The sequence below is a fragment of the Henriciella sp. genome (assembly GCF_029937755.1).
In the GTDB taxonomy this organism is placed as follows: Bacteria; Pseudomonadota; Alphaproteobacteria; order Caulobacterales; family Hyphomonadaceae; genus Henriciella.
The window spans coordinates 55,148-109,264 of sequence record NZ_JAPYPG010000008.1 but is presented as its reverse complement, the minus strand read 5'-3'; the positions used below and the strand labels follow the sequence as shown (position 1 = coordinate 109,264).

General features: G+C 62.4%; 58 protein-coding genes (1 of these 58 running past the window's edge). 28 read left to right on the top strand and 30 right to left on the bottom strand.

The features are described from left to right. On the bottom strand, positions 1-251 hold the 5' portion of the coding sequence (locus Q1K29_RS15650) for a thioredoxin domain-containing protein (protein ID WP_300396023.1). The gene continues 199 nt to the left of window position 1, outside the view; 251 of the gene's 450 nt are visible here — the first part of the coding sequence; the start codon lies at positions 249-251; its stop codon lies beyond the left edge, outside the window. An 85-nt stretch (positions 252-336) separates the two neighbouring features. On the opposite strand from Q1K29_RS15650, the gene Q1K29_RS15645 reads away from it, so the two are divergent. Beyond that, complete coding sequence (locus Q1K29_RS15645) at positions 337-1,794, top strand: alanine/glycine:cation symporter family protein (protein WP_300396022.1); 1,458 nt, start codon at positions 337-339, stop codon at positions 1,792-1,794. Positions 1,795-1,819: 25 nt separating this feature from the next. Here Q1K29_RS15645 and Q1K29_RS15640 read toward each other — a convergent pair whose 3' ends face one another. The 4 genes from Q1K29_RS15640 to ispH all read right to left on the bottom strand — a co-directional run bounded on the left by Q1K29_RS15640 (position 1,820) and on the right by ispH (position 5,232). Beyond that, positions 1,820-2,308, bottom strand: coding sequence for a hypothetical protein (locus tag Q1K29_RS15640; RefSeq protein WP_300396021.1), 489 nt, complete (start codon positions 2,306-2,308; stop codon positions 1,820-1,822). A 110-nt stretch (positions 2,309-2,418) separates the two neighbouring features. After that, on the bottom strand, positions 2,419-2,862 hold the full coding sequence (locus Q1K29_RS15635; RefSeq protein ID WP_300396020.1) for a hypothetical protein: 444 nt from the start codon (positions 2,860-2,862) through the stop codon (positions 2,419-2,421). A gap of 68 nt (positions 2,863-2,930) precedes the next feature. Then, the gene (purB, locus tag Q1K29_RS15630; RefSeq protein ID WP_300396019.1) at positions 2,931-4,223 is read right to left on the bottom strand and encodes an adenylosuccinate lyase; all 1,293 of its coding nucleotides are present in this window, start codon (positions 4,221-4,223) and stop codon (positions 2,931-2,933) included. A gap of 58 nt (positions 4,224-4,281) precedes the next feature. After that, on the bottom strand, positions 4,282-5,232 hold the full coding sequence (ispH, locus tag Q1K29_RS15625) for a 4-hydroxy-3-methylbut-2-enyl diphosphate reductase (RefSeq protein WP_300396018.1): 951 nt from the start codon (positions 5,230-5,232) through the stop codon (positions 4,282-4,284). A gap of 75 nt (positions 5,233-5,307) precedes the next feature. Between ispH and Q1K29_RS15620 the strand changes: the two genes are divergently transcribed. The 5 genes from Q1K29_RS15620 (at position 5,308) to Q1K29_RS15600 (ending at position 9,877) form a co-directional block, all read left to right on the top strand. Continuing rightward, positions 5,308-5,916, top strand: coding sequence for a hypothetical protein (locus tag Q1K29_RS15620; RefSeq protein WP_300396017.1), 609 nt, complete (start codon positions 5,308-5,310; stop codon positions 5,914-5,916). A 21-nt stretch (positions 5,917-5,937) separates the two neighbouring features. After that, entirely contained in the window at positions 5,938-7,701 is a 1,764-nt protein-coding gene (gene argS / locus Q1K29_RS15615) for an arginine--tRNA ligase (RefSeq protein ID WP_300396016.1), read from the top strand. A 163-nt stretch (positions 7,702-7,864) separates the two neighbouring features. Further along, complete coding sequence (locus Q1K29_RS15610) at positions 7,865-8,290, top strand: hypothetical protein (protein WP_300396015.1); 426 nt, start codon at positions 7,865-7,867, stop codon at positions 8,288-8,290. A gap of 98 nt (positions 8,291-8,388) precedes the next feature. Then, entirely contained in the window at positions 8,389-8,730 is a 342-nt protein-coding gene (locus tag Q1K29_RS15605) for a hypothetical protein (RefSeq protein WP_300396014.1), read from the top strand. Between the two features lie 178 nt (positions 8,731-8,908). After that, on the top strand, positions 8,909-9,877 hold the full coding sequence (locus Q1K29_RS15600) for an alpha/beta hydrolase (RefSeq protein ID WP_300396013.1): 969 nt from the start codon (positions 8,909-8,911) through the stop codon (positions 9,875-9,877). 11 nt (positions 9,878-9,888) lie between these two features. Here the strand turns inward: Q1K29_RS15600 and Q1K29_RS15595 are convergent, their stop codons facing one another. The 3 genes from Q1K29_RS15595 to Q1K29_RS15585 all read right to left on the bottom strand — a co-directional run bounded on the left by Q1K29_RS15595 (position 9,889) and on the right by Q1K29_RS15585 (position 11,827). Further along, positions 9,889-10,812 (bottom strand): thioesterase family protein, encoded by a 924-nt coding sequence (locus Q1K29_RS15595; protein WP_300396012.1) that lies wholly within the window; start codon positions 10,810-10,812, stop codon positions 9,889-9,891. Positions 10,813-10,922: 110 nt separating this feature from the next. Next, a complete protein-coding gene (locus tag Q1K29_RS15590; RefSeq protein ID WP_300396011.1) occupies positions 10,923-11,354 on the bottom strand; it encodes a hypothetical protein in 432 nt (143 codons plus the stop codon). Continuing rightward, positions 11,342-11,827: a transcriptional repressor gene (locus Q1K29_RS15585; RefSeq protein ID WP_300396010.1), complete on the bottom strand. Its 486-nt coding sequence runs from the start codon at positions 11,825-11,827 to the stop codon at positions 11,342-11,344. The genes Q1K29_RS15590 and Q1K29_RS15585 overlap by 13 nt, the downstream gene beginning before the upstream one ends. 185 nt (positions 11,828-12,012) lie before the next feature. Between Q1K29_RS15585 and Q1K29_RS15580 the strand changes: the two genes are divergently transcribed. Further along, a complete protein-coding gene (locus Q1K29_RS15580) occupies positions 12,013-12,711 on the top strand; it encodes an OmpW family outer membrane protein (RefSeq protein ID WP_300396009.1) in 699 nt (232 codons plus the stop codon). 97 nt (positions 12,712-12,808) lie between these two features. Here the strand turns inward: Q1K29_RS15580 and Q1K29_RS15575 are convergent, their stop codons facing one another. Beyond that, a complete protein-coding gene (locus Q1K29_RS15575) occupies positions 12,809-13,234 on the bottom strand; it encodes a hypothetical protein (RefSeq protein ID WP_300396008.1) in 426 nt (141 codons plus the stop codon). Positions 13,235-13,311: 77 nt separating this feature from the next. Further along, positions 13,312-14,493, bottom strand: a complete 1,182-nt coding sequence (locus tag Q1K29_RS15570) for an acyl-CoA dehydrogenase family protein (RefSeq protein WP_300396007.1) — start codon at positions 14,491-14,493, stop codon at positions 13,312-13,314. Positions 14,494-14,530: 37 nt separating this feature from the next. Between Q1K29_RS15570 and Q1K29_RS15565 the strand changes: the two genes are divergently transcribed. Then, positions 14,531-15,310, top strand: coding sequence for a rhomboid family intramembrane serine protease (locus tag Q1K29_RS15565; RefSeq protein WP_300396006.1), 780 nt, complete (start codon positions 14,531-14,533; stop codon positions 15,308-15,310). Positions 15,311-15,436: 126 nt separating this feature from the next. Here the strand turns inward: Q1K29_RS15565 and Q1K29_RS15560 are convergent, their stop codons facing one another. Both Q1K29_RS15560 and Q1K29_RS15555 read right to left on the bottom strand, forming a co-directional pair. Continuing rightward, positions 15,437-16,384, bottom strand: a complete 948-nt coding sequence (locus Q1K29_RS15560; protein ID WP_300396005.1) for an NAD regulator — start codon at positions 16,382-16,384, stop codon at positions 15,437-15,439. Further along, on the bottom strand, positions 16,381-17,007 hold the full coding sequence (locus tag Q1K29_RS15555) for an HD family hydrolase (protein WP_300396004.1): 627 nt from the start codon (positions 17,005-17,007) through the stop codon (positions 16,381-16,383). The genes Q1K29_RS15560 and Q1K29_RS15555 overlap by 4 nt, the downstream gene beginning before the upstream one ends. Positions 17,008-17,178: 171 nt before the next feature. On the opposite strand from Q1K29_RS15555, the gene Q1K29_RS15550 reads away from it, so the two are divergent. Next, the gene (locus Q1K29_RS15550) at positions 17,179-17,313 is read left to right on the top strand and encodes a hypothetical protein (RefSeq protein ID WP_300396003.1); all 135 of its coding nucleotides are present in this window, start codon (positions 17,179-17,181) and stop codon (positions 17,311-17,313) included. Positions 17,314-17,367: 54 nt separating this feature from the next. On the opposite strand, the gene Q1K29_RS15545 is transcribed toward Q1K29_RS15550, so the two are convergent. Next, positions 17,368-18,378, bottom strand: a complete 1,011-nt coding sequence (locus tag Q1K29_RS15545) for a DUF6607 family protein (RefSeq protein ID WP_300396002.1) — start codon at positions 18,376-18,378, stop codon at positions 17,368-17,370. A 143-nt stretch (positions 18,379-18,521) separates the two neighbouring features. Between Q1K29_RS15545 and Q1K29_RS15540 the strand changes: the two genes are divergently transcribed. Then, positions 18,522-20,696: a TonB-dependent hemoglobin/transferrin/lactoferrin family receptor gene (locus tag Q1K29_RS15540; protein ID WP_300396001.1), complete on the top strand. Its 2,175-nt coding sequence runs from the start codon at positions 18,522-18,524 to the stop codon at positions 20,694-20,696. Between the two features lie 3 nt (positions 20,697-20,699). Here the strand turns inward: Q1K29_RS15540 and Q1K29_RS15535 are convergent, their stop codons facing one another. The 4 genes from Q1K29_RS15535 to Q1K29_RS15520 all read right to left on the bottom strand — a co-directional run bounded on the left by Q1K29_RS15535 (position 20,700) and on the right by Q1K29_RS15520 (position 23,619). Beyond that, positions 20,700-21,563: a pirin family protein gene (locus Q1K29_RS15535; protein ID WP_300396000.1), complete on the bottom strand. Its 864-nt coding sequence runs from the start codon at positions 21,561-21,563 to the stop codon at positions 20,700-20,702. 19 nt (positions 21,564-21,582) lie between these two features. After that, entirely contained in the window at positions 21,583-22,701 is a 1,119-nt protein-coding gene (locus tag Q1K29_RS15530; protein WP_300395999.1) for a beta-ketoacyl-ACP synthase III, read from the bottom strand. Between the two features lie 103 nt (positions 22,702-22,804). Continuing rightward, the gene (locus Q1K29_RS15525; protein WP_300395998.1) at positions 22,805-23,020 is read right to left on the bottom strand and encodes a hypothetical protein; all 216 of its coding nucleotides are present in this window, start codon (positions 23,018-23,020) and stop codon (positions 22,805-22,807) included. Then, positions 23,017-23,619 carry a DNA-3-methyladenine glycosylase I gene (locus Q1K29_RS15520; RefSeq protein WP_300395997.1) on the bottom strand — a complete coding sequence of 201 codons (603 nt, stop codon included), beginning with the start codon at positions 23,617-23,619 and terminating at the stop codon, positions 23,017-23,019. Before Q1K29_RS15520 ends, Q1K29_RS15525 begins: the two co-directional genes overlap by 4 nt. 64 nt (positions 23,620-23,683) lie before the next feature. Here Q1K29_RS15520 and Q1K29_RS15515 point away from each other — a divergent pair, with 64 nt between their 5' ends. Then, complete coding sequence (locus tag Q1K29_RS15515; protein ID WP_300395996.1) at positions 23,684-24,040, top strand: DUF488 family protein; 357 nt, start codon at positions 23,684-23,686, stop codon at positions 24,038-24,040. Here the strand turns inward: Q1K29_RS15515 and Q1K29_RS15510 are convergent. Both Q1K29_RS15510 and Q1K29_RS15505 read right to left on the bottom strand, forming a co-directional pair. Beyond that, positions 24,037-24,855: a folate-binding protein gene (locus Q1K29_RS15510; protein ID WP_300395995.1), complete on the bottom strand. Its 819-nt coding sequence runs from the start codon at positions 24,853-24,855 to the stop codon at positions 24,037-24,039. The two genes, Q1K29_RS15515 and Q1K29_RS15510, sit on opposite strands and share 4 nt — an antisense overlap. Positions 24,856-24,985: 130 nt before the next feature. Then, complete coding sequence (locus tag Q1K29_RS15505; RefSeq protein WP_300395994.1) at positions 24,986-25,525, bottom strand: biotin transporter BioY; 540 nt, start codon at positions 25,523-25,525, stop codon at positions 24,986-24,988. A 191-nt stretch (positions 25,526-25,716) separates the two neighbouring features. Between Q1K29_RS15505 and Q1K29_RS15500 the strand changes: the two genes are divergently transcribed. From Q1K29_RS15500 to Q1K29_RS15480, 5 genes are all read left to right on the top strand, one after another. Beyond that, positions 25,717-26,169, top strand: coding sequence for a hypothetical protein (locus Q1K29_RS15500; protein WP_300395993.1), 453 nt, complete (start codon positions 25,717-25,719; stop codon positions 26,167-26,169). A gap of 113 nt (positions 26,170-26,282) precedes the next feature. After that, positions 26,283-27,626 carry a dihydroorotase gene (locus Q1K29_RS15495; RefSeq protein WP_300395992.1) on the top strand — a complete coding sequence of 448 codons (1,344 nt, stop codon included), beginning with the start codon at positions 26,283-26,285 and terminating at the stop codon, positions 27,624-27,626. Positions 27,627-27,698: 72 nt separating this feature from the next. Then, positions 27,699-28,826, top strand: a complete 1,128-nt coding sequence (locus tag Q1K29_RS15490) for a hypothetical protein (protein ID WP_300395991.1) — start codon at positions 27,699-27,701, stop codon at positions 28,824-28,826. A gap of 76 nt (positions 28,827-28,902) precedes the next feature. Continuing rightward, positions 28,903-29,685: a DUF6090 family protein gene (locus tag Q1K29_RS15485; protein ID WP_300395990.1), complete on the top strand. Its 783-nt coding sequence runs from the start codon at positions 28,903-28,905 to the stop codon at positions 29,683-29,685. Between the two features lie 98 nt (positions 29,686-29,783). Further along, positions 29,784-31,199 (top strand): M20/M25/M40 family metallo-hydrolase, encoded by a 1,416-nt coding sequence (locus Q1K29_RS15480; protein WP_300395989.1) that lies wholly within the window; start codon positions 29,784-29,786, stop codon positions 31,197-31,199. Positions 31,200-31,298: 99 nt separating this feature from the next. On the opposite strand, the gene Q1K29_RS15475 is transcribed toward Q1K29_RS15480, so the two are convergent. Both Q1K29_RS15475 and Q1K29_RS15470 read right to left on the bottom strand, forming a co-directional pair. Continuing rightward, positions 31,299-31,658, bottom strand: coding sequence for a hypothetical protein (locus Q1K29_RS15475; RefSeq protein ID WP_300395988.1), 360 nt, complete (start codon positions 31,656-31,658; stop codon positions 31,299-31,301). Further along, positions 31,655-33,337, bottom strand: a complete 1,683-nt coding sequence (locus Q1K29_RS15470) for a S41 family peptidase (RefSeq protein ID WP_300395987.1) — start codon at positions 33,335-33,337, stop codon at positions 31,655-31,657. The genes Q1K29_RS15475 and Q1K29_RS15470 overlap by 4 nt, the downstream gene beginning before the upstream one ends. A gap of 168 nt (positions 33,338-33,505) precedes the next feature. On the opposite strand from Q1K29_RS15470, the gene Q1K29_RS15465 reads away from it, so the two are divergent. The 3 genes from Q1K29_RS15465 to Q1K29_RS15455 are packed head-to-tail and all read left to right on the top strand — an operon-like array spanning position 33,506 to position 37,761. Beyond that, positions 33,506-34,291 (top strand): ion transporter, encoded by a 786-nt coding sequence (locus Q1K29_RS15465; protein ID WP_300395986.1) that lies wholly within the window; start codon positions 33,506-33,508, stop codon positions 34,289-34,291. After that, positions 34,288-36,153, top strand: a complete 1,866-nt coding sequence (locus tag Q1K29_RS15460) for a feruloyl-CoA synthase (protein ID WP_300395985.1) — start codon at positions 34,288-34,290, stop codon at positions 36,151-36,153. Before Q1K29_RS15465 ends, Q1K29_RS15460 begins: the two co-directional genes overlap by 4 nt. 39 nt (positions 36,154-36,192) lie before the next feature. Continuing rightward, positions 36,193-37,761, top strand: a complete 1,569-nt coding sequence (locus tag Q1K29_RS15455; RefSeq protein ID WP_300395984.1) for an acetolactate synthase large subunit — start codon at positions 36,193-36,195, stop codon at positions 37,759-37,761. 67 nt (positions 37,762-37,828) lie between these two features. Here Q1K29_RS15455 and Q1K29_RS15450 read toward each other — a convergent pair whose 3' ends face one another. Continuing rightward, complete coding sequence (locus tag Q1K29_RS15450; RefSeq protein ID WP_300395983.1) at positions 37,829-38,638, bottom strand: glycine zipper 2TM domain-containing protein; 810 nt, start codon at positions 38,636-38,638, stop codon at positions 37,829-37,831. A 159-nt stretch (positions 38,639-38,797) separates the two neighbouring features. Between Q1K29_RS15450 and Q1K29_RS15445 the strand changes: the two genes are divergently transcribed. Both Q1K29_RS15445 and Q1K29_RS15440 read left to right on the top strand, forming a co-directional pair. Then, on the top strand, positions 38,798-39,871 hold the full coding sequence (locus Q1K29_RS15445) for a class I SAM-dependent methyltransferase (RefSeq protein WP_300395982.1): 1,074 nt from the start codon (positions 38,798-38,800) through the stop codon (positions 39,869-39,871). Further along, positions 39,868-40,674 (top strand): SDR family oxidoreductase, encoded by an 807-nt coding sequence (locus Q1K29_RS15440; RefSeq protein ID WP_300395981.1) that lies wholly within the window; start codon positions 39,868-39,870, stop codon positions 40,672-40,674. Before Q1K29_RS15445 ends, Q1K29_RS15440 begins: the two co-directional genes overlap by 4 nt. On the opposite strand, the gene hemW is transcribed toward Q1K29_RS15440, so the two are convergent. Continuing rightward, positions 40,675-41,850: a radical SAM family heme chaperone HemW gene (gene hemW / locus Q1K29_RS15435; RefSeq protein ID WP_300395980.1), complete on the bottom strand. Its 1,176-nt coding sequence runs from the start codon at positions 41,848-41,850 to the stop codon at positions 40,675-40,677. Further along, entirely contained in the window at positions 41,847-42,449 is a 603-nt protein-coding gene (gene rdgB / locus Q1K29_RS15430) for an RdgB/HAM1 family non-canonical purine NTP pyrophosphatase (RefSeq protein WP_300395979.1), read from the bottom strand. Before rdgB ends, hemW begins: the two co-directional genes overlap by 4 nt. 139 nt (positions 42,450-42,588) lie before the next feature. On the opposite strand from rdgB, the gene Q1K29_RS15425 reads away from it, so the two are divergent. The 4 genes from Q1K29_RS15425 (at position 42,589) to Q1K29_RS15410 (ending at position 44,412) form a co-directional block, all read left to right on the top strand. Continuing rightward, complete coding sequence (locus Q1K29_RS15425; RefSeq protein ID WP_300395978.1) at positions 42,589-43,095, top strand: DUF2975 domain-containing protein; 507 nt, start codon at positions 42,589-42,591, stop codon at positions 43,093-43,095. Between the two features lie 16 nt (positions 43,096-43,111). Further along, positions 43,112-43,357, top strand: a complete 246-nt coding sequence (locus tag Q1K29_RS15420) for a helix-turn-helix transcriptional regulator (protein ID WP_300395977.1) — start codon at positions 43,112-43,114, stop codon at positions 43,355-43,357. A 49-nt stretch (positions 43,358-43,406) separates the two neighbouring features. Further along, the gene (locus Q1K29_RS15415) at positions 43,407-43,907 is read left to right on the top strand and encodes a CreA family protein (protein ID WP_300395976.1); all 501 of its coding nucleotides are present in this window, start codon (positions 43,407-43,409) and stop codon (positions 43,905-43,907) included. A 64-nt stretch (positions 43,908-43,971) separates the two neighbouring features. Beyond that, the gene (locus Q1K29_RS15410; RefSeq protein ID WP_300395975.1) at positions 43,972-44,412 is read left to right on the top strand and encodes a group III truncated hemoglobin; all 441 of its coding nucleotides are present in this window, start codon (positions 43,972-43,974) and stop codon (positions 44,410-44,412) included. Here the strand turns inward: Q1K29_RS15410 and rph are convergent. Beyond that, positions 44,409-45,134: a ribonuclease PH gene (gene rph / locus Q1K29_RS15405; RefSeq protein ID WP_300395974.1), complete on the bottom strand. Its 726-nt coding sequence runs from the start codon at positions 45,132-45,134 to the stop codon at positions 44,409-44,411. The genes Q1K29_RS15410 and rph overlap by 4 nt on opposite strands. After that, positions 45,131-46,477 (bottom strand): MFS transporter, encoded by a 1,347-nt coding sequence (locus Q1K29_RS15400; protein ID WP_300395973.1) that lies wholly within the window; start codon positions 46,475-46,477, stop codon positions 45,131-45,133. The genes rph and Q1K29_RS15400 overlap by 4 nt, the downstream gene beginning before the upstream one ends. A 142-nt stretch (positions 46,478-46,619) precedes the next feature. Here Q1K29_RS15400 and hrcA point away from each other — a divergent pair, with 142 nt between their 5' ends. Both hrcA and Q1K29_RS15390 read left to right on the top strand, forming a co-directional pair. Further along, positions 46,620-47,699, top strand: a complete 1,080-nt coding sequence (gene hrcA / locus Q1K29_RS15395; RefSeq protein WP_300395972.1) for a heat-inducible transcriptional repressor HrcA — start codon at positions 46,620-46,622, stop codon at positions 47,697-47,699. A 15-nt stretch (positions 47,700-47,714) separates the two neighbouring features. Then, positions 47,715-48,314 carry a nucleotide exchange factor GrpE gene (locus Q1K29_RS15390; protein WP_300395971.1) on the top strand — a complete coding sequence of 200 codons (600 nt, stop codon included), beginning with the start codon at positions 47,715-47,717 and terminating at the stop codon, positions 48,312-48,314. A 2-nt stretch (positions 48,315-48,316) separates the two neighbouring features. On the opposite strand, the gene Q1K29_RS15385 is transcribed toward Q1K29_RS15390, so the two are convergent. From Q1K29_RS15385 to Q1K29_RS15370, 4 genes are all read right to left on the bottom strand, one after another. After that, positions 48,317-49,225, bottom strand: coding sequence for a hypothetical protein (locus Q1K29_RS15385; RefSeq protein ID WP_300395970.1), 909 nt, complete (start codon positions 49,223-49,225; stop codon positions 48,317-48,319). A 9-nt stretch (positions 49,226-49,234) separates the two neighbouring features. Further along, positions 49,235-50,221, bottom strand: coding sequence for an OmpA family protein (locus tag Q1K29_RS15380; RefSeq protein WP_300395969.1), 987 nt, complete (start codon positions 50,219-50,221; stop codon positions 49,235-49,237). 115 nt (positions 50,222-50,336) lie between these two features. Further along, positions 50,337-51,431, bottom strand: a complete 1,095-nt coding sequence (locus Q1K29_RS15375; RefSeq protein WP_300395968.1) for an aldo/keto reductase — start codon at positions 51,429-51,431, stop codon at positions 50,337-50,339. 81 nt (positions 51,432-51,512) lie between these two features. Further along, on the bottom strand, positions 51,513-51,830 hold the full coding sequence (locus Q1K29_RS15370; RefSeq protein WP_300395967.1) for a DUF2061 domain-containing protein: 318 nt from the start codon (positions 51,828-51,830) through the stop codon (positions 51,513-51,515). A 346-nt stretch (positions 51,831-52,176) separates the two neighbouring features. Between Q1K29_RS15370 and dnaK the strand changes: the two genes are divergently transcribed. Beyond that, a complete protein-coding gene (gene dnaK, locus Q1K29_RS15365; protein WP_300395966.1) occupies positions 52,177-54,090 on the top strand; it encodes a molecular chaperone DnaK in 1,914 nt (637 codons plus the stop codon). The last annotated feature ends 27 nt before the right edge of the window (positions 54,091-54,117 follow it).

Sequence of the window (54,117 nt, the reverse complement as noted above, 5' to 3'; positions counted from 1 at the left end):
AACCAACCGGCCTTGTGCAGGGTGAGCCGCGCCCTGCTGGCGCCCTCGATGCCCTGGCGGGCCTGCTGTCCGTCGCGGATATGTGTGAAGTCGATCTCGACATAATCGACGGTGCCGTCCGGCGTTTCCTCCAGCGCGCGGGCCAGGGCCGGTTCGAGGACATGGCACTTCGCGCACCAGTCTGCCGTCAGGGCGATCAGTTTGAGCGGTGCCTGCGCAAAACTCGCCTGCGGGACAAGCAGACCTATCATCAGGCTGGCTGCGATACAGCACGCGGTTTTACTCCCCGCGCTCGCGCCTCTAAGAGGAAATGAAGCCAAATATAACAAGGATGTCATGCTCGATTTTCTCAATGACCTGAACGCCTTTCTGAGCGATCTCATCAATGGCAAGATTCTCATTGCCGTTCTGATCCCACTCGGTCTGATTTTTACAATCTGGTCCAGAGGCGTGCAGTTCCGGCTGTTCGGGTCCATGTTTTCTGTCCTCGGGCAGGGCTTCCAGCATGAAACCGACCAGCCCTCCTCTTTCCAGGCTCTGGCGCTATCAGTGGCAGGCCGTGTCGGCGGGGGCAATATCGCAGGCGTGGCAGCCGCACTGGCTATTGGCGGACCGGGCGCGATCTTCTGGATGTGGATCGTCGGTCTTGTCGGCATGGCGACGAGCTATTTCGAATGTACGCTCGCCCAGCTCTACAAGCAGAAGGAGCCGAATGGCGACTTCCGCGGCGGACCGGCCTATTACATCAAGCACGGGCTCGGGAAGAAACTCGGTGGTGTCGCGCCTGTGCTCGGCTTTGTGTATTCGCTCCTGCTGATCGTAACCTTCGGTTTCGCCTTCATCTGTTTCCAGAGCTTTGCGACCACCAGTTCGATGGAATCGGCCTTTGACGCGCCGCGCCTCTGGTCCGGCATCGGCCTTGCCGTGATCGTCAGCCTGGTGATCTTTGGCGGTGTGCGCCGCATTGCGAGTGTCGCGGAATTTGTCGTGCCGGCGATGGCGGTCTTCTATGCGCTGCTTGGCCTGTTCGTTCTGGTGACGCACCTGCCGCAGGTTCCCGGCGCGCTCGCCACAATCGTGACCAGTGCCTTCGGTTTCAATGAAGCGGTTGCCGGGGGGATCGGTATCGCCATCATGATGGGCGTCGATCGCGGCCTGTTCTCGAACGAGGCCGGTCTGGGCTCGGCTCCGAACGTCGCTGCGGCGGCCTATGTCGAGCATCCGGCCCAGCAGGGCATGGTGCAGTCGCTGTCGGTCTTCATCGACACGATCATCATGTGCACGGTCACCGCCCTGATCATCCTGCTGTCAGCGCAGAACTATTTCGGCGTGGACGATGCTACGCAAGGTGTCCTGACGCAGCTGGCACTGGGGGATCATGTCGGCGACTGGGCGGAGTATTTCATCGCCTTCGCGCTGTTCCTCTTCGCCTTCTCCTCGATCATGTATTCCTATTATCTCGGGGAAAACGCCGTGGACTACTATATCCCCGACAACATGCTTGCGGTGAACATCTACCGGTTCATCGTTGTCGGCTTTGTCGTGCTGGGGGCAACGGTCAGCCTCGGCGACGTGCTGAGCTTTTCCAGCCTGACGATGGGTCTGCTGGCGCTGGTGAACCTTTTCGCCGTCGCGCTGCTCTTCCCGGTCGGCCTGCGGGTGATGAGGGACTTCGACCAGCAGCGCAAAGCCGGTGTGAAAATCCCGGTCTTCGATGCGGACAAGTTCGACGACCTGGATATCAACAAGGAAGCCTGGCAGCTCACCGAGCGTCCGAGCAGGCATCCGGGCTAGGCGGCCCACCGACCAGGCTCGCGGATCAGGGCGCGGCGTGTTGCAGTTCTGCACCAACGTCGCGCACGCCGGCCGTCTGCCAGACGGCATCGCCAAGGCAGACGAAGTGCGCGTTGACGGTGCGCCGGTAGACCGCGAATTCCGGCAGCATGGCGGTTGGCACAATGGCCGCGCGCAGGACCTGGCTGTTGGCGTCGAAGAGCGCGGCAGCGAGATAGTCGAACGGCGCGTTCGAGAGGTTGCGAATGCCGGAGAGCTGGCAGGAGCTGTCGAATGGCGTCTGCCGGCGGCCCTTGATGCGGTAGCGGTTGCCGGCATCGTCGATGGCGTCATAGCCGACAATGGCCGGGGGCGCGCTCACATCCCAGTCAAAGGCGGCGCAGAAAAGCTGGCGCGCAAAGGTGTCGGCCAGGTTGGCGAGGCTGCCCGTGCCGGACTGGCGGGCGACCCCGTCATCATGCGCGGATGGCAGGCTGCCGGTCTCGGTGACTGACATGCTCCAGGATGCAGACATTCTATCTCTCCCAAGTCAGGAGAGATGATCAGGCCATATCAATCTTGGTTTGACGTGTGCGTCAGGGCAGCAATTTCTGGTAAATTCGCTTAATCCCCGCAAGCCTCATCTCACCTGCCATCGAAGCCCGCATCGGGATTTGGGCCGACAAATTCGCAGTCCTCGATATCTTCCGGTCCGAGAAAGTTGCCTTCGCGTTGCTTCTCGGCCTCGATCTCACTGAGGATGTAATCACGGCTCGGATGATCCGGGTTGAGTTCCAGGCCGCGCACCCAGTCGCGCACGGCGCAGTAGGGCGAGACCGAGGAGCGGGCGATGCCGCGATTGAGATAGGTCTGGGCGCGCTGTTCGGTCGAGATGTCGTCGCGCGCCAGAATGGCGGCGTGATTGGCCTCCATCTCTTCGAATTCCTTGCTACCCCAAGCCCCGGTCGCATCCTTCAACACGGCCTGATATTCGGCTTCGCTAAGCGTTTCCGGTTCCGTCGGTACCGGCCCGCTGGTGGCGCAAGCCGCAAGGGCAAGCGCGCTGGCGCCAAGAATGAAACGTCTCATGCATCCTCCCACAGTTGCGCTGAAGAGGATGCGGAGATTCAGCTATGAGACAACCCCCGTAGGATTACCTAGCCGAAGACGCGGCCGAAGATGAGGTCGATGCGCTTGAAGTGGTAGTCGAGGTCGAACAGGGCTTCGAGTTGCGCGTCGCTGAGCTTCGCGGTGACTTCGCTATCGGCCTTGAGATGATCGAGGAAGGGGCCTTCGCCCGCCCAGGTCTTCATCGCATTGCGCTGGACGAGCCGGTAGGAATCCTCGCGGCTGACGCCTGCTTCGACGAGGGCCAGCAGGACGCGCTGCGAGTTATGCAGCCCGCCGAGGCGCATCATGTTCTCCATCATCCGGTCGGGATAGATGAGCAGGTTCTCGACCACGCCGGCCATGCGATGCAGGGCAAAATCGAGGTGGATGGTGGCGTCCGGGCCGATGCCGCGCTCGACGGATGAGTGAGAGATGTCGCGCTCATGCCAGAGGGCGACATTCTCCAGCGCCGGGGTCACGGCAGAGCGGACCAGCCGGGCAAGACCGGTGAGGTTTTCCGTCAGCACCGGGTTGCGCTTGTGCGGCATGGCGGATGAGCCCTTCTGGCCCTTCGAGAAAAACTCTTCCGCCTCGAGGACTTCGGTGCGTTGCAGGTGGCGTACTTCGGTGGCGAGCCGCTCAATGGAAGAGGCGATGACGCCCAGTGTCGCGAAGAACATGGCATGGCGGTCGCGCGGGATGACCTGTGTGGAGACGGGCTCCGGCTCCATGCCGAGCTTGCCGGCGACATATTCCTCAACGCGCGGATCGATATTGGCGAAGGTGCCGACCGCGCCGGAGATGGCGCAGGTCGCGACTTCCTTGCGGGCAGCGACGAGGCGATCACGGCCACGGGCGAATTCGGCATAGAAAGTCGCGAGCGTGACGCCGAAGGTGGTTGGCTCGGCATGGATGCCGTGGCTGCGGCCGATCTTCGGCGTGTATTTGTGTTCCTTGGCGCGTGTCTTCAGCGCTTCCAGGACGCGGTCCATCCCGACAAGAAGGAGGTCAGCGGCGCGCACAAGCTGCACGTTGAGGCAGGTGTCCAGCACGTCGGACGAGGTCATGCCCTTGTGCAGGAAGCGGGCGGGCTCTCCGACATGTTCGGCGACATTGGTCAGGAAGGCGATGACGTCATGCTTCACCTCGGCCTCGATCTCGTCGATGCGCTCGACCTCGAAGCTCGCCTTTTCGCGGACCGCCGCTGACGTCCCTTCCGGGATCTGGCCAAGCTCTTCCATGGCTTCCGCCGCCAGCGTCTCGATCTCGAGCCAGATGCCGTACTTGCTTTCCGGCGACCAGATCGCGGTCATCTCAGGGCGGGCATAGCGTGGAATCATGTCGGGCCTCTTCGCGTTATGGCGCGGGTTCTACGCCAGTCGGCAGAAGGGGCAAGCCCTAGACTTCCGCCGCCAGCACGCGCGGCAGTTTGAACGTCACCGTCTCCTGGGCCGTGGTCACGGGTACGACCTCGATATCGAACCGCGCGCGGCAGGCCGCGATAAGGCCCTGGACAAGGTCCTCAGGGGCCGAGGCGCCAGCGGTGAGGCCGAGCGTTTCGACGCTCTCGAACCAGTCCCAGTCGACATCCAGCGCACTGGCGACCAGCCGAGAGTCTTTCGCGCCAGCACGTTTGGCCACTTCGACAAGGCGCTTGGAATTGGATGAGGTCTCCGCGCCGATAACGAGGAAGAGGTCGCAGCCTTCCGACATTGCCTTTACCGCTTCCTGCCGATTGGTCGTGGCGTAGCAGATGTCTTCCTTGTGCGGGGTGGCAATGCCGGGGAAGCGCTCCTGCAGGATGGAGACGATGCTGGCGGTGTCATCGACCGACAGTGTGGTCTGCGTGACGAAGGCGACATTGGCGGCGTCCTTCGGCTCGAAGGTTCGCGCATCCTCCTCGGTCTCGATCAGCTCGATCGCACCATCCGGCAGCTGTCCCATCGTGCCGATGACCTCAGGGTGCCCGGCATGGCCGATAAGGACGATCTCGCGGCCGGCCTTGTGGTGGCGCTCAGCCTCGACATGCACCTTGGAGACAAGCGGGCAGGTGGCATCGACATAGATCATCTCGCGGCGTTCGGCTTCGGCCGGCACGGCTTTCGGCACGCCATGGGCGGAAAAGACGACCGGCCGGTCCGGCGGGCATTCGTCCAGTTCCTCGACGAAGACCGCGCCCAGGCCTTCCAGGCGTGAGACGACATGCTGGTTGTGCACGATCTCGTGGCGGACATAGACCGGCGCCCCCCATTTCTGAAGGGCTTCCTCGACGATCTGGATCGCCCGGTCGACACCGGCACAGAAACCGCGCGGGGCGGCCAGCCTGATTTCGAGTTTGCGGTGGGCCATGCTTCTCCTTGCTGCACCGTGAGCAGATCGGGCGTTGCGCCATCGGCGGGTGCCCGGTAACACTCCCCATTCCAGATGGACAGCCTGAAGGCTCAGGCCAAGAGTGACAAGGCATTCAAGATGCGCGTATTCGCTGTAATTGCAGCCGGACTTATGCTTGCCGCCTGTGGTGGCAATTCCGTGACACGGGCGCTCGACACCCGCAGCAATGCCGGTCCCTGCCCGCCGGCCGCCATCCTCTATGACGCCTCGCGTGTCGTCGAGATGGACGGAGAGGACAACAGCTACACCAATATTGCCTATACCGGTGAGATGAACGGCATCGAGCTGTTCTGCCGCTATGTCGAGGACCAGCCGCTGCGCGCCTCGCTCGAGATCGACATGGCGTTCGGCAAGGGACCGAAGGCGTCATCGAACCAGCATGAATATACCTACTGGGTCGCTGTGACGCGGCGCAGCTCAAAGGTGCTGGCCAAGCAGTATTTCAGCGTCGATGCCAATTTCGGCGGCGACAAGGTGACGGGCCAGACCGTCACGATCAATGACATCGTCATCCCGCGTGCCGATTCGACAATTTCCGGCGCCAACTTCGAGGTGATGGTCGGGTTCGACCTGACCGAGGAACAGCTTGCCTTCAACCGCGAGGGCCGCCGTTTCCGTCTCGATGCCGGCGCGGGCGAATAAGACAACATACCGGGGACCAGCATGAGCGATCTCGCCACGGACCTTTCGGCGGCGTGTGCCGCCGCGTTTGAAGCGGAAGGCTTCGAAGCGCGCTGGGGCGCCGTGCGCCGCTCCGACCGGCCGGAACTGGCCGACTTCCAGTGCAATGGCTGCATGGGCGCGGCGAAGAAAGCTGGTCTCATCCCGCGTGACCTGGCGGCGAAGATTGCCGAACGGATTACCGGGCAGGGGCCGATTGAGCGTGTCGATGTCGCCGGGCCGGGCTTCCTGAACATCCGCGTCTCCGGCGAGGCGCTGTCGAAACAGACCGAATTCATCCGCACCGATGCGCAGGTCGGCGGCGGAAAGCTGGAGCAGACCGAGAAGGTCGTCATCGATTTTGGCGGGCCGAATGTCGCCAAGCCCATGCATGTCGGCCATCTGCGTTCCGCCGTGATCGGCGATACGATGGTGCGGCTGTTCCGCTTCCTCGGCGACGATGTGACGGGCGATGCCCACCTCGGCGACTGGGGCCTTCAGATGGGCCACCTCATCACCGAACTCTTCGCCGAGCAGCCGGACCTCATCTATTTCGATCCGGACTTCAAAGGTCCGTATCCGGACGAGCCGCCGGTCACGATCGAGGATCTTGGCCGGCTCTATCCGCAGGCCTCGGCCAAGGCGAAGGAAGACCCGCAGCGCAATGAGGCGAGCCAGCTGGCCGTCGCGGAGATGCAGTCCGGCCATCCGGGCTACCGCGCGCTGCTCAGGCATTTCATCAATGTGTCGGTGGATGCGCTGAAGGTCGATTACAGTTTCCTCGGCGTCGAGTTCGACCTCTGGAAGGGCGAAAGCGATGTCGATGGCCTGATCCCCGGCATGGTCGAGGACCTGAAGGAAAAGGGCCTCGCCAAGCTCGATGATGGCGCATGGATCATCGGTGTCTCGCGCGAGAGCGACAAGAAGGAGATGCCGCCCTTCATGGTCATCAATTCGCGCGGCGGAACCGGCTATCATGCCACCGACCTTGCAACGATTGTCGACCGTGTGGAGACGCTGCATCCCGACCGTATCCTCTATGTTGTCGATCAGCGTCAGGCGCTGCACTTCGAACAGGTCTTCCGCGCCGCCGACATGGCCGGGCTGATGGCCGAGGACCGGATGGAGCATATCGGCTTCGGCACGGTGAACGGCACCGACGGCAAGCCCTTCAAGACCCGTGAGGGCGGCGTGCTGCGCCTGTCTGATCTCAACCGCATGGCGCTTGAGGAAGCCGAGAAGAAGATCGGTGAGGCGGGCCTGTCGGGTGACATCACGGCGGAAGAGCGCGGCAATATTGCGAAGCTGGTCGCCCGTGCGGCGCTTCGCTTTGCCGACCTGCAGAATGTCCGCACCACGAACTATGTCTTTGACCTTGAGCGGTTCACCAGCTTCGAGGGCAAGACCGGGCCATACATGCTCTATGCGGCGGTCCGCATCAAATCCCTGCTGCGCCGCGCGAAGGACGCCGGGCACGAGCCGGGCGCGGTGACCATCGAGCGCGACACCGAACGTGCGCTGGTGCTTGCCATGGACGGGTTTGCGCAGGCCCTCGCGCAGTCCCACGCCAAACGCCAGCCGCATATCCTGTGCGAGCATGTCTACTCGCTCGCCCAGGCGTTCAGTGCACTCTATGCCGATGCGCCGATCGCGAATGAGAGCGATGCGGCGGTCCGGGCCTCGCGCCTCGGGCTTTGTGAGGCGGTGCTGAAGCAGCTCGAAACGGGGCTCGGCATTCTCGGTATCGAAGCGCCGGAGCGGATGTAGCCGCGCATTCCTTAACAAAACCGGTCAAAATTTTTACCCGGCCCTAACGCGCTTTAAGGATTCATCCTGAAAAATGAACATTTGCAGGGGGTATCGGTAACTTTCTGCAAAGGGCCGGTGCCTATCCTCTTAAGCCTACGAGGCAAAGTTGAGGAGGCTGACAATGTTGAACGACCTGATCAGGACCACGTCTGAAGCAACCGGACTGGATGAAACTCAGACGCGACAGGCGCTCGGCGTCCTCTTCAATACGGCAGAGCGCCAGGGCGCGCCGCTGATCGAGAAAGTCTTCTCCCGCATGCCGGGCGCACGCACGCTGTCTGCCACGACCGGCGCACAGGAAGGCGCGGCCACAGGCACCATCGCCCGCCTGATCGAACAGACACCGGGCGGACGCCAGCACGTCTCCATGTCGATGTTCTCGCGCCTCCACGAAATCGGCCTCGGCCACGCCCAGATCGCCAAGCTGCTCGGCTGCGTCGGCCAGCATATGGAAACGGCCTACAATGTCCGCGGCATCGGCCATCTGGGGGATCTGATCGTCACCGATCCGAAGGCTGGCGAGGAGCGCCGCACCGCCGTCGCCTGAACGGCCACCACAACAGATTTGCCAATCGAGGGGCCTGCCTTGCACTCACCGTGCGGCAGGCCTTTTCTTTTGCGCCGCGGCAGACTAGCAAATCCGGCATGACAGAGACTGCCCACGCCGCCATTACGCTTCCCGAGATCAAGATCACAGCCCCGGGGGAGGCGAAAGCCCATCTGCCGAAGGCCGGAGAGGCGGTGCTCTCTGCACTGATGATCCGGGCCATGCGTGCCCATGCCGACAGCCTGGGCGGCGAGAAGACTGCAAAGACCGTTTCCATCAGTGTGGATGTGACGGGGGCAGACTTTGCTGGTGGCGAGGTCGCGCTTTCCTCGAAAGTGGATCGGCAGACAAGGACCATCATCTTCATGAGCGGCACCCTGTCGGCAGACGGGACGACGCTTCTCAAGGCGACCTCGATCTTCAGGCTTACCGACGCCTGAAGCGGCGTGAATTGCACTGTGTATGGCCGTGCGGGAGCGCTTTACAAGTTGCCCGGCGTCTGTGCAGACTCTGCTTTGTTCGCAGTGGCCATCGTTTTTTAAACTTCTGATTTCAGAAGAAAAACCGGCCGGTAGAGTAGGAGAGGACGATCATGCGGCGCGTCTTCATAGCGGCCTGATGCGGAGATACCGGACAGAGACGGCCGAAGGCGACATGCAGGCGATTGATTTCGGCAATCCTGCACTGGAGATTGCGGCCGTGTGGCTACACGCGACCGGCTTCAATGCGATGACCTATCAGTCGATGATCGCGCCGCTCGGGCTTCGCACCAAGGTCACGGCGCTGGATATGCGCGGCCATGGGCGCACGAAGCTGCCAGCCGAGCCGAAGAAGCTCAAATCCTGGCACAAGTATCGTGATGACGTAATCACCTTCCTCGAGAAGAACGCGACCCAGCCGATTGTGCTTTGCGGGCATTCCATGGGCGGCTGCGTGGCACTTCTTGTTGCCGGCAAAAGACCCGACCTGGTGAAGGGGCTGGTTCTGGTCGACCCGGTCATTCTCACGCGGCGCTTCTATTTCATGAAACACATGCTGCCTTTCCTGCCCTCATTCCTTGGTGGCGGAAATCAGATGGCCCGTCAGGCGAGGAAGCGGCGCGCCGAATTTTCCAGCCCGGAGAAAGCGCGCGAGGCGTATAATGGCAGGGGTGCCTTCAAGACATGGCGCGAGCCCTTTCTCGACGACTATCTGATGGACGGCCTGCACCGGGTGGACGACAATCACTATGACAGCGATGACCAGCGCTGGCGGCTAACCTGTGAACCGGCCTGGGAGGCCGCCACGTTCAATGCCCAGCGCAACCAGCCCTGGGGCGCGCTGTCGAAGGTGAAGAAGAAGAAGATCCCGATGGTCATCCTCCGGCCGGAAATCCAGCCGGTGATGAGCGACAAGGTCGCCGACATGATGCTCGACAAATATCCGGATCTCGTTCTCAAGGACCGTCCGAACACGACGCATTTCCATCCCATGGAAGCGCCCTATGAGGTCCGTGAAGAGCTCTCGACAGCAATTGCGCGGCTGATCGAGGGATTCGCAGCCGGGGATGAAGGCCAGATGCGCCGCAGCCTGCACGGCATCGGCTAGCGCAGGCGGGCTTAAAGCGAAATGTCTCCCGGCGCGATGCGGGCCAGGTCATCCATCATGTCTTTTGGCGTCGCGATGGCCTTGCGGGTATTCATGTCGAAGGTGATCGCAACCACTTCGGCGGTCATCCAGGGCAGCCCGGTCTGCGGATCGAGCACCCAGTGGACGAGCGAGTGGGTCTTCTCCTGCACACCGGCAAGCGCCGTGCGGACCTCGAAACGGTCGCCGGCTTTCGGCCAGCGGCGGTAGACGATGCGGTTCTCGAGTACGGCAGCGCCCATCTTCCGTCCGGGCACGGATTCAGCAACGCGTGTCCGCCAGTCATAAAGCAGGTTCGGCACGGAATCAGAGACCCGGCCAATAAACCGGGCCGGTTCCATCCGTCCGAACACATCGCAATGCTGAAGCGGGATCATCCCCAGCCCGATCACCTGCACGCCTTGTTCCTCGGCGATGGCGCGGCTCACCTCATCGTCGGGAAGGGGCGACTTCTCCATGTCGAGGCCGCGCGGTGCGGTTTCCGTGGGTGGCGTGCCGGCCAGCGCCTCGAGGGAGGTGCGGGTGCGGTCGCTCCAGGGGAACGCCTTCAGGCTGTGGGTCGAGACATGTTCCAGCTCGGTGCGGAAGGCCGCCGCGACCGTCCCGTCTCCGTGGACCAGCTGCTGGTAGACGGTCACCGTGGTCTCACCGACCTCCAGAACGCAGCCCGTCATCGAGAGCGGACGGCCCGGATGCACTTCGCGAATAAAGCGGATGTGCTGTTCGCGCGGGATCAGTGTCGAGGGCGCATTCGGTTTGTAGACATGGCTCAGATGGCAGAGGCCTGCCACTGTGCCGAGCCCCTCGAATGCCTTTTCGAGATAGACGCGCACATTCATGTGCCCCATCTCGTCACAGTCCCAGGTGTTGGCGCTTCCCTTCCAGAGATCAATCATGTCGGCCGTCGCGGTCTCCCGTTGCGTCTCAAGCGAAGGGGCGAATCGTCTTTGCCCCCGTCACTGCGTCTCATATCGGAAGATGCCGCCAAACCGAACCGAAACATCGATCACGATGTTGCTTCGGGCGTGTTGCAGACCGGTGGAGGTGCGCCAGGCGGGGCCGGACGCAGCAGGGCATAGGTGCCGATCTCGTCAGCGAAATAGTCGATGCGGAGACCATCGGGCTGCAGGGTGTATTCGAGCGGCGAATTGGTCGTGCACTGATGGCCGGTGTCGATGACCATGATCTCGACGGCATCATAGCCTTGCGGGCGCACATCGACATTGTGGCCACCGATGCACTCCAGATGCGGATAGGAGACGAAAAAGTCTTCGCCGCGCGGCGTCAGGATGATGGGGTAAGGATCATAGCCTTCTTCAAACACGCAGCCTTGCCAGGCGCCGGTTTCGACAGCCTGGGCAAACGCGGTTTCATTGGCGTGCGCGGGCAGGGCGACAAGCGCCAGCATGGCCAGCGCAATCGCTCTCACGAGGCGCATTCCCTGCAGATGCCTCGCGCCTCGATCACGGCATGGCGCATCCTGAAGCCTGCGGCTTCGGTCTCGGCCTTCAGCGCTTCCGTCGTCGTGACCGCATGCAGCTCTTCGGCACCCCCGCACTCCTCGCAGATCAGGAAGACCGCGGAATGTTTGTGGCTGGTATGGCCGCAGGCGACATAGGCGTTGAGGCTCTCGATCTTGTGGGCGAGGCCGACCTCCTGCAGGAAGTCCAGCGCGCGGTAGACCGTTGGCGGCTTGGCCGACCCCTCGCCATCGAGATTGGCGAGCAGGTCATAGGCCTTTGAGGGCTCATTGCTCTCCAGGAGAAGGCGCAGCACCTTGCGGCGAATCTTCGTCAGCCGCTGGCCCTTGCGGATGGCAAGCGCTTCGGCTTCCGCAAGGAAAGCATCGATATCCTGCGGGCTGCAGGGGGTGTTTACGTGCTTGTGCGTTTCGGCGTCTGCGTGGGCCATAGGTATAATGTCGGACGTTTCGGGGAAAATTACCAGTCCAAAGCGCGCCTGCAGCCGCGGTCCATAGGGGCTTCTCCCTAGTCGGGCGACTATGCCGCGCGGTGTGTCGGCGCGCGACAAGCGGGCCAATATCCATTGTTATCCCAGCGGGTTAGTAGTCCTCATCACTTGTTGAGGAGAGTTTCATGAAACGTAGTCTTCTGGCTGGCCTTATGGCAGCATCCGCGTTGATGGGGGCAGGCCATGCGATGGCTGAACCGGGCGACTGGATGGTTCGCGGCCGGGTCATCGGGGTGCTGCCGGACGAAGGCGCAGATTTGTCTGTCGGTGGCACAGCGCTGCCGGGCAGTGTCGATATCGGCGATCAGTATGTGCCGGAGCTCGACATCACCTACTTCTTTACCGACAACATTGCCGCCGAGCTGATCCTCGGTGTCACCCCGCACGATGTGAAGGCCACAGCCGTCACGGTGCCGGGTGTCCTGGACGGTGCGACGGTCGATCTGGGCGATGTCTGGCTGCTGCCACCGACGCTGACCCTGCAGTATCACTTCGATACCGGCTCGGCGTTCAAGCCCTATGTCGGGGCCGGCGTGAACGCGACCTTCTTCTTCAATGAGGATGAAGGCGCCGTCGCCGACAGCATCGAATACGATCCGACAGTCGGCTTCGCGCTGCAGGCAGGTTTTGATTATGACCTGGACGGCCAGGAAGGCGGCTGGGCCTTCAATGCCGATGTGAAGAAGGTCTGGATCGAGCCCGATGTGACGGTCGATCTGTCCAGTGCCCTCGGCCCGTCGCTCGGCGTCGAGAAGGTCAAGGTCAATGCCGATGTCGAGATCAATCCTGTGATCATCGGTCTCGGTCTCGGCTACCGCTTCTAGTCCGCCACCTCCCTGGCAGATTAGTTGCCCCCGCGGGCCCTCCAGGATGGAGGGCCCGTATTTTTTTGGGGAAGGGGAGGCCCCATACTGGTCACCGCTAGACGGCCGGGCAGGCACCATCATTTTCTTCGATGTCGCTCAGCAGCTCTTCGAAGACATTGTTGAAGACAGGCATCGCGTCGGCGAAGGTTGGATCGCCAGATCCTTCGTCCGGCAGCATCGAACGGGCGATCAGCCGTCCGGCCAAGTCTTCAGCGCTTTCGCCGGACGCCTGCATTGCGCTGGCGAGATCAGAGAAGAAGATGCCCAGCATGCGCTTGGTGTCCTCATCCTCCTTCACATGCGCCTGAAGGCAGGTGCAGGCCGCGTCCGGCGAGGTCGACGCCTCGGCGAGTTCCCGGGAAAGTTCCGGGTCGGACATCACGGTTACACAGTTCGAGAACAGGGTCGGCGTCTCGGTTTCGTCACTGCCACATGCGGTGATCAGGGCGAGGGCAGCCGGGGCGAGCCAGTACAGTTTCATCGATGATTTCTCCGCAGACTATAAGCATAACGTGCCGAGCGCGTGTCGCGTTCAGAAATCCATCGAATTTCCGGGAGTCAGAGCCCCAGCTGCCGTGCCGTCAGGTCGCGCATGATCTCTTCCGAGCCGCCGCCAATCGCCATGACGCGCACCTCACGATAGATGCGTTCCACACGGTGGCCGCGGATGAACCCGGCGCCGCCAAGGATCTGCATGGCCTCGCGGGCGCAGAATTCCATCGTCTCGGTCGCCTGCACCTTCAGCATGGCAAGTTCACCGATCGGCTGTTCGCCGCTCTGAACGCGCCATGTCAGCTGGTCGAGCATCGCCGTCGTGGCCCAGACACGCTGGCACATGGCGGCAATCTTGTGGCGGATGACCTGGTGGTCCGCGAGGCGCTTGCCGAAGGTCTCGCGCTGCTGGGCCCAGGCCGCGGCTTCCTCGATGCAGACGCGGGCATAGGCGGTCGCCTGCGCGGCCATGCCGAGGCGCTCGCCATTGAAGTTCGCCATGATGCCGTAAAAGCCCTTGTCGACCTCGCCGATCAGGTTTTCCGGCGCCACGAAGACATCGTCCAGATGGATCGTCGCGGTATCGGAGGCCCACCAGCCCATCTTCGGCAGGCTCGTGCGGGAGACACCCTCAGCTTCGAGATCGATCAGCATCAGCGAAATGCCGCCCATGCCCGGCCCGCCGGTGCGGACGGCGCAGGTGAGCCATTTCGAGGTCATGCCGCCAGTAATGTAAGTCTTCGAGCCGTTGACGACCCAGCCATTGCCGGAGCGCTTCGCATTGGTCTTCAACTGCGCGACATCCGAGCCGCCACCGGGCTCGGTAATGCCAAGGCTGATCTGTTTCTTGCCGGAGAGAACCTGGGGCGCGATCTCCTGCTTCATCTCCTCGGTGCCGAGCGCCATGATTGGCGGCAGGCCGATGCCGTGGATCATCAGCGCTGACGAGACGCCCCCGGCGCCCATGCGGGCCAGTTCTTCGGACGTGACAGTGCCGTGGAAGCGGTCGAAATCGGTGCCGGCGCCGCCATATTCCTCGGGATAGCCCATCCCGATCAGGCCGGCGTCTGCCGCCTTGGGATAGACGTCGCGCGGAATCTGTCCGGCCTCTTCCCACTCTTCGATGTTTGGAACGAGTTCCTTGTCGATGAAGGCGCGGACCGAGTTGCGCCATATTGAATGGGTATCGTCCATCCACGGGGCGGGCGGACGGAGGCTGTCGAAAGTGATGTCGCGTGTCTTGCTCATGAGACGATCCTGACGGGTCCGCCCGCGAAATCAATTCATGACGTTGGGGGATGACGCGGCATTGTTTGTGCTGCAACAGGCCCAGCCTTTAACCCGGCTGGCGCTGCCCCATATTTGCCGGGTGTATCGCTACGACCCCTCCCAGGACCTTCGCCCGCGTGAACCCGTCTTCAATCGCTTTCCAGCGATTGTCCTGGCGCTGACGGCGGTCATTATCGGCACGAGCATCATCCAGTTCATGGCCGACCCCTATCTCGAGAACTGGATGTTCGCGGCTGGCGCCATCCTGACGGGCCCGGAATTCGCGGATGTGACGCGTCCATTCGGAGATTTCCCGCCACTCATCCTGCACGTTCTGCTGCATGGCGGCTTCTTCCATCTGGCCATGAACATGACGGCGATGATCGCCTTCGGCCCGCCCATCGCCATGGCATTTGGACGGGGCGGCAAAGGCGCTGTCGGCTTTCTCGTTTTCTTTGCGGGCGCAGCGATTGCCGGTGCGCTCGCCCAGATCGCCTGGGGCGAGTTCATGAACCGCTCCGAAATCGTGATCGGGGCCTCTTCTGCGCTGTCCGGTTTCCTGCCCGCGGTGGGCTGGCTGCAAGGCGGGTTCAAACAGGCTGTCCGCATGTCCATGCCGTGGCTGGTCATCAACCTGGTGATCGCGGTTGTCGGTAACATGCTGATCGCGGCGACCTTCGGCATGCAGCTCGCATGGATGGCGCACATTGGCGGGCTGGCGGGCGGGTTCGTCCTGTTTCCGCTGATGCTACGCTTCTTCAATCCGGCGCTGGCCGAGCGACTGCGTCACATCTGATCTCAAGCTCAGCCATAGCTATCCTCCGCCTTCCCAGCGAAAGCTGGGACCCATGGCGGTTGAGACCACCTTCCAGCCGCCATGGACCCTGACGTGCGTCAGGGAGGCGGTTTTTGAGACGATCCCTTAGCCCTCCCGGCGCATGGCCGGTGTGGTGATGCCGAGCGCGGCACTCCGGCGGAATTTATCACGGCAGAAGCGGAAAAGTTCGGCCGGGCGTCCGCCGGTCGCGGCCATCATTTCACCTGTTCCCTCGACAAGTCCGGCGCGGTCGAGCGCGCGGCGGAAGTTCTGCTTGTGCAGACGCAGGCCGAGAATGCCCTCGCAGGTCAGCTGCAGGGCCGAGAGCGTGAACCGCTCCGGCATCAGCTCGAAGACGACGGGGCGATAGCGGATCTTGCCGCGCAGGCGGCCCATGGCGGTTGCGAGGATGCGGCGGTGATCCGAGGCCATTGGCTCGCCGAGCTTCACGTCCGGCAGCGGCAGGCCGGCGTCACGCGCGCATTCGGTGACGAGCCCGGCCTCATAGAGCAGTTCGTAGCGTTCCAGCACACGGTCATCGATCCAGTCCTGCCCCTCCAGGCCGAAAGCCAGACGGGCGCGTGACTGGCGGTTTTCACTGCCTGCCGCCCATGTTTGCAGCCGTGGCGCGATGACCGCGTCGATAATCCCCGGGCGGCCATTGCGGTGGTCTTCCCAGGGGAAGTGGCCATACCAGCCGCGCCAGCGCGCTTCGAGCGCTTCCGGCGGGCGCGTCGGGTCCGGCGTCAGGCCGAGGTAGCCGACAGAGACGACGCGGGCGTTTTCAGGCGTGTCGGCAAGTGTGGCTTCCGGGGTCTCGCGGTCACGGTCCCCGAAGGTATAGAGCTGCTCGACATAGCCGAGATCGAAGCCGGTCTGCTCGCGCACCCAGCCGCGTAGCGCGATCTCGAAGGTGCGGTGCTCTGCCGGGTCGAACGTCCCGAAGGGTAGCGCCGTGAGCCCGCCATTGCGGCGGGTGACCAGCACGCAGGGCGTCTCGCCGTCCGCAGCGACAATCACGACCGAAAGGCCAATGATGAGCGCTGTTGTCACCGGCGCGCCTCCATGTCCTTCAGCAAGGTTTCATGGCGCGCAACGAACCGTTTCTGGGCAACCGTTGGCGCTTCCGGCTTGAGTTCGAGCTGGATGGTGCGCGGCGGTGATCCGAAGAAGCGGTCGGCTTCCGTCGTGCCAAACCCGGCAAGCTGGGTGGCCTCGTACCAGGCGCAGATATGATCGGCGCGCTTGATCAGTCGCTTCAGGCTCGCGGGCAGGCGGGCAGGTAGGCCGAACCGGATATGGATGGCTTCGGTGAGCCGGTTCTCGATATCCTTGTAGCCGTCGCCGAGGACTGTCTTGAAAGGTGAGATCATGTCGCCGATCACATATTCAGCGGCGTCATGATGCAACGCCATCAGGCGTTCGGCCGGACGGATGCCAGGCTCAAGCGCGGCGCAGACCTGTTCCACCACGACACTGTGCTGTGCGACGGAAAAGGCATGGTCGCCCAGCGTCTGCCCGTTCCAGCGGGCGACACGGGCAAGACCGTGGGCAATGTCATCGACTTCGATATCGACCGGCGATGGATCGAGCAGATCCAGCCGGCGGCCCGACAGCATGCGCTGCCAGACGCGGGCGGGCGCCTTTCTGGCGACGGGTTTCGGGCTTGTGCTCATGGCGCCTTCTTTAATCCATTGGCAAGCCGGGTAAAGAAAAGCCCGCATTTCGCTTACCATTCCAGCTGCACGGCATGCGGTTTGCTCAGCTCCCGTTAAGAGGTCACAGCGATAACGGTCTCAACGGACGAACAACAAGCCCGAGGCGTGATGAAGATGGTGGAAATGGTGATGAACGTTGCAAGCAATCCTGCAACGGCATGGTGGGTTCTGGCAGGGGCGGCCCTGATCGTAACGGTCGAGGCCGCCCACTCCAGCCGAAAGGTCCTCTGGGGCGATATCGGTGAAGAAGACTACGAAGACTAGTCTTTACCGAGGGGGTAAACCGTCGCGGAAAATCGCCGACGGGAGAGACGGGGCCTAATAGGCCCCGTCTTCTTTTTCGGGCGCGTCATTTACGCGGCTGGACAGCGTGCCGATCTCGGTCGTGGTGTATTCGGCAATGACGTCTGAGGCTTCGGAGATGGCGTCCTGCGTCGGCGTTGTGCCCTCCTCGACCTCGCCGGCAAGCTCCAGCAGCGGCTGGTAAAGCGCTTCCGGTTCGCCCTGCATGGTCAGGCCAAAAGGCTCTCCGGCATCTTCGAGGGCCTCCCATTCGGCGCGGACCCCGGCCCAGTAATCCTTTGTGGCGGTCCAGTAATCATCGCCGACCTCGACCGGGTAATCCTCGAAGTGGCGGTAGGTGTTCACGCCGATCTCCCGCACAAGCACATGCGGATTTTCATCCAGAACGAGCTTGGAATTATTCTGCTCATGCACCCAGCCGAAGGGCGTGATTGTGTGGCGGTTGACGGCCAGCACCGCGTCATAATCGTCCCTGGTGGTCATGTCGCGGCGGGGCAGGGGACGCCACTCGGCCGGGGGCGTCCATTGCGAAACACTGTTGTCATGGGTCCAGTCGCCAACAGCGCCATAGCGCGGTGAATCGTCGACCTGATAGACTTCCTGAGCCCACTGGCCTTCGCTTTCACTGGCCGGGACAGGGCGCATCTCCCAGGCATTGCCGCCGATGAAGGTCAGCACCTCGGATGGTTCATAGGTCCAGTCCTGGCGCCAGTGCTTGATCGGAAACTCCTCGCCTTCGTCCCCGACAACGAGGATGTGCTGGAGGCTGATAAACTCACCCGTATCCTCGATGACACGCACGATTTCGTAGCCACCCGAAAGCTTCGGCTCTTTGACTTCATAGCCTTCGGCCAGTGGGACGGTCTCGCGGAAATCGAAAGTGACATCGTAATTTCCGGCCATGGCGAGAATGGCTTCGCGGTCCTTTTCGAAACCGGGATTATCGTCTGGCGCCTCGGCCAAGACAGGCGCGGACAGGGCGCAGGCGAGTGCGCCAATTGCGGCGGTTCGGGTCAGGTTGAGCATTGGTTTTCCCTCGGCAGATCAGTGTTGATTGCCCTTAGTGATAATGAAACTGAGAATTATTTGCAATACGAGCTCTGTCATGTAATGAGAATGCGAGTGAGTCTCATTATGAGTTATTTGTATTGCGAGGGAATGATATGACGATGAAAACTGGATCCGGTCGCCGCCGGTTTGCGCGGGCGATGTTCGCCACAGCGAGCGGACTTGCGCTGGCGGGAACGGCTTTGGCCCAGGACGCCGAGGACAGTGGGGCGACACCCGAACCGGAACAGCGTCAGGAGACGGTTACTGTCTACGGCACGAGCAACCCGATCCCGGTCTTCGATTATCCGGGCCAGGTGAGCGTGATCACGCGCGACGAGATCGAGCTGCGCACGCCGTCTTCTGTGTCCGATCTGCTGCGCGATGTGCCGGGCATGGAGTTTTCCGGCGGGCCGAGGCGAACCGGCGAAGTGCCGAGCCTGCGCGGCTTTACCGGCCAGAATGTGCTGATCCTGCTCGATGGCGCGCGCCAGTCCTTCACTTCCGCCCATGATGGCCGCTTCTTCGCTGACCCGGCGCTGCTGGGGACGGCTGAAGTCGTGCGCGGTCCGGCCTCGGCGCTTTATGGCTCCGGCGCAGTGGGCGGGGTTCTCGCGCTGGAAAGCGCCGACGCCGAAGACCTGCTGGAAGAGGGGCAGAGCTGGGGCGCGCGAGTGCGTGCGGCCTATCAGTCGGTCAATGAGGAGACGCTGACCAGCCTCAGTGCGTTCACCAATACCGGCAAGTTCGATGGCCTCGCCTCGATCGGCCTGCGCCAGTCGGGCGATATCGAGCTGGGCGATGGCTCGAGCCTGCCATCGGATGATGAGATCACCACGGGCCTGGTAAAGGGGCGCTATGCGCTTACGGACGCGCTGAGCCTTGAAGCCTCCTGGCAGCGTTTCGGGAATTCCGCTTTCGAGCCAAACAATGGCCAGGGCACGCTGGGCACAGGCGACAGCGTTTTGGACCGCAATGTCGACAAGGACATCACCTCCGACACTTACCGCATTGGCGCCGGCTTCAATCCTGCCAGCAAACTGCTCGACAGTGACCTTACCGTCTACCAGACGACCACGGAAGTGGAGGAATTCGACGCCACGGTCCCGCGCACCATTTCCCGCGAGATCGAGACGACCGGCGTCAGCGCGCGCAATGCTTCGCGTTTCGATCTCGGCCCGGTGCAGACGACTTTCACCATTGGCGGGGACTGGTATCGCGACGAGCAGACCGGCTTCGACAGTGAGACCGGCGATGGCGTTCGGGGCGGTGTGCCGGATGCTGAATCCGAGTTCATGGGCCTGTTTGCGCAGATTGAGGCCGTTGCCGAGCGTCCGTTCGGCCTGCCGGGTCAGCTGATCCTGATCCCCGGTGTTCGCTATGACGAATTCTCGTCCGATTCCGAGACCGCGACCGGCGAAAATGAAGACAGCGCCGTCTCGCCCCGCTTCGCCGCGAGTTATGGCCCTGTCGAATGGCTCCGCGTTTTCGGGAGTTACTCGGAAGGCTTCCGCGCCCCCTCGGTCAACGAGCTCTATCTCGATGGTACCCACTTCGAGGTGCCGCACCCGATCCTGTTCGATCCCGGCGCAGGTTCCTTTGTCTTCGTCACCAACGAATTCATCCCGAATGCCGACCTGAAGCCGGAGAAGACGGAGACCGTGGAAGTCGGCGCCGGGCTGGATTTTCATGATGTCGTCTCATCGGGAGACCGCGTCCAGGCCAAGGTGTCGTATTATGAGAGCGAGGTTGAAGACCTGATCAATCTCTCGGTCGACTTCAGCTATAGCGCCACCTGTTTCGCACCCCCCTTCTTCCCGTGCTCGGCCGGCACGACGAGTTCGGCCAATGTCTCGAGCGCGGAGATCGAGGGCGTGGAAGGCGAGCTTCGCTATGACAGCGACCGCTCCTTCATTCGCGCGAGCTATTCCTCCATCGAGGGCGCGGACCTCTCGACCGGTTCCGATCTCGGCACGCTGAGCCCGGACCGGGTGTCCCTCGACATGGGGCTGAAAGCCCATGAGTGGGACGCGATCTTTGGTGTGCGTCTCCAGCATGCGAGCGACTTCACGCGCTATGAGAGCGACGGGGCAGGCGGATCGACCATAGCCGAGACGCGCGACTCCTATGCCGTTGCCGACATCTATGCGAGCTGGTCACCGGACGGCCTGCCGGGTATCCGCTTCGATGCGGGCATCGATAACATCTTCGACGAGCGTTATGAGCGCGTCTTCGAAGGCGTCTATGAACCCGGCCGCAACTACAAGATCGCGGCGAGCTGGCAGTTCGGCGGCTAGGCCTCAGACATTTTCCGGGGCGCGGTTGAACTTGCCGGCCTGATAGTCGGCGATCGCGTCCCGGATCTCGGCTTCCGTGTTCATCACGAACGGCCCGCGCGCGACCACCGGCTCTTCGATCGGATCGGCGTGGCCGAAGAGCAGGAAGGCGTCGTCCCGGGAGGAGACGCTGATAGCATCGCCATCATGGGCAAATTCGACAAGCTCGAAGGCCTGGGCGTTCTCTTCGCCGATAGAGACATTGCCGCGCACGACATAGAAGAAAACGCTACGATCCTTCGGCGCGGGCAGGGTGAGTTTCGAGCCTTTTGGCAGCGAGATCATCGACATGAAAACACCGGTCAGAGAGGCCACAGGCCCGCTCTTGCCCTCATACTCGCCGGAGACGAGGTGCAGGATTGCGCCCTCGCCAGCCGCGATGGCCGGGATGTGGTCGGCCTGCACGCCGGTATAGCGCGGCGTCGTCATCTTCAGCTCTGACGGCAGGTTCACCCAGAGCTGCAGGATCTCCATGTCGCCGCCATCGCGTTTGAACTCGGGTGGCGACAGCTCCGCATGAATGAGGCCGGAGCCGGCGGTCATCCACTGAACGCCACCGGCGTTGATGACGCTCTCATGGCCGCCTGTGTCCATATGGGCGAGACTGCCCTCGAGGATGAAGGTCACCGTTTCGAAGCCGCGATGCGGGTGCGGTCCGAAGGGCAGGCCGTTATTGCCGGGGGCATAGGTCTGCGGCCCGTGATGGTTGAGGAACAGGAAAGGGTCGACCTGATCGACACCCGGACCGGGCACTGGCCGGCGGGTTACGAGGTCTGCGATATCGTCACGATAGGCGGCGTGTTTCGCCTTGAGGGTTCTGTCGGTCATACCCTTCGATGTAGGGCGCTCAGGCGGCTTTTTCTACAAAGACGGTGCCGGCGGAATAGCCGGCCCCGAATGAACAGATCAGGCCCTTTTCGCCGGGTTTGAAATCATCGGAATGCTTGTGAAAGGCGATGATCGAGCCGGCCGAGGAGGTATTGGCATATTCGTCGAGAACGGTCGGGCTCTCATCGTCGCTCGCCTCATGGCCAAGCACTTTTGACGAGATCAGCCGGTTCATGTTGGCATTGGCTTGGTGAAGCCAGAGACGGCGCAGGTCTTCAGCCCTGATGTCGAGGCGGCCGAGTTCAGACTGGATCATCGCCGACACCATCGGCACGACTTCCTTGAATACCTTGCGGCCTTCCTGCACGAAAAGCTTGTCCGGCTGGCCTTCGCCAGACGGGTCGGCGCGGTTCAGGAAGCCGAAATTGTTCCTGATATTGTTGGAGAATTTGGTCTTCAGATGGGTGCCCAGAATCTTCCAGTGATCCTTCGGCGCAATGGAAATATCCTCGACCAGCACGGCGGTTGCGACATCGCCGAAGATGAAATGGCTGTCGCGGTCGGTCCAGTTGAGATGGCCGGACGTGATCTCCGGATTGACCATGAGTACGGACTTCGCATGTCCGGCGCGCACGAAGTCCGCCGCCGTCTGGATGCCGAACGTCGCTGACGAGCAGGCGACATTCATGTCGAAGGAAAAGCCGTCAATGCCGAGCGCTTCCTGTACTTCGATCGCCATGGCCGGATAGGCGCGCTGCATATTGGACGCGGCGCAGATCACGGCATCGACGTCTTTCGGGTCGCGGCCCGCACGTTCCAGTGCCTGGTTGGCAGCCTTGATCGCGATCTCGGCCAGGATGGAAATGTCCTCGTTCGTGCGCTCCGGAATGACCGGGCGCATCAGGGCCGGGTCCACGACGCCGGACTTGTCGACCACATAGCGCGACTTGATCCCTGAAGCTTTCTCGATGAATTCGGTTGAGGAATGCGTCTTCGCCTCGACCTTGCCGGCTGCGATATCGGCTTCGTGCTCGGCGTTCCACCGGTCGGCCCAGGCGTTGAAGCTTTCGACCAGTTCTTCATTGGTGACGGTGTGTGGCGGGGTCCACAGCCCTGTCGCGGAAATGACGGGTGTCATGGCGATGCGTCCTCTGCTGCCCGGACTGGAGCCGGGTCAGTTTCTTGTTTTGATGGAGATTAGGTTGAGCCGCCTGCGGCGTCGAGCCTTGGACTGCGCCCGTCTAGTCGTCTTTGCTGGTGCGCGACTCGTCTTCATCGCGCTTTTCCTTGCGCCATTCGGACTCGGCGCGGTCGGCGCGCTCATAGCAATCGAGGCGTTCCTTCGCGTCGACAATGTCGTCGCAGGCCGCACTGTCATCGATATAGGGCCGGCCCATGGTCGAGCAGGCGGCAAGCAGGAAGAGGCTCGCGAGGCCGAGGCAAGTCACTGATTTCATGTATAAAGCTCCTGTATTTCCTTGTGCCGGGGGCAGCGCGTCTCATGGTCGTTGACCATGCCGACCGCCTGCATGAAGGCATAAACGATGACAGGGCCGCAGAATTTGAAGCCCTTTTTCTTGAGCGCCTTTGAGAGGTCTTCCGAGAGCGGCGTCTTTGCCGGCACGTTCGAGACGTCATCAAGCTGGTTCACGATGGGCTCGCCGCTGGTAAAGCTCCACAGCCAGTCGGAAAAATTCTCGCCCGCATCCATCATGTCGAGATAGGCCTGGGCGTTGCCGATCGTGGCCTGGATCTTCTTCGGACTGCGGATGATGCCCGGATTCTGCAGCGCTTTCTCGACCCGCTCCTGATCCCAGCGGGCGACGCGCTCTGGCACGAACCCGTCGAATTCTTCCCTTATCGCGTCCCGCTTCCGCAGGATCGTGATCCATGACAGGCCGGCCTGCATGCCGTCGAGCTGCAGCTTCTCCCAGAGCGCCCGGGAATCGTATTCCGGCACGCCCCATTCCTCGTCATGATAGGCGCGGTAGAGGGTGTCTTCGGCCGGTGCCCAGCGGCAGTGGAGCGTTTCGTCGGAAGAGAGATTGAGACCCATCTGTCTTTAGTGTCAGGCGCCGGACGGCTTGCCAAGATGCAATTGGAGATGCCAGGTCGGGCAGATGGATATTCAGGTCAGGCGCATTTACGACAAGGCCCGGCAATCGGATGGTGCGCGCTATCTGGTCGACAGATTGTGGCCGCGCGGCATCTCGAAGGAAGACGCGAAGATTGAAGACTGGATCAAGTCGGTCGCGCCAAGCGATGAGCTGCGCAAGAAATTCCATGACGGCGATCTCGGCTGGGCGAATTTCGTGCGCGCCTATGAGGCGGAGCTGCGCTGTGACGAGGCGCTCGAAGGCGTCGAAACGTTGAAGACAGCCGCTGCCAAAGGCACGATTACGCTACTCTTCGCGAGCAAGCAGACCGAGCGCAACAATGCGACTGCGCTGAGAGACTATCTGCTGAAAACGGCCTAGTCTGCGCCCGTATCGCTCAGGCTGGCGTCGATTTCCTGTTTCAGCCACTCCGTCCGGACAAGCTGGACGGGCTGGTCTTCGACCAACAGGGTTTCCCCGTCCTCGATCGCCTTGGCAAGCCGGTCGGTGCGCAGCCGGGCAAGCGCGTGTGTGGCTGTGGCGCTCGTTATCTCGCCGAGTGAGCCACTGGCCGTAACCGACTGTCCAGCCTCAAGATTTTCGCCTTCGATGACAACATTACGCTTGCGGAGCTTCCCACGGCGATGCATCCGCGAGACGACTTCCTGGCCGACAAAGCAGCCCTTCTTGAGATCGACGCCGCCCTGGCGGTCCATATTGATTTCCCACGGAAACACTTCCGCACCGATGAAGTCCTGCCCCCATTCGGCGACGCCCGCGGGGATACGGATCTTGTCCCAGTCGGCCTGGCTCATTTCCGGAGCGCTATCGATCTCCACAACGCCGCGCTTTGGCAGCTCCGGCGAGCGCGGATCGGGGGCGCCGTCTTCTGTAATGGCGGCGGCCAGTTTGCCGTCGACATCGATCTCGACCTTGGCGCGCAGGCGGAACATCTTGAGCCGCTTCGAGAGGTCACCGACCGCATTGGTGGCGGTGTCGAGCAGGGCGCCCGCCTCGGTGCGGTGGGCAATGAAATCGGCAATGACCTTGCCTTGCGGCGTCAGCAGCGCGCCGTAGCGGGCCTCGCCAATGTCCCAGTCATGGGTGTTGTTGGTGACCAGCCGCTCGAGCAGGGCGAGGGTATCGGGGCCGTCAAGGACGAGGATGGAGCGGTTGGGGAGCAGGGTGGTTTCCATGCCGGGGATTTAGGGATTTTCCGTGGAAACGCCACCCTCTGTCCATGATTTTGGAGGGTCCAGAACCATTCCAGTTTCAGCCCAGTTCCAGCCCATATTTTTGTGGGCCTGAAAATATCCCCCGGCACACCTACTTCACGCGGTCGAAAGCGGCCATGATCGCGGCGCCGAGGCCGCTCTTGATCAGCGCGCCGATGAGGAAGGGCGCGACGCCGGCTGCGAAGGCTTCCCGCGCGCCGATGATTGTCGCCAGCCATGCCCAGCCGGTAAGCAGGATCAGCCCGTGCAGCGCGAGAAAGCCGGCGAAGCGGGAGACATGGCCCGTCATGACGGTTTTCACGCCGAGCCCTGCCAGATAGCCGACGACCGGGAAGGCGAGCAGGTATCCGGCGGTCGGGCCGACAAAGGCGGCGATCCCGGCCTTGCCTTCGGAGAGCACCGGTGCCCCAAGGGCAGCCAGTCCGAGCCAGAAGACGATCATGGCGAACCCGAAGCGCGGTCCGGCCAGGGCGCCAACCAGCAGCACAGCCAGCGTCTGCATCGTGACCGGCACGGGCACCATGGGTACGGCCACCCAGGAGGACGCGGTCAGCACCGCGATGCCCCCCAGGAAAAGGGCGGCCGGGCGCAGAAGGGTCCTGGGCTCGTGCATCGAGATGGTCTGTTTCATGAGAAATGGCCGTCTTTACGGGATCATGCTGGCGCCTCGTCTGCGGGTGTCGCGGCCCGGGGTCAAGGGAGGCTGGCTGCAGGATATGCTGCCGTCCACAGCCGGTCTTGCCATCACACGGCGCGCCCCGGACTATAAGCGTGTGCCGGGCGACGATTCGCGCTGCCTTGGGCCAAGTGCCGGGAGACACGATGAGACATCTCGCAAGCCTGGCAGCGATCGCGCTGCTTGCCATACCATCCGGCTGCAACACGACGCAGAAATCGCATGCCGCCTGCGAAAGCGATGTCGACCGCCTGAAGGACGCCATCCGCGACACCTCGGCCTATCTCGAAGATTTGAGGCCGCGCCTGAAGGCGAGCTTCCTGGCGCTCGATGCCTGCGACAGGGTCACGACCGATTGCGATGCTGCCGCCTGGCTGGCGCAAGCCGAGGCGATGCGGGCCGAGCATCTGGACCGGCATGCCGAGTTCAACCGGGCGGTCGACCTGTGGTGGCCGGACGCCTGCGTGCCCTACATCCAGAGCTACCGCATCAACCCGCCGGACCCGAAAATGTACAAGGGCTATTTCTACAGCCTCGACGAGACCGGCAAGCAGATCGACGAGCTGATCGAGCGGTATTCGAAGCGGGTAGCGACTTAAGGTCATGACCGCCTGCCCAGCCTGCGCTGGGAAGGCGGGGTAATTGGCAAGAGATGAAGCCGCAATGAACCCCACGGGATGACTCAGGGCCCGATGAAGCGCATATAAACCTCATGACCGAGACCTATGACCTGATCCTCAAGAACGGCACGGTGGTCACACCGGGCGGAGAAGACGAAACCGATATTGCCGTGCGCGGCGGGAAGATCGTCGCCATTGGCAAGTTTGACGAAGCCCAGGCTGGCGAAACCTATGACGCAACCGGCCTGCACATCCTGCCGGGCGTGATCGACAGCCAGGTCCACTTCCGTGAGCCGGGCCTGGAATACAAGGCCGACCTCGAGACCGAGGCCCGCTCTGCCGCGCTCGGCGGCGTGACGGCGGTGTTCGAGATGCCGAACACCAACCCGTCCACGACCACGCCGGAGATGCTGACCGACAAGCTGGCCCGCGCGAAGGGCCGGATGGATGTCGACCATGCCTTCTATGCGGGCGCGACGCATGAGAACACGCACCTGCTGGGCGAGATGGAGCAGATGCAGGGCTGCTGCGGAGTGAAGGTCTTCATGGGCGCCTCGACCGGCGACCTGCTGGTGAAGGATGATGAAGGCGTCGAGGCCGTGCTGCGCGCGATCAAGCGCCGCGCCGCCTTTCACTCCGAAGACGAATACCGCCTTGAGGAGCGCCGTCAGCTTGCCCGCGAAGGCGACTGGCACAGCCATATCGAGGTGCGCGACGTGGAAGCCGCCGTCAGCTCGACGCGGCGCCTGCTGCGCCTTGCCCGCAAGACCGGCAAGCGCATCCATGTGCTGCACATCTCGACCGCCGAAGAGATGGAGCTGTTGCGCGATGCCAAGGATGTGGCGTCCGTAGAAGTGCTCCCCAACCATCTGACGCTGGCCGCGCCCGATTGCTATGACCGGCTGAAAGGCTTTGCCCAGCAGAACCCGCCTGTGCGCGAACAGCGCCACCAGGATGCGCTCTGGCGCGCGCTCAATGCCGGGATTGTCGATGTGCTCGCGACAGACCATGCGCCGCACACAAAGGAAGAGAAGCTGCGGCCCTATCCGGCCTCGCCCTCCGGCATGCCGGGCGTGCAGACCTTTGTGCCCGTGATGCTGACCCATGTGAACAATGGCAAGCTGACGCTGCGCCGCTTCGTCGAGCTGACTTCCGCCGGGCCGCAACGTGTCTTCGGCATCACCAGCAAGGGCCGGATCGCGGAAGGCTATGATGCCGACTTCACGGTCGTGGACCTGAAACGCAAGGAAACGATCACGAATGAGTGGGCGAAGGCCAAGTGCGGCTGGACTCCTTATGACGGCATGGAAGCGACCGGCTGGCCCGTCGCAACGATCATCCGCGGTAATTTCGTGATGCGCGACGGCGAGATCACCCAGAAGGGCGGCGGCAAGCCGGTGCGGTTCAATGAGACGCTGGAGCCGGAAGCGGTCTGATCGAGGGCGCTTTTTCTCCCGGAACCCAAAACCTGTGATATGTTCCCGCCCGTTCAGGTGAGGGGAACGCACATGAAATACTCGACTGCACTGCTGGCAACCGCTGCTGTATCAACGCTCGGCGCTTGCGAAGGCACGCTGATGCCAAGCGAATACGCCTATCTCAACACAACGCCGCAAATGGTCGAGCAGTGGCTCGCAGAGTGTGAAGGCAACGAGACCGACATGCTGCGCAAGGCGCGCCATTGCGAACTGGCGGAAAAGTCGATCGAACCAGGCGATCCGGACTACGGATTCGTGAAGGGAAATCTCGGCTACCTCTATTACAAGCAGGAGCACTGGGGCGAGGCGGAGAGAGCTTATAGCGACGCCATCGCGGCGGGCGCGGGCGGCGAGATGTATGGCAATCGAGGCCTCGCCCGCAGTCAGCTCGGTGCGTTCGACGCCGCGATGCAGGACTACCGGACGGCCTACGAGCAGACCGGAGACGCCTACTGGCAGGAAGAAATGCAATGGCTCGACTACGCGCTTGCAGATGCGATCGAGTACAGGGTTTTTTATACCGGGTTCGGGTGCCGCAGGGTCCAGGACGACAGCGTGTTCGACGCCCCGAACGAGGTCTCCATCCACCTCGTTGCTGCAGATGCCCTCTCCTCCACGGCTACATCACCGGACCCGCCCAAGGGGTTCCAGAACGTCACGGCGGGTACGTTCCGGGCGGGGGAGCGCGATGTCATCACGGTCGGGGCGCTTCAGCCGTTCACTCTGAGCGTGATGATGTGGGAGATCGACGATGGTGGCGATGCGATCGATCTCACCGTGATGTATGGGCAGATGCTGGCCTCAGGCGGGCGCGGAAGAGATGTCCGATATGCGGGCCGGACCGTGAACGTCGCGAAGCCGGAAGGCGGGTCCTCGCCGTCGCCAACCCCCGTGCACAATGCGATTTCCTCGACGCTGAAATCGGCGTTCGGCACCGAGAACGACTATATGGGCGGGTTCGATTTCACCGATATGGTTGCGTCCGAAATCGCGATGCTGCAGCCAAGGGTCGAGCGCGGGATTCCTTACCACTTCAAGTCCGACCATCGCCAAGGCGGCGCCGATTGCAGCGCATATTTCGTTGTCAGGGAGATCCCGATGTCGGACGAGTCCTATATCAACGTCGTCAATTCTATCCTGGATGGCGACCCTTCTTGATGCCGGGTGTGTGGCTTCGAGACGCGCGCCAGGCGCAGCTTGTCGGTGACCAGACGCACGTCAGTAGGAGCAAGCGTTGATCCTGCGCAGCGTCACGGAGCACGTCAAAGCGCAGAACTGGACTGCCATTGCGATCGATTTCGTGATTGTGGTGCTGGGTGTGTTCATCGGTATCCAGCTGGGCAACTGGAATGAGGATCGCGAGACGCGCGAGCGCGCGTCGGTGTTCAGTGAGCGGCTGACCGAGGATCTGCGCTATGAGGCGTGGGCCTATGAGTACCTCCTGGAATACAACAAGGATGTCCGCCGGAGTGCACGCGCGGCACTGGATTCCCTTTCCGGGGAAGCGCCTTTATCGGACGAGCAATTTCTGGTCAGTGTCTATCGTGCGACGCAGTACAAGTATCACGACCGCGGCCGGGCGACCTATGACGAGCTGCTCTCGACGGGTGAGATCGGTCTGATCAGGGATGAAACGCTGCGCACTACGGCCATCAGCCTGTTCAACACGGACCTGCTCGATGTGATCGCGGAAGAAGGACGCGCCGCGCCGGTGAGGACGATTTTCCGCCGCAGGGCCCCTGCGGCTGTCCAGGCAGCTGTGCTGCGACAGTGCGGCGACCGGTTCGTGGCCAGCGGTGACTATGAGGCGATTGTCGATTCGCTCGCCTATCCCTGTTCACTGGACCTGCCGCCGGGCGAGATCGAGCGGGCCGCCGGCCTGTTGCGCGCCGACCCGGACCTCGTCGAGGCGCTGCAGATACGCTTTGCCGATGTCGAGACGGCGATCACCGACCTTGAAACGGTCAACGCGCCGATGGTGGACAAGCTACGGGCCATTGCCGGGCGGGGGACCTGATCTGGCGCCGGCCAAAATTTCACACCTGACATTCTTGGCGGGCGCATTAAGGTCGGCCTCAGAGTGCACGCCTTACGCCGGAAAACGGGAGAAAATTCATGGCCTTCAGACCTTCATTGCTGCTTTCAGCAGCTCTCATTGCTACCGCACCGACCGCTTTCGCGCAGGAGCGCAGCGATTACGAGCAGGAAGCCCGCGAAATCTATCGCAATGTTGTCGAGATCCGGTCTGCCCGCGGGCAGGAGCGCGTGCCGGAAGTGGTCGATTATCTGGTCGGTGAGCTGAAAGACGCGGGCTTCAGCGATGATGACCTGGTGGTCACAGACTATGACGCGACAGGCGAGCATACGCAGGGCCTGATGGTCTGGTATCGCGCCGAGGAGGAGAGCGACGAAAAGCCGATCGTCTTCCTGGCGCACATGGATGTGGTCGATGCGCTGGCCGAGGACTGGGTGCGCGACCCGTACACGCTGACCGAGGAAGACGGTTATTTCTTCGGGCGCGGCACGGCGGACAACAAGTATGGTGTGACCAGCCTCGTCTCGGCCTTCATCCGCCTCAAGGAAGAAGGCTTCGAGCCGACGCGTGACCTTGTCCTGGTGCTGTCGGGCGATGAGGAGACCGGCATGGTCTCGACCCGGGCGCAGGCAAACTATGTCGCCGAGACTATCGACCCGGCCTTCGTGCTGAACGCGGACGCCGGCGGCCTGACCCTCGGGCCGGATGGCGAGGCAACCGATTACGGCATTCAGGGCGCGGAAAAGACCTATGCGACCTTCGAGCTGACCGTCACCAATCCGGGCGGCCACTCGTCGCGCCCGCGTGCGGACAATGCGATCTATGAGCTCGCTGATGTGCTCAAGAACATCCAGGCGCACCAGTTTCCGGTCCGCTACAATGACCTGACACGCGCCTCGCTTGAGGCCTCCGGCCGCAAACGCCTCGACAAGCTGGGCCTGGCCATGCGCGCCTTCGCCGAGGACCCGACCGATGAGGATGCCATCGAGACGCTGCGCGGTGACCCGTCCACGGTCGGCCAGATCGGTACCACCTGCATCGCGACCATGCTGCGCGCCGGCCATGCCGAAAACGCGCTGCCGCAATCGGCCACCGCCACGGTCAATTGCCGCATCTTCCCGGGTGTCGGCATCGAAGCGACCGAAGCCACGCTGAAAGAGGTGGTCGGCAATGATGAGGTGAAATTCGAGCTGATCTCCGATCTCGTCGAGAGCCCGGAGTCCGGGATGCGCGACGAAGTTCTGGGTGCGGTGAAGGCGGCGCTTGACGAGCGCGGCGTCGATGTCCCGGTCATCCCGCACATGTCAGCCGGTGGTACCGATGGCATGCATTACCGCAATCTCGGCTATGACACCTATGGCGTTGGCGGCTTCGCGGCGAAGACGAACGACACGTTCGCGCACGGCCTGAATGAGCGCATGCTGGTCGACAGCTTCTATGACGGGCTGGACCACTTCTACGTCATCATCAAGGACCTGGCCGGCGAGGACGCCTAACGTCCAGCACTTGAAGTCAGGGTCCATGGTGGCTGGGAGTGAGGTCTCAACCGCCATGGACCCCCCTTTCGGCGGGGAGGCGGTTATTGTTGGGGGGAGTTACCCCTCCACGGCCGCGCAGTCGACGCCATCCAGCCGGTAACTGCGGCCGCTTTCGCGGGAGATGAGGTAGCAGTTGCCGCCATTGGTCACGAGATCGAAGACGGTCGGCATGGCTGTCGAGTGGGTCTCGTGCTCGCCGAGCGGCGGGGGCAGGACGCTGACGGTGGAGCTTTCGGTCAGGTCTTCCGGGCCGAGCTTGATCTGCGCCCGTCCGACCGCTTTTGACAGCACCGCCTTCACCCGCGACAGCGTTGCCTCGTCAGCCGTTTCCAGATGCGCGGGCGCGCGCCCGGATGCGGTCTGGCAGGCAGAGGTGAGCAGGCAGGCTGCGACGACGGAGGTGATGCGGACGATCATTGGCTCCGGCCTCTGTAGTCGCCCGGCATGGACATGTCACGATTGTTTTCGAAGATTGGCGTCTCCGGGCGGGTCAGGGTGAGGCCATCGGCTTCGCGTGTCTCGCTGGACACCGACGGAGCCTTCTCGGCGCCTTCCGATGTGGCCGTCACGCTCGGGCAGGTGCCGTCCTCGCGATACTGGAGCGCGGCGGAAAGCAGGCCCTCGGCCGGGTCGCCAAGCTGGTTGGTAAAGTCGTCCGGCACAGAACAGCCCGGCGTCTGCACACCGAAATTGAACGATGAGTTCGCCGGCACGAAGCCGTCGGCATAGTCGCCGAAGCCCTTGTTGTTCACGCCCTGGAACTGGATCGTGTAATAGGTCTGTCCGCAATTGCCGGTGGGGTAGAAGCCATATGGCTTGCCGCAGGTGATATTGCCGATCAGCACGACATTCACATCGATCCCGCGCAACCCGTTGATGACGGCCTCGCTTGCCGAACAGGTATTGCCGGTCGAGAGGATGTAGACGGTGTCGAGATCGAGCGAGGGCAGGGCCGCGCCATTGGTGAAGCTGAAACCGAGGCCGGTGGAGTAGAACGGGATCGGGTCATTGCGCTCACCCGTCACCGGATTGATCGAGGCCGTACCGTTATTGAAGGAAAGCTGCTCGAAGGTCGCGCCATTGGTGCGCGCATTGCCCGCGATCATGTAGGAAAGCTGGCTCGCCACGGCGAGCAGGCCGCCGCCATTATAGCGCAGGTCGAGCACCAGGTCGGTCACGTTCGCATCGGCCATCTGCTGCACGGCATTCACGATCTGCTCTTCCGAGGAGAAGGGGCTGAAGGTGGTGAAGTGGATGTAGCCGACATCGCCGCTGGGCGTGCTGATGACATTAGTCGACTGGACCGGCTGTTCGACAATGTCGGCAGAGGTGAGCGAGATCGTACGGGTGGTGCTTTCGCCCGGATCCTGGACCTCGAACTGGTGCGTTTCCCCGGCGGTTTCCGGGAAGAAAGCGGCATTCAGCGCATCGACATTGCTGGACGTGATGACGTCGACGCCGTCCGCTGTCAGGACCTTGCTGCCGCGGATGAGCTTCTGCTGACCGGAGACCACTTCGGCGGCAGGTGAGCCGGGTTCTGTGTAGACAACGCGGACATCGCGCGGCGGGGTGCTCTGAAAGATCGCGAAATTGGCCCCATAGCCGGCCTGCGGCGCGGAATTACGCGAGGCGAGATAATCTTCGGTCGGCTCGCTGAAATGGAAATCGTCCTTCGGCGCGCCGGATGCGGTGACCTCATCGGTCTTGAGCAGACCGAAATACGTGATGCGGTCGCTGTAATCGTAGGGGTCGCGGTCTGGCACCTCGTCATTCCAGAGATAGGTCTCGTTCGTCCATGAGCGCAGCCAGAAAAGCTCTTCCACCAGGCTGCCCTGTTCGTCGGTAAAGGGATTGCCTTCGATGTCGACGCCGGAGCGCGGGTTTTCGCACTGGTCTTCGAAGGTGCTGGAGGCCTCGTAGACGCCCGGCGTGTAGGTCGGACCCGTGCTGCCGGTTGGCGGGGGCGGTGGTGGCGGCGGAGGGGGTGGAGACGCGGCAGACCCGCCCCCTCCGCCGCCACCACCGCCACAGGCGCTCAGCGTAATAAACCCTGCAGTCGCCAGCATGGCGAAAAATGACGTGGATGTGCGTGACATGACCCGGACCCTGATGTTTCAACCTTGGCGGCATAGCAGCCGCCCGGCGTCAGGAGGTCAAGCTGGATCAACACTTTCTGCATCAGATTTGTAATCAGGGGAGAAGGCGGTCTATCCATTGTGGATGAATGCGGCGATGCATGCCGCAACTCGCTGGAGACAGGATGAATGAGTGACCGCACCGGTCTGAACCGGCAGCTTTTCTGGCTCTATGAGGGCACCGGGCGGACATCCTTCTGGTTCCGCTGGGCGCTGCTCACCTTCGACCTTCTGACGATCGCCTATTTCCTCTGGGCGCCCTTCGATTCGCGTGAGCGAGGCCATTACACGATCGACTATGTCATCGGCGCGGTCATCGCGCTCGACATGGCGGCACGTCTCTATATCGAGAAACACCGGCATCGTTTTTTCCTCAAATGGATCAACTGGGCGGATCTTGTTGTGGTGGTGACCATGTTCGCGCCGCTGCTCGTCTCGAACTTCGCCTTCCTGCGTGTGCTGCGGGCTGTGCGGGCGATCCGGGCCTTCACCTTCATCCGGCGGGTCAAGGTGCTCACCCCCTTCTTCCAGCGCCATGAGCGCATCATCGACAAGGTGACGAACCTCCTGGTCTTCGTCTTTATCACGGCGGCACTGGTCTATGCGCTGCAGGTCGGCCGGCCGGGCTCCAATGTGCACACCTATATCGACGCGCTCTACTTCACCGTGACCAGCCTCACGACGACCGGCTATGGCGACGTCATCCTGCAGGGCCAGCTCGGGCGTTTCATCTCGATCCTTGTCATGGTGCTCGGCCTCTCATTATTCCTGCAGCTCCTGCGGGCCATCGTCGAGCCGGAAAGCAAGGTCGAGTGCGAATGCGAGACTTGCGGCCTGATGCGCCATGACCGGGACGCGGTGCATTGCAAACACTGCGGCTCCATGATGCATATCAAGACAGAAGGCGTTCTATGACATCAGACATCCCGTTCCGCGAAATTCCCTACCTGCCGCAGACGCTGGAGGTCGAGCATCGCGAGGATGGCTGCATCCTGTTGCGAAACGGCCAGCCGAAGCGGCCCCATCCGCCCCACATGCTGGCGCCGCTGGTCTACTGGGCCGCGGCACGCCCCGATCAGGTCTGGCTGGCCCAGCGCGATGTCGACCAGCCGTCGAAGCCTGGCTGGCAGACAGTCACCTATCGCGATGCGCTGAGGCGCATCCGGTCGCTGGCACAGGGCTTCCTCGATGCTGGCGCTGGCCAGGACAGGCCGGTCATGGTCCTGTCGCGCAATGCCATCGAGAATGCGCTGGTCATGTATGCCGCCATGTGGGCAGGCAGCCCGGTTGTGCCGGTGACACCCGCCTATGCGACGCTCAGCCAGGATTTCGCGCGCCTCAATCATATCGACAATCTCACGACGCCGGCGATCCTCTATGTCGAGGATGGCGAAGAATACCAGCGCGGCCTTGACGGCATGGAGGTCGGCGACCGGCTGGTGCTCTACCGCAAGAACAAGCCGACGGGGGTCAACAGTCAGTCCATCGATGAGTTTGCCAAGACGCCCACGAGCGCGGTGGACCTCGCCTATGACCGGCTGAGCGAGGAGACGGTTGCCAAATACATGCTGACCTCCGGTTCGACGGGCGAGCCGAAGGCGGTGATCAACACGCATGGCAATATCGCTTCCATGGTGAAGATGATCCGTTCGGTCTGGGATGTGGAGCGCCTGGAGGCGATGTCGGACGGGCCGCAGGTGATGGTGAGCTTCCTGCCCTGGAGCCACACTTATGGCGCCCACTCCATCCTGCATTCGATGACCGACTGGGGCGGCACCCTGTACATTGACTGGGGTGCGCCAACGCCGGCCCGCCTGCCGGAAATGCTGCGCAATCTTCGCGAGGTTGCCCCGACCCAGCACACCACAGTTCCGGCTGCCTGGTCGGCCATTGCGACCGAGCTGGAGCATGACCGGGCGCTCGCGGATAAGTTCTTCTCGCGCATCATGGTGATGGCCTATGGCGGCGCGTCGATGGGGCAGGACATCTATGAGCGGATCCAGACCGTCGCCGTGGATGTGACGGGGGAGCGGATCAGCCTCAGCGCAGGTTATGGCGCGACCGAGACCTCGCCCACCATCTCAAATGTCCACTGGCCGAGCGATACGATGGGCCTGATCGGCCTGCCCCTGCCGGGCACCGAATTCAAGCTCGCCCCGGTTGGCGACAAGATGGAGTGCCGGGTGCGCGGCGCTGGGATCACGCAGGGCTATTACCGCAATCCGGAGAAGACGGCGGAAGCCTTCGACGAGGAAGGCTTCTACAAACTCGGCGATGCGGTGAAGTTCAAGAACCCCGACAACCCCAATGAGGGTCTCGCCTTTGATGGGCGGATTGCCGAAGAGTTCAAGCTCGCCAACGGGACATGGGTGTCGGCGGGCACAGTGCGCGTAAAGGCGGTCGAGGCGGTCGATGGCGCGCTGTCGGATGTCGTGGTGTGCGGGCTGAACCAGGACGAAATCGCGCTGCTCGGCTTCCTCAACGAAGCCTGGTGCCGGCGCAAAACGGGCCGGAATGTCGGTCTGGAAGAGCTGGCTGGCGACGAGACGGTGCGCGGCGCGGTCAAGGACGGGCTCATCCGCTACAATCAGGAAAACCCGAACGCCGCCAAGCGCGTCTCGCGCATCCTGCTGCAAAAGGACATGCCCAAGGCCGACGCCGGGGAGATTACCGAGAAGGGCTACATCAATCAGGGCCGCGTGCAGGCGCTTCGCGAAGGCGAGGTAAAGCGGCTCTATACCAAGCCTTATGACGCAGACATCATCGAGATCAAATAGGACGGGCGTCAACAGCCCTCCGCATAGGGAGCAATAATCATGGCCGACAGCGAAACCAAGTCGATTACCGGCGCCGACGCGCTTGTCTCAACCCTAGCCGACCATGGCGTCACCGCCTGTTTCGCCAATCCGGGCACGTCCGAGATGAACCTTGTGACCGCGCTCGACCGGGAGACGCGGATAAACTCCGTGCTCTGTCTTTTCGAGGGCGTCGCCACCGGCGCGGCCGACGGCTATGCGCGGGTCACGGGCGAGCCGGCCATGACACTGCTGCACCTCGGGGCCGGCTACCTCAATGGCGGGGCGAACATCCACAATGCCAAGCGGGCGAAGACGCCGATGATCAATGTGATTGGTGACCATGCCGTCGACCACCGCAAATACGATGCGCCGCTGAACTCCGACATCATGGGCCTTGCCGGCCCGAACTCGATCTGGATCAAATCGGCTGACTCTGTCGCCTCCACCGGCAAGCTCGCCGCTGAAGCCTGGGCAGCCAGCTTCGGGCCGGAGCCGGGACCTGTCTCGCTGATCCTGCCAGCCGATTCCGCCTGGACCGAAGGCGGCGTGAAGGGCGGCGAGGCCAGACGCCCCTCACTGCGTGAAACCTCGTCCGAGAAGATCGAGGCGGCGGCAGCAGCCACTGGCCGGGCGAAGCAGCCGGTCATCCTGATCAATGGCACGGCGCTGACGGAGGAAGGCCTCAAATCCGCCGCGCGTCTGAAAAAGGCCGGGGTACGGATCATCACCGATACTTTCTTCGCACGCCAGCGCCGCGGTGCCGGGATGTTCTTCCCCGACCGGATGCAGTACTTCGCCGAAGGCGCGATGAAGGACCTCGACGGCTCCGACCTGATGCTTACGGCGGGCACCTCCCTGCCGGTGGCCTTCTTCGCCTATCCCGGCAAGCCGAGCCTGCTCGTGCCGGAAGGCTGCGAGACGATGGATCTTGGCGGCGCCGATACCGACAGCGCGAAGACGCTGGCCGCGCTCGCCGATGCGATGGGGGCGAAAGAGGCGGCCGACCCAGCGCCGCTGGAGAAACCGAACGCACCCTCGGGCGAACTCAATGCTGCCTCCGTTGGCGCCAGTGTGGCGCGTCACATGCCGGAGAACGCGATTGTCTCTGACGATGGCGTGTCCAACTCGCTGCCGGTCTTCCTGTCGACCATCAAGGCCGAGCCGCATGACTGGATGGGGCTGACGGGCGGTGCCATCGGGCAGGGCCTGCCGCTGGCGCTTGGTGCGGCTGTGGCGGCCCCGGACCGCAAGGTGATCGCGCTGACCGGCGATGGCGCGGGCATGTACACAAACCAGGCCTTGTGGAGCATGGCGCGCGAGCAGACCGATGTGACCACCATCGTGTTCGTCAATCACACCTATCGTATCCTGAACATCGAACTCGCCCGCACCGGCGCCGGCAATCCGGGGCCCACGGCCAAGGAGATGCTGGAGATCGGCGGCCCGGACATCGACTGGGTCAGCCTCTCGGAATCGGTCGGTGTGCCCGCGACGGCTGTCACAACGGCGGAAGAATTCGACGCGGCCTTCGAGGACGCGATGAAGCAAAAAGGCCCCAGGCTGATCGCGGCGATCGTGCCGGGGTGATCCGGGCATGAAAAAAGGGCCGCGAATGATCGCGGCCCTGATCCGGGAAAACGCTCCCGACTCTACACTAGTCTGCAAACTCCCACCGGTCGCCGCCGACATTACAGGCGGTGGCGGGTTCGCTGGCGCGACGGCCATTCACATAGGTCTCGCGATAGACGGTCCGGCATTCGCCGGTATTCTGCGGGGCGCTATAGCCCGCATTGTATCCGGTCGCGGTCGCGCCGTATTCCGGATCGCTCCAGGCGGGATTGGAATTGTATGACGTGCCGCCATAAAGCTCTTCACCGTCGCGGACATCATAGCCGCCCTGATAATTGTCGTAGCCATTGTCATAGGTGACGGGCTGGCTGCGATTATCCTGCCAACCTTGGCCATAGGGCTGCCGCGTCGGGGCAGGTACGCCCATGTTTCCATAGCGCGGATTGGTTTGCTGGCCGGAATAGACGCGCGTCTGGCAGTCATTCGAGCTGCTGCCCGCAATCGCGTTACCGGCCACGGCGCCAACGACACCGCCGATCAGGGCGCCGGCGATCTTGTCGCCATCATCATTGCCGCGATGGTGCCTGCGGCCGCGATAGCCGTAGCCATAGCCACGGTCCCAGCCCCGCGAATAGCGGTGATGGCCGCGGCGGCGGTACTTGTCGTCGCCATCATCGGCAATCGCAGCGCCAATCAGGCCGCCTGCAATCGCGCCGACGACCGTGCCGGCCGTCTGGTTGTTGCGGCGTTCACGCTCGCAATTGCCATTGTAGTAGCCCTGGCCCTGATAGCCGTAGCCATCATAGCCCTGACCGGAATAGGCATAGGTCTGGGCAGCAGCCGGAAGGCTCATCGCAAACGCAGCGGCGCTACCGAGAATAGCCATGCGGATCATGCAAGAACTCCTTTCAGAGGCGAGGACACAGATGTCCTTCGTCTTCAGGCTGCAGACTAGCATATCAAGCTGAACGCAGTCTGAAGGATAATACTTCCTAAATTCAGAGCATTATCCGTGCCACTGGACGCCGCGCCTTCAACGGCCAATATAGAAGGCATGGGAGTTCTCGACGACACTGGAAAGACGATCGGGCGCGCGCGCTACACGGCCGCGCAAGGTCTGCGTTCAGCCTGGTACGGCGCGCAATACGTCATCGCCAAGCGCCGCTCATCCGGTTTCAACCGGCCCGGCGAACCGGCTTTCAAGCCATCCAACCCGGTTGATACGAAGGAGCTGCGGGCCGCCTGGTTCCGGCTCTTTGCGGCGGACCGCGCGAATATCGAGGCCGGGCTCTATCCCGCGCCGGAAGACGTCCGGCTGATGGACCTGCCCAAGGCGGTGAAGCGGGCCGGATATTTCCTGAAGGATGTGGCCGAGGTCGACCGGCGCCGTATGGCGCGGGCCGGGACGGAATTGCGCGAGACGCTGGACGGCTCCAACCGCTATCCGGCCTATTACCGCCAGAACTTTCACTATCAGACCGATGGCTGGCTCTCTGACGACAGCGCGAAGCTCTATGACCATCAGGTCGAGGCGCTGTTTACCGGCGCGGCCGATGCAATGCGCCGGCAGGCGCTGGCCGAGATTGCCCGCGAAGTGAAGGGCCGCGACCAGCGCGAGGTGGCGCTGCTCGACATGGCATGCGGGACTGGCCGCTTCCTGCGCGAAATGATGCGCACCTTTCCGCGGCTCGATGCGCGCGGTCTCGACCTGTCACCAAACTATGCCGAGCGGGCCCGCCAGCACGTCGCGCCGTGGCCGCATGTCGATATTATCGAGGGGCAGGCGGAAGTCATGCCGCTGGACGATGCCTCGCAGGATGTCATCGTCTCGGTCTACCTCTTCCACGAGCTGCCGGAGAAGACACGCCGCGAAGTGATGCGCGAGGCGGCCCGTGTGCTCAAGCCGGGCGGGGCGTTCATCATCGCCGACAGCCTGCAATTCGGCGACAGTGACGGCCTCGACGGTATTCTCGAATATTTCCCCGAAGGCTTTCACGAACCCTATTACAAGGCCTATCTCGGCTGGGACTTCACCCCGCCCATGGAAGAGGCCGGCTTCACACTGGAGAAGAGCGTGAACGCCTTCCTCACCAAGGTGAATGTCTGGCGGAAGGCAGGAGACGCATGAGCAATAGACTGGCCCTCATCACGGGCGCCTCCGCAGGGCTTGGCGCTGAGTTCGCCCGCCAGTATGCCGCCAAGGGCTGGGACGTCGCGCTGACCGCACGCCGTGCCGACCGTCTCGACAAGCTGGCGCGTGAGCTTGAGGAAAAGTACAAGGTCGCCACCCTCGTCATCGCGCAGGATCTCGCGCACGCAGACAGCATCGATACAATTCTCTACGAGCTGAAGGAGTCCGGGCGCCATGCCGATGCGCTGGTCAACAATGCCGGCTATGGCCTTCCGGGGACTTTCTTCAATACGAGCTGGGAAGAGCAAGCACAGTTCATCCGTGTTCTGTACACCGCGCCGATCGAACTGGTGCACAAGCTCCTGCCGGGCATGGCGGAGCGGAATTTCGGGCGCATCATCAATGTCGCCTCGCTCGCCGGCTATGCGCCGGGCTCCAGCGGCCATACGCTCTATGCCAGCGTGAAGGCAGGGATGATCAAGTTCTCCGAAAGCGTGCATGCCGAGGCGCAGGCGGCCGGCCATGACATTCACTGCAGCGCGCTCTGCCCCGGTTTCACCTATACCGAGTTCCACGATGTGAACGGTACGCGCGAGATGGCGAACGAGTCACCGGACTGGATGTGGATGGACGCAAAGCCCGTCGTCGAAGCCGGTATCGATGGCGTCACACGCGGCCGGCCGGTGGTTGTGCCGGGCGCTGTGAACAAGGGTGTGGCCACGCTGACGCGCATCCTGCCCGAGCCGCTGGGCCGCGAAATCATGAAGCGTCAGGGCAAGCGGTTCCGGAAGATGGAGTAGTCACGGCGAAAGTTCGGCGGCGATGCGGTCTGCCAGCAGGCGGCCGTCCATGGTCAGGTCGATGCGGGAGACATCGCGCCGGATCAGCCCCTGACTTTCGAAAACCGCCAGCGTTTCTTCCGGCACGGGCGACCCGGTCAGCGTCTCGATGCGCGCAACATCAAACCCTTCGCCGGGCCGCAGGCCGAGGGCGAGGAGTTCGCGTGCGGTGTCGAGCGGGGACAGATGCTCACCCTCAACATGGCCGGCCATTGGCTTGATACCGCTGATATAATCGGCGGGCCTGAGCGCGGCATGTGTGGCAATCCGCTCACCGCCAAGGCTCAGCCGCCCATGCGCGCCGGGGCCGAGGCCGATCCAGTCGCCGCCGCGCCAGTAGGTGAGGTTGTGTTTCGACTGCGTCTCGGGTGAACGGGCATGGTTGGACACCTCATAGGCGGGAAGGCCATGCGCCTCGGCGACGGACTGGGTCAGTTCATAGAGGTCGGCCTGGTCGTCGTCCGGCATCGGCACCAGCTCACCGCGTTCGGCGCGCTTTCCGAAGGCGGTGCGCTCGGCAATCGTCAGCTCATAGAGCGACAGGTGCGGTGCGCCGAGAGAGAGGGCGTCCGACAGCTCTTTCTCCCATTCATCCGGGGACTGGCCGGGGCGGGCATAGATCATGTCGATCGTGTGGTTCGGGAAATATTGCGCGGCGAGCGCCTGTGCCTTGCGCGCGCCGGCCGCATCATGGTCACGGCCAAGAAAGGCTAGCGCTTCGTCATCGAGCGACTGGAGCCCGACCGACAGCCGGGTCACACCCGCCGCCGCCCAGCCCTCAAGGTCGCCTGTCAGGACGTCATTCGGATTGGCTTCCAGCGTGATTTCCGCATCCGGCGTCAGCCCGAACAGGTTTGCGGCCTGTTCGATCAGGGCGGCGATGTCTGACGGGGCCATGAGGGACGGCGTACCGCCGCCGAAATAGACCGAGCCGAGTTTCGGGTGGCCGGTGAGCCTCCGGGCGTGACGCGTGAGGTCATCACCCAGCGCCTTTATCAGGGCCGCATTATCCCTGTCCTTCGCGGCATAGACGTTGAAGTCGCAATAGGGGCAGATCTTTGTGCAGTACGGCCAGTGGATATAGAGACCGAAGCCGTGCTCCGGCCCGAAAGGCGGGGCAGGGCGGTCCGGACTCATGATAGCAGGGCGGCCTTCAGCTTGGCGAAGGCATCGGCGCGGTGGCTCATCGCGTGCTTTTTCTTCGGGTCCATCTCGCCGAACGTCTCCGTCTCACCTTTCGCGATGAAGACCGGGTCGTAGCCGAAGCCCTTGTCGCCGCGCGGCGGCCAGACGAGGTCGCCTTCGACGGTGCCCTCGAACACTTCCTCATGACCGTCCGGCCAGACCACGGCGAGGGTCGAGACGAAGCGGGCACTGCGGTCGGTGGCGTCGATGTCCTGGAGCAGGCTCTCGACCTTCTCCATCGCCTTGTAGAAGTCTCGCGGCTCGCCCGCCCAGATCGCAGTGTGGACGCCCGGCATGCCGCCAAGCGCTGTCACCTCCAGCCCGCTATCGTCGGAAAGGGCCGGTTCACCGGTCGCCTTCGCCGCCGCGCGCGCCTTGATCAGGGCATTGCCTGCAAATGTCAGCTCGGTTTCCTCCGGTTCCGGAAGATCGAGATCGATGGCGGAGACGACCTCCAGGCCTGCCGGTTCGAACAGGTCCTTGAGTTCTTTCACTTTCCCCTTGTTGTGGGTCGCAGCGACGAGTCGGCCTTTTCCAAGTATGCGAGTCATGAATGTATGTGGCTCCAATCTTGCTTTCTGTCTGAATAGTATTATCGTTTAACGGTAAATTACCGGTTCGAGGCTAAAAGGGCCCTCTTATGAGCGAAGCGTTGAAGACACAGATATGACGATCAGGCAGCAAAACTCCATGGCCGCGTTTCTGTCGATGCTGATGCTGGTCGTGATCTGGCTGGCCATCATTGCCGGCGTCATTGCGTTCCTTCTCCTGGGGGTCGGCCTGATCGGCAGCCTGAATGGTGGCACCATGCGTGTGCCCGGCATGGAAGCCTATGTGGAGGGTGTGAAGCCCGGACACTTCGTCGCCGGTCTCGCCAGTCTCGCCGTCTTTGCGCCCGGTATCATCTATGTCTGCCTGCAGTTGCGCCGCATCCTGTCGACGCTGGCCACAGGTGATCCTTTCGTGCCGCAGAACGGTCCGCGGCTCATGCGCATCGCCATTGCGATCGGGCTCGTGGAGCTTACGCGCTATCTGACCGTTATCCTGCTCAATGCCTTCATTGATCTCGGCACCGAACAGCCACTCAGGCTCAGTATCAACCTCGCTGCATGGGCAGCGGTGGTGGCACTTTTCGTCCTTGCGCAAGTTTTCCGGGAAGGCTCCCGGCTGCGCGAGGAAGAGAAGATGACGATTTAGGAGGCCGATAACAGACATGGCCATTCGTGTGACTCTCGACCGCGTTCTCCTGGAGCGCCGCATGTCCCTCACCGAGCTTTCGGACCGGGTGGGCGTGACGCTTGCAAACCTGTCGATCCTGAAGACGGGCAAGGCCAAGGCGGTCCGTTTCTCAACACTTGAATCGCTCTGCCGCGAGCTCAATTGCCAGCCCGGCGATATCCTCATCTTCGACGAGGAAGACGGCGACAGCGCCGCAGAGGATGACGAAGCGGCGGCATAGATTGCGTCTGGTTGCCGGAACCTCGAACCTCCGGCGCAGTTCCATCTGAATGACAATCCGCAATGGCCTGTGGGCCCTCACCGCGCTTTTGGTGCTTGCTTCCTGTGGCGGAGGCGACCGTGAAGCCGGCGAATTCAAGAATGACTGGCTCGGCAACGAGATAAAGATCGACCGGCTGGTCGATCCGAAAGTGCCGGGCGTGACCTGCCATATTGCCTATTTCGACCGGGGCGTCTGGGACAGGATCGGCAAGGGCAACTGGTTCGAGGACCCGTCCAACTCGTCGATCTCCTGCATGGTGACGGGGCCGGTGATAATCGGCCGCATCGATATGGACCGGTCGGGCGAGGAAGTCTGGGATCGCGGCCGCTCGCTCGTCTTCAAGCAGCTGGCCGTGAGACGCATCTATGACCCTGCCTCGGACGCGCTGATGTACGTGTCATTTTCGAGGAAACCGGTCGATGGCTCGGCCAAGATGAGCCTGTCGACCGTCCCCCTCTGGGATGCTGAGGTCACATGGGAAGGACGCGAGAAACCGGTAATGGAGTAACGGCTATCGGCCTCAGGATATCTACTTATCGACGCCTCAGGGCTTATTCTCCAGATCGGGCGGCATGACCTATCAAGTCCGCTCTGCTGAAGAGCGCCGCCTCGCCATTCAGGAAAATGCGGCGCGCCTTGGCATCGACGATGCCTTTATTTCCGAGCTGGTCGAGACCTTCTATGCCCGCGTGCGCGCCGATCCCCGGCTCGGGCCGATCTTCAATGGCGAGATCGATGACTGGCCGGCGCATCTCGCCAAGCTGAAGGATTTCTGGGCCTCGGTCGCGATGAATGCCGGGCGCTATTCCGGCAAGCCCGTGCCTGCGCACATGAAGCTCGAAGGCATCACGCGCGATGACTTCCAGACCTGGCTCGGCCTGTTTCACAAGACGCTTGAAGACATTGCCCCGGGCGAGGAGACCGTCGCCTATTTCATGCAGCGGGCAGAGCGCATCGCGCAGAGCCTGCAGCTGGCGATGTTCGGTCTGGAGAGCCTGGAGTCCCGCGCCTAACCGATCGCCTTCTTCTGGTGCTCGAACAGCTCGGTGCAGCCTTTTTCGGCGAGCCGCATCATTTCCTCAACTTCGGGCCGGGTCATCGGGCGTTCTTCGCCGGTGCCCTGGATTTCGATGAAGCCGCCGTCTGAACTCATCACGACATTCATGTCGCCTTCGCCGCCGGAGTCTTCCGGATAGTCGAGGTCGAGGACGGGCTTGTCCTGGAAGAGGCCCACGGAGATGGCAGCCGCCTGCTTCTGGATCGGGTTGCCCGAGATGATGCCTTCCTCGCGGAGGTATTTGATCGCCAGCGCCATGGCGACGAAGCCACCCGTGATGGAGGCTGTGCGCGTACCGCCATCGGCCTGGATGACGTCACAGTCGATGGTGAGCTGGTTTTCACCGAGCGCCTTGAGGTCGACCACGGAGCGCAAGCTGCGGCCGATCAGGCGCTGGATTTCCTGCGTGCGGCCGGACTGCTTGCCGCGGGCGGCCTCGCGGTTGCCGCGGGTGTGCGTGGCACGCGGCAGCATGCCGTACTCGCCGGTCACCCAGCCCTTGCCCTGACCGCGCAGCCATGGCGGGACACTGTCAGACCAGCTGGCCGTGCACAGGACATGGGTATGGCCGAACTTTGCCAGGCAGGAGCCCTCGGCATAGCGGGTCACATTGGTTTCGAGCACGATGTTGCGAAGCTGGTCAGCGGCGCGGCCGGATGGGCGCACGAGGTCGGTCATGGGGCGTCTCCTTTGTTCACCGTGGGGTGAAGCGATTCAAGGTTGGCTTGTCCACCCGCATTGATGGCGGCAGCTGCTTTCGCCTGCTCCGCCCGGTCGATGGGATAACGCCAGATCAGTAACGCGGCCAATGCATAGGAGACGACAGGGACGCCGACGAAGACCGCCATCAGTCCGCGCACGGTTTCCGGTGAGTTGTCGGTCGCCGGATTGAAGCCGACCAGTACGCCGAGCAGGATATAGGGAATGCCGATGGCGAAGCTCGCGCCCGTCTTGTAGGCGCCCGACATCAGCGAATAGAAAAGCCCGGCGCGATTGCCGCCGCCGCGGGCTTCTTCCGCCTCGACGAGATCAGCCATCATCGAGCGGACCAGGATAAAGGGTGAGCCATAGCCGAAGCCTGAAATGATGGCAGCAATGAAGAGCGAGACGGTCCCGCCGCCCATCAGCGCAAGCGGCATATAGGAAACATAGGTCACCGCCGACCACAGGCAGACCGAGCGCATGGCGATGTACTTCTCGCTGCGCTTGGAGATCGCCACCCAGACCGGCATCGCGGCAAAGCCGGCGATGAAGTGGGCCATCAGGATGAGCGAGGCGAGGCCATGGCCGACGCCGAAGCCCCACTGGGCTGCAAACAGGAAGGTGCCGGCTGTGCCTGCGATTGCGATCCCGATGAATATTTCCGTCGCAAGCAGGCGCCATAGCGTCTGCTGTTTCAGGGCTTCGAGGATGGCCTTGGGGTGGAAGCTGGCGCGCGGGGCATCGGCATCCGGCTTCGGGTCCGGCACGAGCCAGACGGCGGCGCCGACTGTGACGGGCAAGGCGATGATCAGGAACCAGCCCATGATCGAGATCTGCTGGGCAAAGCTGACATCGCCGGCCCGGGAGAGGATCGAGGGCAGGGCGAGCATCACCAGCATGGTCGAGATGGTGAAGAGTTCGCGCCACATGAACAGGCGCGAGCGCTCGTCATAATTGAGTGCGATGGATGGCGCCCAGGCCTGGTGCGGCGTCACGATCATCGTCGTGCCGATATAGAAGAGGAAAAGGATGACCGCGAGAAAGACGGGCGAGACAGGTGGTCCCACAGGATTGTAGAGAAACCAGACGGCCGGCAGCAGGATCGGGACCGCCATCAACAGCCAGTGCTTGATCTTGCCGAGACGCGAAGGCTTGGTATCGACAAGCCATCCCATGACCGGGTCGGAGAACAGGTCCCAGAAGCGCAGCATCATGAAAATGATGCCGACCATTGCGGTGCCCAGCCCCATCTGTTCTGCGTAGAATGGGGCGATGAAGACCGCCATGGGAAGGCCGACGGCGCCGAAGGGAATTCCCACTGAACCGTATGCTATTACTTGCCGCAAGGGCAACTTTACTGGCACGCTTGTCATGGCGTGCATGGAAGCCGATTTGTAATCTGCGTCCAAGAGAAAAAGACTAATTGAAACTGGTGATTGCAATTCCTGGAAATTCAACGGAATGACCGAAAACACACCCCTCCGCGGCCTGCTGCAGAGCCTTGATGACCGCTCGCGGACAATCTTCCGCGAGATTGTCGAGACGTATCTGGAAACCGGCGAGCCGGTCGGTTCGCGGACACTGGCGAAAAGCGGGATCAGCCTCTCGCCGGCCTCCATCCGGAATGTGATGGCCGACCTGACCGATCTCGGCCTGCTCGACAGCCCGCATGTCTCGGCTGGACGTATGCCGACGCATGTCGGCCTGCGCCTCTTCGTGGATGGCTTCCTCGAGATCGGCGAGCCATCCGAGAATGACCGCGCCGAGATCGAGGATCGTCTGCGCTCCGGCGGGCGCGACATGCAAGGGGTGCTGAACGAGGCGTCTTCTATCCTGTCCGGGCTCGCTGGCGGGGCCGGTCTGGTCAGCTCACCGACACGGGAGCGCCCGGTCCGCCATGTCGAGTTCGTGCCGCTGGCCACCGGCGAGGCGCTCTGCATCCTCGTCGACGAGATGGGCGACGTTGAAAACCGCCTGGTCCGCATCCCGCCCGGCCTGCCAGCCACGGCGCTGATCGAGGCGGGGAACTATCTCGCCGCGCGGATGAAGGGCAAGACGCTGCGTGAAGCGTCTCTCTCGGTGCGTGAGGAAATTCAGGAACGCCGCGCGCAGCTGGATCAGGCCGCTGCCGGGCTGGTGGAGCAGGGGCTGGCCGAGTGGGCTGGCGAAGTGCCCGGCGAGGAGCGCGCCCTTATCGTGCATGGCCGCGCCAATCTGCTGAACGATCCGCACGCGGCGGAAAACATGGAGCAGGTGCGTCAGCTCTTCGATATCCTCGAGCGCCAGCAGGGCCTGCTGGACGTTCTCGACTCGACACGAGAGGCCGAAGGCGTGCGGCTTTTCATCGGGTCTGAGAACAGGCTTTTTCCGTTATCTGGTTCAAGCCTGATTGTGGCTCCCTATATGAACGCCACGAGACAGGTTATAGGCGCGCTCGGCGTGATCGGTCCGACCCGGTTGAACTATGCCCGGGTGATCCCGATGGTGGACTATACCGCACGCATGGTCGGGCAGATCCTCGGCGAGCGACAGAAAAACTGAGAGTAGACGAACAGCATGAGCGAAGACCAGAAGAGGCCCGAAGAGGCCGTCGAAACCGAAACACTGGATGCCGGTTCGCCGGAGTCCGAAGAGCTTGAACAGGCAGCGGTCGCTGACAATGAAGAGCCCGACGCCGAAACCCGCATTGCCGAGCTTGAAGGCGAGGCCATGGCGCTGAAGGACCAGGTGCTGCGCGCCCATGCGGAGATGGACAATATCCGCAAGCGCGCGGCCAAGGAGGTCGCGGATACGCGCGTCTACGCCGTGGAGAAATTTGCGGGCGACCTGCTGAATGTGTCGGACAATCTCTCGCGCGCGCTCGCGGCGCTGCCGGATGACGAACGCGCGCAGCTGACTGAAGCCGGCCAGAACCTGCTTGGCGGGATCGAGATGACGCAGAAGGAGCTGCACACCGTGCTCGCCCGTCATGGCGTCACGGCCATCGACGCAGCGCCCGGCGCGACCTTCGATCCGAACCAGCACCAGGCTGTCAGCCAGATCCCGTCAGACCAGCCCTCCGGCGCTATCGCCGAAACCTTCCAGACCGGCTGGAAGATCGGTGAGCGTGTGTTGAGGGCAGCGATGGTGGCGGTGAGTTCGGGGAAGGTGAATTAGGGCTATTTCTCCTCAACCGTCCACGCCGTCACGGTTCCCGGCATCCAGTTCGGGATGATGACGGTGTTGCCGAAGACGGTGAGGTCGTTCTGGAGAATGCCCTGTTCCTGCGTGTTCAGGACTTCAGAGACCTTGCCCTCTTCGCTCACGAACCAGACCTGTCCCGGCCAGCTGGAGACGAGATAGCCGCCCTCGATGAGGCCGATGCCGTCGGCATTCTCCATGCCAGTGGCGATCTCGGTAAGGTCGCCGGCCTCGTTCACCTCATAGAGCGTGCCTGAGGCCATGGTCGCGACCAGCAGGCGGTCTCCATCGGGGGTGAGGCCGTTGACGCCGGAGAGGCGCTCATCCTCAAGCCAGATACCGGACTCGTCGCCGGAGATGCGCCAGATCTTGCTGCCCTGGCTGTCGGAGGCGAGCAGCGTGGCGTTCCAGGCCGTCATGTCGTTGAGGGCCTCAGCGCCATCGATCTCCATCGTCTTGAGCAGCGTGCCGTCATCGGGATTGATCAGGTGGATGCGGTCGAGGTCGGCGACGTAGAGAATGCCGCGATCGACTACCATGCCTTTTGGCGCGTTCATCGTCGTGGGGCCGAACTGCGCCTCCAGCACCTCGCCGGTCTCCGAGATTTTCGAGACCCAGCCGGCGCCGTCCTTGTCGTTTCCGTTGCCCGCCACGTTGGAGATGAAATAGCCCCCGCCCGGCGCGGCGGCGACGCCTTCCGGTGCGTTGAAGCCTTCCGCTTTCCATTGCTCGACCAGGCGGACCGGCGCATCGGCCGGGGCAGGGGCTTCGACCGTCTCGCTTGCCTCGCGTTCGGCAGTGGCGGCAGGAGCGCCGGTCTCCTCGGCCGGCTGGCAGGCGGCCAGAGTCAGAAGGAAAAGGGCGGGCAGAAAGGCGGCAGGCTTCATGGAGAGGTCCTATTTCTCGACAAGTTCGACGCGTCTGTTCTTTTCCCTGCCAGCGTCCTGCGTGTTTGAAAAGACCGGAGAAAGCGGGCCGATCCCGTGTGGCTCAAGGCGCTCAGAGGCGATGTCATAGTCCTGTTTGAGGGCATCGGCCACGGTCAGCGCGCGATCAGACGAGAGCTTGTTGTTATAGGCGAACGTTCCCTTGGAGTCGGTATGGCCGACGACATAGAAGCTCTTGTCTGGATTGGCTTGCAGATATTTCGCGATCTCGTCGAGGGCGGCTTTCGATTCCGGCTTCAGCGTCGCCTTGTCGAAATCGAACACAACGCCGTCGAGCACGACGCGGCCATATTCCTCGATATCGGAGCCCATCGCCTCGGCATCGACCACGACGAGGCCTGTCTCGGCGGCTTCGACCTCGACGATGTCGATCAGCGTGCCGACATAGTTTTTGGAGTGCTGCTCGACATGAATGGTGACATAGGCAGTCCCGGAGGCGCGGTCCTTCCGGGCGACGATGGCGCCCGCACCGCCGGAAGTGGATGTCCCGGAGACCATGGTATTGGCTTCCCCGCCGCGGGAAAACGGATTGTAGATAAAATAGACGCCCGTCCAGTTTCGGGAGCCGACATCATTTCCCTTACGGTCGGCTGACATGCCCTTGCCGAGAATTTCGAAGTCTTCTGCTTCGAGTGCGTCGAGATAGTTCTTGTAGACTTCCGAGAAGCTGCGGTCTTCGCCCTCATATTTGTAGAATGTGCGCGTCACGCGGCCTTCAGTCTCGATCACCTCCTCGATCTGGCGATAGCCCGTGACCGGCCCGATGGGAATCTTGACGGGCTGGTAGTTCTCGATGTGCTGCCAGGCGATGACCTGGCCCGGATAGCGCTCGATCATCGGATGTTCGACGACACCGTCTGCGTCTTGCGCGTAGAGGCTTGCCGGTGCGGCGATAAAGGCAGCGGCCACAATGGCAGCGCGGATGAATGTCTTCATTTTGCGTCCCTCCCACAGAACAGGGACGCATATTGCTATGGTTAACGCATATTGACCAGTCCGACGGTAAAAAACCCGAAGCGATGGCTCCGGGCTTTCTGGTCTGGGGGGCGTGTCAGTCGTCGATCTGGGATTGCCGGTCGGTCTGCTGGCGCTCCAGCATCCAGCCGGGATATTCCTGGGTCAGCGCCGAGATCTCGTTGAGCTTCTGCAGTTCGTCGAAGCTGAACTCGACATCCACAGAGCCGAGATTGTCTTTCAGCTGATCGAGCGTGCGCGCCCCGATGATGACGCTGGTCACGTGCGGCTGATGCAGCAGCCAGCCGAGCGCGACCTGCGGCACGGTAATGCCCTTGGCCTCGGCAAGCTCACGCATCACATCGACGATGTCGTAGCCCTTTTCCTTGTCGATGGGCGGGAAGTCGAACACCGTGCGGCGCGCATCGTTCGGGCCTTCGCTGTCACGGGTGAACTTGCCGGACAGGAAGCCACCGGCCAGCGGGCTCCAGGGCAGGATGGCGAGATCCTGATCCTTGGCGAGCGGGACGACCTCGCGCTCTAGGTCGCGGCCAGCAATGGAATAGTACATCTGGCAGGACTCAAACCGGTGCAGGCCCTTCTCGCGGGCATAGGCGATGGCCTTCATGATCAGCCAGGCCGGCATGTTGCAGAGGCCGACATAGCGCACCTTGTTGTGCCGGATGAGCAGGTCGAGGGCTTCGACCGTCTCCTCGATCGGGGTCAGCGGGTCGGTGCCGTGGACCTGGTAGAGGTCGATATAATCGAGACCAAGCCGGTCGAGGCTCTTTTCCACCCCATCCATGATGTGCTTGCGCGACAGGCCGGAGATGTTGCGCGCCTCTTTTTCGCGCCGCTCGGCTTCCGCCTTTATCGCATCGGCAGCATCGTCGGCGACCGGCATGGAGACGCGGCCGAAGACCTTGGTGGCCACGACGATTTCGTCGCGCGGGAGATTGTTGTTGCGGATCGCCTCTCCGAGCATCTTTTCGGAGATGCCTGCGGAATAGACGTCGGCTGTGTCGAAGAAGTTGATACCGGCGTTGAAGGCCGTGCGGACAAGCTCATCGGCTTCGTCCTGCTGCTGCTTGCCAATGTATTTCCAGAAACCGGTCTGGCCGCCAAAGGTCATGGTGCCGAGGCAGAGTTTCGAGACGACGAGGCCTGTGCGGCCGAGTTTCGTATATTTCATGGGAGTGACCTTCCTGCTTGTCTGGTCCGGGCACGGCATGTGGGGATGCGGCAGCCGGAAGGCGAGGCGGATGAAAAAAATTTATGCCGGGCTGGGAAGCGGCTGACCGGCGTCATCGGGTCTGGCCCGGTTGGGGGCATCCTCCCGAATACGGATCAGCGTGTGTGAGCAGGCATGAACCGACTCCACCGGCTTGTCGCCGCCCGGGATCCATTTCTCCCAGAGCCGCTCATGCACCGTGTAGGCAATGGTCTGCACGAGGGGTTCGATCAGGCCGATGCTGAACGCCACGGCCCAGTTGCCTGTCAGGGCATACGCCACTGCCATTGCGACCGTCAGGTGCATCAGGCTGTAGGTCATGGTTTTGAGCAGGCCGCGTGGCATCGGGATGTCCTTCATGTTTCGTCCTCACCATAAATATGCAATTGCGAACCATTTTCAAATTAATCGTTATTTGCGCTTCCATAAACTTTCCCAATGAAAAAGGGCCGGACATGCGCTGCGTGCCTATAGGGATGATTTCGTATTGCCCTCAGATGCTGCGCCCATTCCCTGCGCTTGCGATCACTCAAATGTGAGACCGCCTCTTGAGCCTGCGAAAGGCCTACCCATATCGCTGCCTGAAGCCGCGTTCGCACAATCGGGCGCGACATTCACAATCCATAGAGCCGCTGTTTCGGGGTGCTGCCGGACAGGCCAAGAAAAACGAGGCGGCGGCGGCTACAGAAAGAGAGAGTGAACGAAAATGGGAAAGATCATCGGTATCGACCTCGGCACCACGAATAGCTGTGTTGCCGTCATGGATGGCGGAGAAGCCAAAGTCATCGAGAATTCAGAAGGGGCGCGGACCACGCCGTCCGTTGTGGCCTTCACCGAAGGCGGCGAACGCCTCATCGGTATGCCGGCGCGCCGCCAGGCCGTCACCAACCCGGATTTCACCTTTTACGCCATCAAGCGCCTGATCGGCCGTCAGTTCGACGACCCGACCGCGCAGAAGGACAAGGAAATCTCCCCCTTCGAGATCGTGAAGGGTTCCAATGGTGATGCCTGGGTCAAAGGCCGCGACAAGGAATACGCGCCGCAGGAAATCTCCGCCTTCATCCTGACCAAGATGAAGGAAACCGCTGAAGCCTATCTGGGCGAAGAAGTTACCCAGGCCGTCATTACGGTCCCGGCCTACTTCAACGACGCCCAGCGTCAGGCCACCAAGGACGCCGGCAAGATTTCGGGCCTCGAAGTGCTTCGCATCATCAACGAGCCGACGGCCGCAGCGCTGGCCTATGGTCTCGACAAGGACGACAACAAGACGATCGCCGTCTATGACCTTGGTGGTGGTACGTTCGACGTTTCGCTGCTCGAGATCGGTGACGGTGTCTTCGAAGTGCTGTCGACCAATGGCGACACCTTCCTCGGCGGTGAGGACTTCGACCTTCGTATCGTCGATTTCCTCGTCAGCGAGTTCAAGAAGGATCAGGGCATCGACCTGTCCAAGGACAAGCTCGCCCTGCAGCGCCTGAAGGAAGAGGCCGAGAAGGCCAAGAAGGAGCTGTCGTCCGCTTCGCAATACGAAGTGAACCTGCCCTTCATCACGGCTGACCAGTCCGGTCCGAAGCACCTCAACATCAAGCTGACGCGTGCCAAGTTCGAGAGCCTTGTCGAGGACCTCGTCAAGCGCACCATCGATCCGTGCAAGAAGGCGCTGGCCGATGCCGGCAAGTCGACCTCCGAGATCGACGATGTCGTCCTCGTTGGCGGCATGACGCGCATGCCGGCCGTGCAGGCTGCCGTGAAGGACTTCTTCGGCAAGGATCCGCACAAGGGCGTGAACCCGGATGAGGTTGTCGCCATCGGTGCAGCCATCCAGGGCGGCGTCCTGCAAGGCGACGTGAAGGATGTTGTCCTGCTCGACGTGACGCCGCTGTCGCTCGGTATCGAGACGCTTGGCGGTGTGTTCACCCGGCTTATCGACCGCAACACCACGATCCCGACCAAGAAGTCGCAAACCTTCTCGACGGCTGAAGACAATCAGCCGGCCGTGACGATCCGCGTCTTCCAGGGCGAGCGTGAAATGGCCGCCGACAACAAGATCCTCGGCCAGTTCAATCTCGAAGGTCTTCCGGCCGCCCCGCGCGGTGTGCCGCAGATCGAGGTGACGTTCGACATCGACGCCAACGGTATCGTCAACGTGTCCGCCAAGGACAAGGCGACGAACAAGGAGCAGAAGATCACCATCCAGGCATCGGGCGGTCTCTCGGAAGACGAGATCAACAACATGATGAAGGATGCCGAAGCCAACGCCGACGCCGACAAGGAGCGCCGCGAACTCGTCGAGGCGAAGAACGGCGCGGAAGCCCTGGTGCACCAGACCGAGAAGCAGCTCTCCGAGCATGGCGACAAGGTCGGTGCCGAGGTGAAGTCCGAGATCGAGAAAGCCTCTGAAGAGCTCAAGACGGCTGCTGAAGGCGATAACCTCGCCGACATCCAGGCCAAGCATCAGGCCCTGATGACGGCCGCCATGAAGCTCGGCGAAGCGATCTATGCCAGCCAGCAGGAAGAAACCGCCGAGGCCGATGCAAAGGCTGATGCGGCTGCTGAAGGCGACGACGATGTTGTCGATGCGGACTATGAGGAAGTGGACGACGACCGCAAGTCGGCCTAAGACAGTCCGCACAAATCAAAATCAGGC

Excerpts from the sequence above, each read along its gene's own strand:
- Q1K29_RS15480 (WP_300395989.1), top strand. The coding sequence starts at position 29,784 with ATGGCCTTCAGACCTTCATTGCTGCTTTCAGCAGCTCTCATTGCTACC.
- Q1K29_RS15450 (WP_300395983.1), bottom strand. The coding sequence starts at position 38,638 with ATGATCCGCATGGCTATTCTCGGTAGCGCCGCTGCGTTTGCGATGAGC.
- Q1K29_RS15460 (WP_300395985.1), top strand. The coding sequence starts at position 34,288 with ATGACATCAGACATCCCGTTCCGCGAAATTCCCTACCTGCCGCAGACG.
- Q1K29_RS15495 (WP_300395992.1), top strand. The coding sequence starts at position 26,283 with ATGACCGAGACCTATGACCTGATCCTCAAGAACGGCACGGTGGTCACA.
- Q1K29_RS15375 (WP_300395968.1), bottom strand. The coding sequence starts at position 51,431 with ATGAAATATACGAAACTCGGCCGCACAGGCCTCGTCGTCTCGAAACTC.
- Q1K29_RS15505 (WP_300395994.1), bottom strand. The coding sequence starts at position 25,525 with ATGAAACAGACCATCTCGATGCACGAGCCCAGGACCCTTCTGCGCCCG.
- Q1K29_RS15640 (WP_300396021.1), bottom strand. The coding sequence starts at position 2,308 with ATGTCTGCATCCTGGAGCATGTCAGTCACCGAGACCGGCAGCCTGCCA.
- Q1K29_RS15370 (WP_300395967.1), bottom strand. The coding sequence starts at position 51,830 with ATGAAGGACATCCCGATGCCACGCGGCCTGCTCAAAACCATGACCTAC.
- Q1K29_RS15455 (WP_300395984.1), top strand. The coding sequence starts at position 36,193 with ATGGCCGACAGCGAAACCAAGTCGATTACCGGCGCCGACGCGCTTGTC.
- rdgB (WP_300395979.1), bottom strand. The coding sequence starts at position 42,449 with ATGACTCGCATACTTGGAAAAGGCCGACTCGTCGCTGCGACCCACAAC.
- Q1K29_RS15555 (WP_300396004.1), bottom strand. The coding sequence starts at position 17,007 with ATGAGCACAAGCCCGAAACCCGTCGCCAGAAAGGCGCCCGCCCGCGTC.
- Q1K29_RS15550 (WP_300396003.1), top strand. The coding sequence starts at position 17,179 with ATGAACGTTGCAAGCAATCCTGCAACGGCATGGTGGGTTCTGGCAGGG.
- Q1K29_RS15585 (WP_300396010.1), bottom strand. The coding sequence starts at position 11,827 with ATGGCCCACGCAGACGCCGAAACGCACAAGCACGTAAACACCCCCTGC.
- Q1K29_RS15380 (WP_300395969.1), bottom strand. The coding sequence starts at position 50,221 with ATGAAGACATTCATCCGCGCTGCCATTGTGGCCGCTGCCTTTATCGCC.
- rph (WP_300395974.1), bottom strand. The coding sequence starts at position 45,134 with ATGACCGACCTCGTGCGCCCATCCGGCCGCGCCGCTGACCAGCTTCGC.
- Q1K29_RS15580 (WP_300396009.1), top strand. The coding sequence starts at position 12,013 with ATGAAACGTAGTCTTCTGGCTGGCCTTATGGCAGCATCCGCGTTGATG.
- Q1K29_RS15620 (WP_300396017.1), top strand. The coding sequence starts at position 5,308 with ATGGACAGCCTGAAGGCTCAGGCCAAGAGTGACAAGGCATTCAAGATG.
- Q1K29_RS15595 (WP_300396012.1), bottom strand. The coding sequence starts at position 10,812 with ATGATTGATCTCTGGAAGGGAAGCGCCAACACCTGGGACTGTGACGAG.
- Q1K29_RS15520 (WP_300395997.1), bottom strand. The coding sequence starts at position 23,619 with ATGGGTCTCAATCTCTCTTCCGACGAAACGCTCCACTGCCGCTGGGCA.
- Q1K29_RS15570 (WP_300396007.1), bottom strand. The coding sequence starts at position 14,493 with ATGAGCAAGACACGCGACATCACTTTCGACAGCCTCCGTCCGCCCGCC.
- Q1K29_RS15410 (WP_300395975.1), top strand. The coding sequence starts at position 43,972 with ATGACCTATCAAGTCCGCTCTGCTGAAGAGCGCCGCCTCGCCATTCAG.
- Q1K29_RS15475 (WP_300395988.1), bottom strand. The coding sequence starts at position 31,658 with ATGATCGTCCGCATCACCTCCGTCGTCGCAGCCTGCCTGCTCACCTCT.
- Q1K29_RS15525 (WP_300395998.1), bottom strand. The coding sequence starts at position 23,020 with ATGAAATCAGTGACTTGCCTCGGCCTCGCGAGCCTCTTCCTGCTTGCC.
- Q1K29_RS15415 (WP_300395976.1), top strand. The coding sequence starts at position 43,407 with ATGACAATCCGCAATGGCCTGTGGGCCCTCACCGCGCTTTTGGTGCTT.
- Q1K29_RS15470 (WP_300395987.1), bottom strand. The coding sequence starts at position 33,337 with ATGTCACGCACATCCACGTCATTTTTCGCCATGCTGGCGACTGCAGGG.
- Q1K29_RS15565 (WP_300396006.1), top strand. The coding sequence starts at position 14,531 with ATGACGTTGGGGGATGACGCGGCATTGTTTGTGCTGCAACAGGCCCAG.
- purB (WP_300396019.1), bottom strand. The coding sequence starts at position 4,223 with ATGATTCCACGCTATGCCCGCCCTGAGATGACCGCGATCTGGTCGCCG.
- Q1K29_RS15605 (WP_300396014.1), top strand. The coding sequence starts at position 8,389 with ATGACAGAGACTGCCCACGCCGCCATTACGCTTCCCGAGATCAAGATC.
- Q1K29_RS15445 (WP_300395982.1), top strand. The coding sequence starts at position 38,798 with ATGGGAGTTCTCGACGACACTGGAAAGACGATCGGGCGCGCGCGCTAC.
- Q1K29_RS15645 (WP_300396022.1), top strand. The coding sequence starts at position 337 with ATGCTCGATTTTCTCAATGACCTGAACGCCTTTCTGAGCGATCTCATC.
- Q1K29_RS15500 (WP_300395993.1), top strand. The coding sequence starts at position 25,717 with ATGAGACATCTCGCAAGCCTGGCAGCGATCGCGCTGCTTGCCATACCA.
- dnaK (WP_300395966.1), top strand. The coding sequence starts at position 52,177 with ATGGGAAAGATCATCGGTATCGACCTCGGCACCACGAATAGCTGTGTT.
- Q1K29_RS15510 (WP_300395995.1), bottom strand. The coding sequence starts at position 24,855 with ATGGAAACCACCCTGCTCCCCAACCGCTCCATCCTCGTCCTTGACGGC.
- hrcA (WP_300395972.1), top strand. The coding sequence starts at position 46,620 with ATGACCGAAAACACACCCCTCCGCGGCCTGCTGCAGAGCCTTGATGAC.
- Q1K29_RS15515 (WP_300395996.1), top strand. The coding sequence starts at position 23,684 with ATGGATATTCAGGTCAGGCGCATTTACGACAAGGCCCGGCAATCGGAT.
- Q1K29_RS15575 (WP_300396008.1), bottom strand. The coding sequence starts at position 13,234 with ATGAAACTGTACTGGCTCGCCCCGGCTGCCCTCGCCCTGATCACCGCA.
- Q1K29_RS15545 (WP_300396002.1), bottom strand. The coding sequence starts at position 18,378 with ATGCTCAACCTGACCCGAACCGCCGCAATTGGCGCACTCGCCTGCGCC.
- ispH (WP_300396018.1), bottom strand. The coding sequence starts at position 5,232 with ATGGCCCACCGCAAACTCGAAATCAGGCTGGCCGCCCCGCGCGGTTTC.
- argS (WP_300396016.1), top strand. The coding sequence starts at position 5,938 with ATGAGCGATCTCGCCACGGACCTTTCGGCGGCGTGTGCCGCCGCGTTT.
- Q1K29_RS15530 (WP_300395999.1), bottom strand. The coding sequence starts at position 22,701 with ATGACACCCGTCATTTCCGCGACAGGGCTGTGGACCCCGCCACACACC.
- hemW (WP_300395980.1), bottom strand. The coding sequence starts at position 41,850 with ATGAGTCCGGACCGCCCTGCCCCGCCTTTCGGGCCGGAGCACGGCTTC.
- Q1K29_RS15465 (WP_300395986.1), top strand. The coding sequence starts at position 33,506 with ATGAGTGACCGCACCGGTCTGAACCGGCAGCTTTTCTGGCTCTATGAG.
- Q1K29_RS15540 (WP_300396001.1), top strand. The coding sequence starts at position 18,522 with ATGAAAACTGGATCCGGTCGCCGCCGGTTTGCGCGGGCGATGTTCGCC.
- Q1K29_RS15600 (WP_300396013.1), top strand. The coding sequence starts at position 8,909 with ATGCGGAGATACCGGACAGAGACGGCCGAAGGCGACATGCAGGCGATT.
- Q1K29_RS15635 (WP_300396020.1), bottom strand. The coding sequence starts at position 2,862 with ATGAGACGTTTCATTCTTGGCGCCAGCGCGCTTGCCCTTGCGGCTTGC.
- Q1K29_RS15535 (WP_300396000.1), bottom strand. The coding sequence starts at position 21,563 with ATGACCGACAGAACCCTCAAGGCGAAACACGCCGCCTATCGTGACGAT.
- Q1K29_RS15610 (WP_300396015.1), top strand. The coding sequence starts at position 7,865 with ATGTTGAACGACCTGATCAGGACCACGTCTGAAGCAACCGGACTGGAT.
- Q1K29_RS15420 (WP_300395977.1), top strand. The coding sequence starts at position 43,112 with ATGGCCATTCGTGTGACTCTCGACCGCGTTCTCCTGGAGCGCCGCATG.
- Q1K29_RS15390 (WP_300395971.1), top strand. The coding sequence starts at position 47,715 with ATGAGCGAAGACCAGAAGAGGCCCGAAGAGGCCGTCGAAACCGAAACA.
- Q1K29_RS15425 (WP_300395978.1), top strand. The coding sequence starts at position 42,589 with ATGGCCGCGTTTCTGTCGATGCTGATGCTGGTCGTGATCTGGCTGGCC.
- Q1K29_RS15590 (WP_300396011.1), bottom strand. The coding sequence starts at position 11,354 with ATGCGCCTCGTGAGAGCGATTGCGCTGGCCATGCTGGCGCTTGTCGCC.
- Q1K29_RS15385 (WP_300395970.1), bottom strand. The coding sequence starts at position 49,225 with ATGAAGCCTGCCGCCTTTCTGCCCGCCCTTTTCCTTCTGACTCTGGCC.
- Q1K29_RS15490 (WP_300395991.1), top strand. The coding sequence starts at position 27,699 with ATGAAATACTCGACTGCACTGCTGGCAACCGCTGCTGTATCAACGCTC.
- Q1K29_RS15440 (WP_300395981.1), top strand. The coding sequence starts at position 39,868 with ATGAGCAATAGACTGGCCCTCATCACGGGCGCCTCCGCAGGGCTTGGC.